At 67.8% G+C, this 54,993-nt stretch carries 55 protein-coding genes (2 of these 55 running past the window's edge); 25 read left to right on the top strand and 30 right to left on the bottom strand.

The genetic code is table 11. From position 1 onward, the window contains the following. The 3 genes in view from C1926_RS18525 to C1926_RS18515 are tightly spaced (at most 45 nt apart) and all read left to right on the top strand, a layout consistent with a single transcriptional unit that may run on beyond the window. Nucleotides 1-622, top strand: the 3' portion of a protein-coding gene (locus C1926_RS18525; protein ID WP_108760211.1) for an amidohydrolase family protein. The gene continues 824 nt to the left of window position 1, outside the view; only the last 622 of its 1,446 coding nucleotides appear in the window; the start codon falls outside the window, past its left edge; its stop codon occupies nt 620-622. Between the two features lie 45 nt (nt 623-667). After that, nucleotides 668-1,132 carry a GNAT family N-acetyltransferase gene (locus C1926_RS18520; protein WP_108760210.1) on the top strand — a complete coding sequence of 155 codons (465 nt, stop codon included), beginning with the start codon at nt 668-670 and terminating at the stop codon, nt 1,130-1,132. Next, the gene (locus C1926_RS18515) at nt 1,129-1,431 is read left to right on the top strand and encodes a hypothetical protein (RefSeq protein ID WP_108760209.1); all 303 of its coding nucleotides are present in this window, start codon (nt 1,129-1,131) and stop codon (nt 1,429-1,431) included. Before C1926_RS18520 ends, C1926_RS18515 begins: the two co-directional genes overlap by 4 nt. 41 nt (nt 1,432-1,472) lie before the next feature. Here the strand turns inward: C1926_RS18515 and C1926_RS18510 are convergent, their stop codons facing one another. The 3 genes from C1926_RS18510 to C1926_RS18500 form a co-directional block, all read right to left on the bottom strand. After that, nucleotides 1,473-1,772: a hypothetical protein gene (locus C1926_RS18510; protein ID WP_159095152.1), complete on the bottom strand. Its 300-nt coding sequence runs from the start codon at nt 1,770-1,772 to the stop codon at nt 1,473-1,475. Nucleotides 1,773-1,833: 61 nt separating this feature from the next. Beyond that, complete coding sequence (locus tag C1926_RS18505) at nt 1,834-5,418, bottom strand: M1 family aminopeptidase (RefSeq protein WP_108760207.1); 3,585 nt, start codon at nt 5,416-5,418, stop codon at nt 1,834-1,836. Between the two features lie 12 nt (nt 5,419-5,430). Next, entirely contained in the window at nt 5,431-6,333 is a 903-nt protein-coding gene (locus C1926_RS18500; RefSeq protein ID WP_108760206.1) for an ABC transporter ATP-binding protein, read from the bottom strand. Between the two features lie 195 nt (nt 6,334-6,528). Between C1926_RS18500 and C1926_RS18495 the strand changes: the two genes are divergently transcribed. After that, nucleotides 6,529-8,025 carry an ATPase domain-containing protein gene (locus tag C1926_RS18495; RefSeq protein WP_108760205.1) on the top strand — a complete coding sequence of 499 codons (1,497 nt, stop codon included), beginning with the start codon at nt 6,529-6,531 and terminating at the stop codon, nt 8,023-8,025. Beyond that, nucleotides 8,015-10,072: a PAS domain-containing sensor histidine kinase gene (locus tag C1926_RS18490; RefSeq protein WP_108760204.1), complete on the top strand. Its 2,058-nt coding sequence runs from the start codon at nt 8,015-8,017 to the stop codon at nt 10,070-10,072. Before C1926_RS18495 ends, C1926_RS18490 begins: the two co-directional genes overlap by 11 nt. Nucleotides 10,073-10,243: 171 nt before the next feature. Here the strand turns inward: C1926_RS18490 and C1926_RS18485 are convergent, their stop codons facing one another. Beyond that, nucleotides 10,244-11,275: a LacI family DNA-binding transcriptional regulator gene (locus tag C1926_RS18485; RefSeq protein ID WP_108760203.1), complete on the bottom strand. Its 1,032-nt coding sequence runs from the start codon at nt 11,273-11,275 to the stop codon at nt 10,244-10,246. Between the two features lie 375 nt (nt 11,276-11,650). Between C1926_RS18485 and ssb the strand changes: the two genes are divergently transcribed. After that, nucleotides 11,651-12,265, top strand: a complete 615-nt coding sequence (gene ssb / locus C1926_RS18480; RefSeq protein WP_108760202.1) for a single-stranded DNA-binding protein — start codon at nt 11,651-11,653, stop codon at nt 12,263-12,265. Between the two features lie 80 nt (nt 12,266-12,345). On the opposite strand, the gene C1926_RS18475 is transcribed toward ssb, so the two are convergent. Then, nucleotides 12,346-13,095, bottom strand: a complete 750-nt coding sequence (locus C1926_RS18475) for an SDR family oxidoreductase (RefSeq protein WP_108760201.1) — start codon at nt 13,093-13,095, stop codon at nt 12,346-12,348. A 61-nt stretch (nt 13,096-13,156) separates the two neighbouring features. On the opposite strand from C1926_RS18475, the gene C1926_RS18470 reads away from it, so the two are divergent. The 5 genes from C1926_RS18470 to C1926_RS18450 all read left to right on the top strand — a co-directional run bounded on the left by C1926_RS18470 (nt 13,157) and on the right by C1926_RS18450 (nt 18,171). Continuing rightward, nucleotides 13,157-14,089 (top strand): AraC family transcriptional regulator, encoded by a 933-nt coding sequence (locus C1926_RS18470; protein WP_216822030.1) that lies wholly within the window; start codon nt 13,157-13,159, stop codon nt 14,087-14,089. Nucleotides 14,090-14,237: 148 nt separating this feature from the next. Continuing rightward, nucleotides 14,238-15,134 carry a TIM barrel protein gene (locus C1926_RS18465; RefSeq protein WP_174214107.1) on the top strand — a complete coding sequence of 299 codons (897 nt, stop codon included), beginning with the start codon at nt 14,238-14,240 and terminating at the stop codon, nt 15,132-15,134. Nucleotides 15,135-15,161: 27 nt separating this feature from the next. Continuing rightward, on the top strand, nt 15,162-16,847 hold the full coding sequence (locus C1926_RS18460) for a GMC family oxidoreductase (protein ID WP_108746146.1): 1,686 nt from the start codon (nt 15,162-15,164) through the stop codon (nt 16,845-16,847). Then, the gene (locus C1926_RS18455; RefSeq protein WP_108746147.1) at nt 16,847-17,422 is read left to right on the top strand and encodes a gluconate 2-dehydrogenase subunit 3 family protein; all 576 of its coding nucleotides are present in this window, start codon (nt 16,847-16,849) and stop codon (nt 17,420-17,422) included. The genes C1926_RS18460 and C1926_RS18455 overlap by 1 nt, the downstream gene beginning before the upstream one ends. Continuing rightward, nucleotides 17,422-18,171 (top strand): DUF1080 domain-containing protein, encoded by a 750-nt coding sequence (locus C1926_RS18450; protein WP_174214106.1) that lies wholly within the window; start codon nt 17,422-17,424, stop codon nt 18,169-18,171. The genes C1926_RS18455 and C1926_RS18450 overlap by 1 nt, the downstream gene beginning before the upstream one ends. A gap of 9 nt (nt 18,172-18,180) precedes the next feature. Here the strand turns inward: C1926_RS18450 and C1926_RS18445 are convergent, their stop codons facing one another. The 5 genes from C1926_RS18445 to C1926_RS18425 are packed head-to-tail and all read right to left on the bottom strand — an operon-like array spanning nt 18,181 to nt 22,813. Next, nucleotides 18,181-18,477 (bottom strand): cytochrome c, encoded by a 297-nt coding sequence (locus tag C1926_RS18445; protein ID WP_174214105.1) that lies wholly within the window; start codon nt 18,475-18,477, stop codon nt 18,181-18,183. 18 nt (nt 18,478-18,495) lie between these two features. After that, nucleotides 18,496-19,359 (bottom strand): sugar phosphate isomerase/epimerase, encoded by an 864-nt coding sequence (locus C1926_RS18440; RefSeq protein WP_108760198.1) that lies wholly within the window; start codon nt 19,357-19,359, stop codon nt 18,496-18,498. 19 nt (nt 19,360-19,378) lie between these two features. Then, a complete protein-coding gene (locus C1926_RS18435; protein WP_108760197.1) occupies nt 19,379-20,503 on the bottom strand; it encodes a Gfo/Idh/MocA family oxidoreductase in 1,125 nt (374 codons plus the stop codon). 12 nt (nt 20,504-20,515) lie between these two features. Next, a complete protein-coding gene (locus C1926_RS18430) occupies nt 20,516-21,733 on the bottom strand; it encodes a nucleoside permease (RefSeq protein WP_108760196.1) in 1,218 nt (405 codons plus the stop codon). A gap of 27 nt (nt 21,734-21,760) precedes the next feature. Beyond that, a complete protein-coding gene (locus C1926_RS18425) occupies nt 21,761-22,813 on the bottom strand; it encodes a sugar phosphate isomerase/epimerase family protein (RefSeq protein WP_108760195.1) in 1,053 nt (350 codons plus the stop codon). Between the two features lie 95 nt (nt 22,814-22,908). Here C1926_RS18425 and C1926_RS18420 point away from each other — a divergent pair, with 95 nt between their 5' ends. Further along, entirely contained in the window at nt 22,909-23,916 is a 1,008-nt protein-coding gene (locus C1926_RS18420; protein WP_108760194.1) for a LacI family DNA-binding transcriptional regulator, read from the top strand. Nucleotides 23,917-23,943: 27 nt separating this feature from the next. Here C1926_RS18420 and C1926_RS18415 read toward each other — a convergent pair whose 3' ends face one another. Beyond that, the gene (locus tag C1926_RS18415) at nt 23,944-24,357 is read right to left on the bottom strand and encodes a hypothetical protein (RefSeq protein ID WP_159095151.1); all 414 of its coding nucleotides are present in this window, start codon (nt 24,355-24,357) and stop codon (nt 23,944-23,946) included. 139 nt (nt 24,358-24,496) lie between these two features. On the opposite strand from C1926_RS18415, the gene C1926_RS18410 reads away from it, so the two are divergent. Both C1926_RS18410 and C1926_RS18405 read left to right on the top strand, forming a co-directional pair. Continuing rightward, nucleotides 24,497-25,522 carry an AI-2E family transporter gene (locus C1926_RS18410; RefSeq protein WP_108760192.1) on the top strand — a complete coding sequence of 342 codons (1,026 nt, stop codon included), beginning with the start codon at nt 24,497-24,499 and terminating at the stop codon, nt 25,520-25,522. Between the two features lie 138 nt (nt 25,523-25,660). Beyond that, on the top strand, nt 25,661-26,092 hold the full coding sequence (locus C1926_RS18405; RefSeq protein ID WP_108760191.1) for a pyridoxamine 5'-phosphate oxidase family protein: 432 nt from the start codon (nt 25,661-25,663) through the stop codon (nt 26,090-26,092). A 34-nt stretch (nt 26,093-26,126) separates the two neighbouring features. Here C1926_RS18405 and C1926_RS18400 read toward each other — a convergent pair whose 3' ends face one another. Both C1926_RS18400 and C1926_RS18395 read right to left on the bottom strand, forming a co-directional pair. Further along, the gene (locus C1926_RS18400) at nt 26,127-27,518 is read right to left on the bottom strand and encodes a DUF2867 domain-containing protein (RefSeq protein WP_108760190.1); all 1,392 of its coding nucleotides are present in this window, start codon (nt 27,516-27,518) and stop codon (nt 26,127-26,129) included. A 14-nt stretch (nt 27,519-27,532) separates the two neighbouring features. Further along, entirely contained in the window at nt 27,533-27,844 is a 312-nt protein-coding gene (locus tag C1926_RS18395) for a metalloregulator ArsR/SmtB family transcription factor (RefSeq protein ID WP_079221004.1), read from the bottom strand. A 245-nt stretch (nt 27,845-28,089) separates the two neighbouring features. Between C1926_RS18395 and C1926_RS18390 the strand changes: the two genes are divergently transcribed. The 4 genes from C1926_RS18390 (at nt 28,090) to C1926_RS18375 (ending at nt 31,593) form a co-directional block, all read left to right on the top strand. Continuing rightward, a complete protein-coding gene (locus tag C1926_RS18390; protein ID WP_079225128.1) occupies nt 28,090-28,557 on the top strand; it encodes a DUF2975 domain-containing protein in 468 nt (155 codons plus the stop codon). Between the two features lie 13 nt (nt 28,558-28,570). Next, entirely contained in the window at nt 28,571-28,795 is a 225-nt protein-coding gene (locus C1926_RS18385; protein WP_079221005.1) for a helix-turn-helix transcriptional regulator, read from the top strand. Between the two features lie 42 nt (nt 28,796-28,837). Beyond that, entirely contained in the window at nt 28,838-30,376 is a 1,539-nt protein-coding gene (locus C1926_RS18380) for a TerC family protein (protein WP_079221006.1), read from the top strand. 89 nt (nt 30,377-30,465) lie between these two features. Beyond that, nucleotides 30,466-31,593 (top strand): metallophosphoesterase, encoded by a 1,128-nt coding sequence (locus C1926_RS18375; RefSeq protein WP_254057325.1) that lies wholly within the window; start codon nt 30,466-30,468, stop codon nt 31,591-31,593. A gap of 120 nt (nt 31,594-31,713) precedes the next feature. On the opposite strand, the gene C1926_RS18370 is transcribed toward C1926_RS18375, so the two are convergent. From C1926_RS18370 to C1926_RS18350, 5 genes are all read right to left on the bottom strand, one after another. Then, nucleotides 31,714-32,349: a ferric reductase-like transmembrane domain-containing protein gene (locus C1926_RS18370; protein ID WP_108760760.1), complete on the bottom strand. Its 636-nt coding sequence runs from the start codon at nt 32,347-32,349 to the stop codon at nt 31,714-31,716. A gap of 62 nt (nt 32,350-32,411) precedes the next feature. Next, nucleotides 32,412-33,134: a putative DNA-binding domain-containing protein gene (locus C1926_RS18365; protein ID WP_108760188.1), complete on the bottom strand. Its 723-nt coding sequence runs from the start codon at nt 33,132-33,134 to the stop codon at nt 32,412-32,414. Then, nucleotides 33,127-33,972, bottom strand: a complete 846-nt coding sequence (locus C1926_RS18360; RefSeq protein ID WP_108760187.1) for a DUF692 domain-containing protein — start codon at nt 33,970-33,972, stop codon at nt 33,127-33,129. The genes C1926_RS18365 and C1926_RS18360 overlap by 8 nt, the downstream gene beginning before the upstream one ends. Before the next feature lie 55 nt (nt 33,973-34,027). Beyond that, nucleotides 34,028-34,504 carry an EF-hand domain-containing protein gene (locus C1926_RS18355; RefSeq protein ID WP_108760186.1) on the bottom strand — a complete coding sequence of 159 codons (477 nt, stop codon included), beginning with the start codon at nt 34,502-34,504 and terminating at the stop codon, nt 34,028-34,030. A 90-nt stretch (nt 34,505-34,594) separates the two neighbouring features. After that, nucleotides 34,595-35,239, bottom strand: coding sequence for a DoxX family protein (locus C1926_RS18350; protein ID WP_079221012.1), 645 nt, complete (start codon nt 35,237-35,239; stop codon nt 34,595-34,597). A gap of 342 nt (nt 35,240-35,581) precedes the next feature. Here C1926_RS18350 and C1926_RS18345 point away from each other — a divergent pair, with 342 nt between their 5' ends. From C1926_RS18345 to C1926_RS18325, 5 genes are all read left to right on the top strand, one after another. Beyond that, nucleotides 35,582-36,376, top strand: coding sequence for an alpha/beta hydrolase (locus tag C1926_RS18345; RefSeq protein WP_108760185.1), 795 nt, complete (start codon nt 35,582-35,584; stop codon nt 36,374-36,376). Nucleotides 36,377-36,379: 3 nt separating this feature from the next. Then, complete coding sequence (locus C1926_RS18340; protein WP_108760184.1) at nt 36,380-36,925, top strand: redoxin family protein; 546 nt, start codon at nt 36,380-36,382, stop codon at nt 36,923-36,925. 60 nt (nt 36,926-36,985) lie between these two features. Then, nucleotides 36,986-37,726 (top strand): response regulator transcription factor, encoded by a 741-nt coding sequence (locus C1926_RS18335; RefSeq protein ID WP_079225131.1) that lies wholly within the window; start codon nt 36,986-36,988, stop codon nt 37,724-37,726. Then, entirely contained in the window at nt 37,723-39,036 is a 1,314-nt protein-coding gene (locus C1926_RS18330) for a HAMP domain-containing sensor histidine kinase (RefSeq protein ID WP_108760183.1), read from the top strand. Before C1926_RS18335 ends, C1926_RS18330 begins: the two co-directional genes overlap by 4 nt. 156 nt (nt 39,037-39,192) lie before the next feature. Further along, on the top strand, nt 39,193-40,452 hold the full coding sequence (locus tag C1926_RS18325) for an MFS transporter (RefSeq protein ID WP_108760182.1): 1,260 nt from the start codon (nt 39,193-39,195) through the stop codon (nt 40,450-40,452). A gap of 4 nt (nt 40,453-40,456) precedes the next feature. Here the strand turns inward: C1926_RS18325 and C1926_RS18320 are convergent, their stop codons facing one another. Beyond that, nucleotides 40,457-41,404 carry a nucleoside hydrolase gene (locus tag C1926_RS18320; RefSeq protein WP_108746162.1) on the bottom strand — a complete coding sequence of 316 codons (948 nt, stop codon included), beginning with the start codon at nt 41,402-41,404 and terminating at the stop codon, nt 40,457-40,459. A gap of 155 nt (nt 41,405-41,559) precedes the next feature. Here C1926_RS18320 and C1926_RS18315 point away from each other — a divergent pair, with 155 nt between their 5' ends. Together C1926_RS18315 and C1926_RS18310 are read left to right on the top strand one after the other, a co-directional pair. Beyond that, nucleotides 41,560-42,018, top strand: coding sequence for a hypothetical protein (locus tag C1926_RS18315; protein WP_108760181.1), 459 nt, complete (start codon nt 41,560-41,562; stop codon nt 42,016-42,018). Nucleotides 42,019-42,049: 31 nt separating this feature from the next. Continuing rightward, complete coding sequence (locus tag C1926_RS18310; protein WP_108760180.1) at nt 42,050-42,376, top strand: hypothetical protein; 327 nt, start codon at nt 42,050-42,052, stop codon at nt 42,374-42,376. A gap of 144 nt (nt 42,377-42,520) precedes the next feature. Here C1926_RS18310 and C1926_RS18305 read toward each other — a convergent pair whose 3' ends face one another. From C1926_RS18305 to mqo, 11 genes are all read right to left on the bottom strand, one after another. Continuing rightward, nucleotides 42,521-43,240, bottom strand: coding sequence for a GntR family transcriptional regulator (locus C1926_RS18305; RefSeq protein WP_079221020.1), 720 nt, complete (start codon nt 43,238-43,240; stop codon nt 42,521-42,523). Nucleotides 43,241-43,432: 192 nt separating this feature from the next. Further along, a complete protein-coding gene (locus tag C1926_RS18300; protein ID WP_079221021.1) occupies nt 43,433-44,800 on the bottom strand; it encodes an SLC13 family permease in 1,368 nt (455 codons plus the stop codon). 104 nt (nt 44,801-44,904) lie between these two features. Then, nucleotides 44,905-45,825 carry a malonate decarboxylase subunit epsilon gene (gene mdcH / locus C1926_RS18295; protein WP_108760179.1) on the bottom strand — a complete coding sequence of 307 codons (921 nt, stop codon included), beginning with the start codon at nt 45,823-45,825 and terminating at the stop codon, nt 44,905-44,907. After that, the gene (gene mdcB / locus C1926_RS18290; RefSeq protein WP_108760178.1) at nt 45,822-46,679 is read right to left on the bottom strand and encodes a triphosphoribosyl-dephospho-CoA synthase MdcB; all 858 of its coding nucleotides are present in this window, start codon (nt 46,677-46,679) and stop codon (nt 45,822-45,824) included. Before mdcB ends, mdcH begins: the two co-directional genes overlap by 4 nt. Next, complete coding sequence (mdcG, locus tag C1926_RS18285; protein ID WP_108760177.1) at nt 46,676-47,317, bottom strand: malonate decarboxylase holo-[acyl-carrier-protein] synthase; 642 nt, start codon at nt 47,315-47,317, stop codon at nt 46,676-46,678. Before mdcG ends, mdcB begins: the two co-directional genes overlap by 4 nt. Further along, nucleotides 47,310-48,020, bottom strand: a complete 711-nt coding sequence (mdcE, locus tag C1926_RS18280) for a biotin-independent malonate decarboxylase subunit gamma (RefSeq protein WP_108760176.1) — start codon at nt 48,018-48,020, stop codon at nt 47,310-47,312. Before mdcE ends, mdcG begins: the two co-directional genes overlap by 8 nt. Further along, complete coding sequence (locus C1926_RS18275; RefSeq protein WP_108760175.1) at nt 48,017-48,925, bottom strand: biotin-independent malonate decarboxylase subunit beta; 909 nt, start codon at nt 48,923-48,925, stop codon at nt 48,017-48,019. Before C1926_RS18275 ends, mdcE begins: the two co-directional genes overlap by 4 nt. Continuing rightward, the gene (gene mdcC / locus C1926_RS18270; RefSeq protein ID WP_108760174.1) at nt 48,922-49,242 is read right to left on the bottom strand and encodes a malonate decarboxylase acyl carrier protein; all 321 of its coding nucleotides are present in this window, start codon (nt 49,240-49,242) and stop codon (nt 48,922-48,924) included. The genes C1926_RS18275 and mdcC overlap by 4 nt, the downstream gene beginning before the upstream one ends. 10 nt (nt 49,243-49,252) lie before the next feature. Then, nucleotides 49,253-50,896, bottom strand: coding sequence for a malonate decarboxylase subunit alpha (gene mdcA, locus C1926_RS18265; RefSeq protein ID WP_108760173.1), 1,644 nt, complete (start codon nt 50,894-50,896; stop codon nt 49,253-49,255). Nucleotides 50,897-51,163: 267 nt separating this feature from the next. After that, the gene (locus tag C1926_RS18260; RefSeq protein WP_108760172.1) at nt 51,164-53,359 is read right to left on the bottom strand and encodes a TonB-dependent siderophore receptor; all 2,196 of its coding nucleotides are present in this window, start codon (nt 53,357-53,359) and stop codon (nt 51,164-51,166) included. Between the two features lie 331 nt (nt 53,360-53,690). After that, a protein-coding gene (gene mqo, locus C1926_RS18255) for a malate dehydrogenase (quinone) (protein ID WP_079221030.1) crosses the window boundary here: on the bottom strand, nt 53,691-54,993 show its 3' portion. The gene runs 386 nt beyond the window's last position; only the last 1,303 of its 1,689 coding nucleotides appear in the window; the start codon falls outside the window, past its right edge; its stop codon occupies nt 53,691-53,693.

Here is a 54,993-nt window from a genome sequence, read left to right as displayed (position 1 = left end):
GTTCTACCCTGCGATGGGCTACCGCCCGCATGCCGATGAACACTACTCGGACCGGATCGAAGCGTTCTACGATCTCTGCTTGAAAGAGGACGCACCAATTTTCGCCCATTGCACTCCTGTAGGCTTCGAGAGCAGCCATCTCAGTGGGCGTTTGGCCGATCCGGTGCACTGGCTTGAAGTGCTGAAGGAGCGCAGGACGCTGCGCCTGTGCCTGGGTCATGCCGGTGGTATGAGTGCGCCGAAGCGCAATCCGATTTCTGCGGGGTGGGCCGCTTCCAGCGAGGTCGAGTGGGCGAAGGGCAACTATGCGTGGCAGGTGGTTGATCTGTGCGTCCAATACCCCAACGTCTACTGTGAGGTGGGCCATCTGGAGGATCTGCTGAAGGGCGACGGCATGAAACGCTTCGAGCAGAACCTCAGGCGCGCCTGTGAAGCCGGTGGCGATTTTGGATTCATGGACAAGATCGCATATGGGTCAGACTGGCACATGCAGGCGATGGTCAATTCGGCGCGTCCCTACCTGGGTCTTTTCCTGAAACTGTTTGAGAATGAGCCATGGTGCGGGTACAGGGAGCGCTTCTTCTGGCGCAACGCCTACGCCTACCTGAGGCTGCCGCGATGAGGTAGACGCAGGGTGCTGTGATCCGCATTGATGCAGAGGGTATTGATGGAGTTCAACGTACTCACCGGCGATGCACCGGAACGGCAACAGCTGGCGCAGTGGTACCACGCGCAATGGGGCCAGGACGCCGGCCTGTCGCTGGAGCAGGAACTGCAACGGCTGAACACGCCGCAGGATGCCGAGGGTTTCCCGCACCTGATCGTCTCCTTCGATGGAGACCAGTTGGTGGGTGCGGTCCAGCTCAAGCGCCGCGAGATGCAAGCCTTCCCGCAGTACGAGCATTGGCTGGGCGGCGTGTTCGTGGCCGACAGTCATCGCCGGCGTGGGCTGGCTGGTGCGCTGGTGGAACAGGCCGCGGCGCAGGCGGCGCGGATGGGGGTTTCCGACCTGTACCTGCAGACCGAAGTGTTGGATGGGGGCCTATATGCGCGGCTGGGCTGGACGCCAATCTGCGAGGCTGACAGCCACGGGTATCACGTGCTGGTGATGGTGCGGAGGCTGCACCCATGAACGCTCCCACGCCCCGCCATTCCCGCTCCGCGCTGATCTTCCTGGTCGCGGCCATCGTTGCCGCACTGTTGGCCCTGCCGCTGCTGCGTGCCGTCGGCATCGCGCAGTGGCCGGTATTCGCCCTTGCGTGGCTGATCAACCTGGGGGCGGCCTGGCATCTCGGGCAGTGGGCGCGGCAGCAGGGCCGGGCGGCTTGGGCCTTCGGTGGGCCTGCGCTGCTGGGTACGGTCGCCTCGATCGTGGTCTATGTGCTGCTGGCGTTGCTCGGGCCGAAGCGCGGGACATCGCCGCGAGGGTGATGCGGGGAAGCCCTGCCAGGCATGGCCTGGCACTACTGGAATCAATCCGGGTAGTAGAGCAGGGCGGAGCCCTTGGTCAGAGCCTCTTCGTAGAACCCGGCGAAGCCACGGTAGGCATCGGTGTCCAGCACATCCACCTGCAAGCGGCCGCAGCGCAGGTCGGTGATCTCATCAAAGCCGAATCGTGCGCATTCGGCCTGGGCCAGGTCGAACGCATCGCGCTCTTCGTCCTGCCGCAGGAACAGCATGGCTCTATGCAACGCGCCTGCTTCCGGCGCATTCCATTCGAGTTCGGACGCGCCTGCATAGCGGCCCGTAAAGCCATAGACCATCACGATCACGTTGCATCTCCAGGCAGGATGGCGGTGGTACCGGGCATGCGGCCCGGCACCACCGCCAGCATCACATCGAAACCTTCTTGCGGTTGTCGTCGCTGACGCGGTCGATCAGCTTGTTGTACGGATCAAACCCCGCCTCGTCCGGCTTGCTGTCCACCGTCACCGTGATGGTGGGCTCGGCCGTGGTCACATGGTGGCGTTGCAGGTACAGCACCTTCTGGTCGCGTTCCTTGCCCGACGGCCCGTTGGCGAACACGCCGATCTCGATCCAGTCATCCATGCTGCCATCGCTCTCCTGGCCCTTGCCGTCGGCGTACTGCTTGGCCGCGTGCAGGACCAGTGTCACGTCGTAGCGACCGTCCTCGCGCTTGCGCGCGCTCGCGGACATCACCCGGTTGTCGTAGAAGCTGATTTTCTCGAACAGGTCGGTGACGAGCGCCTGGCGATCTGCCGGCGTTTCGGCGCGGATGTAGTCGAGCAGTTCGCGCGAGGTGGTGTACGGCGGCTGCTGATAGCCCTTGTCCTGCAGGAAGCGTTTCAACGCACGGTTCAGGGCCTGCTCGCCGATCTCCTCACGCAGCCGGTAGAACACCAGCGATCCCTTCTGGTAGTGGATGTACTGCTGGTTTTCCACGCGCTCCAGCGGCTGTTCCTCGATGGCCTCGCCGCCGCGCCCGGACAGGTAGCCATCCAGCTCGCGCTTGAGGAACTGGCGCATGTGCTGGCGGCCGTACTCCTGCTCCATCACCATCAATGCCGAGTACTGCGACAGCGACTCGGACAGCACCGTGGCGCCCTGCACGTTGGCACCGATCACCTGGTGCGCCCACCACTGGTGGGCAACCTCATGGGCGGTCACGTAGAACACGTAGTCCACCTTGTCCGGATCACGCAGGTCGGCGATGAAGCCGATGGCCTCGGAATAGGGAATGGTGTTGGCGAAGGACTGCGCGAAGCGGGCATAGCCGGGGAATTCGATGATGCGCACCTGGCGATGCTGGTAAGGCGTGAAGTTCGCTTCGTAGTAGGCCAGCGACTTCTGCACGGCTTCAATCATCCGGTCCACGTTGTAGCCGTGCGCCGGATCGAAGTAGACCTCGATCGGGATGTCCCTGTACTTCGCCCTGCGCACTTCCCAGCGTGCCGACAGGTAGGCATAGAAGTTCAGCATCGGCCGGTCCATGGCATAGCTGAAGCAGCGGCGGCCATTGACCGTGGTTTCGTACTGCAGGTAGCCCGGGGCCAGCGCCACCTGGTCCGGCGCGGTGCAGACCGTGGTGCGGAAGTCGAGCCAGTCGGCATCGTTGGACACATAGGTGCTGGCGCGCGCGGCCTCGTCTTCCAGCTTGGGCATGCGCCGTGGTTCACCCAGGCCGCGCTTGCGCCGCTCATTGCGGTCGCTGATCTCGGCACCTTCGTTGTAGCCGAAGGAAGGCAGCACGCGGCTGTTGAAGAACGTGCCGTTGTCCACGATGTTGCTCGGCGCCTGGCCGGCGGTGATGCCGTCGGGCTTCTGCATCACCCGGAAGTGCACGTCGCGGGTTTCACCCGGTTGCAGCGGCGACTGCAGGCGGTAGATGCGGTAGCCAAGATCGGCGTCGTGCATGGCCAGGGTCTGTCCACCCAGATCGACGGCGAGCAGTTGCTTGTCATCCCCCATCGAGACGTGCACGTCCTGGATCGGGACGGCATGGGTGTTGCGCACCTTCCAGTGGGCGTCGATCACCATGGACTGCGATTCGGGGAACAGGTCCACGCGGTTGTCCACTGCCACGATGCGCGGCTGCGGCAGCGTGCGGTACCTGGACAGCTCGCGCTCGTAGCGGGCCTGCAGGTCCAGCTGCTGGTCGGGGGAAAGGAACTCGTTGCGGATGTTGGTGCTCCAGTACAACCAGCCACCCACGACGACGAACGCCAGCGCAGCGACCGCGGCGAAGGCACCGGTCGGACCGCGCAGGCGGCGGCCGGCCAGGGCCAGGCGCTGGCGCAGGCCCTGGCTGACACCGCGTACCCAGAAGGCCGAGGCCAGGCACATCAACGCAAGCAGGAACAGCGCCCAATAGCCCTGGAATGCCAGCTGCCCGGCCAGGAAGTGGCCATAGCCGTTCATGTCCGAATAGGGGGCATTGGGCCAGCTGCCGAAGTTGTAGATGTTCTGCGTGTAGTCCAGCATGCCCAGCACGCCCTGGCCGATCATCACGATGATCAGCAGTGCATAGCCGACGAACTTGTTGTTGGTAAGCACCTGCAGCACCAGCGCCAGGCCACCCATCAGGATGTAGACCACCGAATCCAGTGCCAGGCTGCGCAGGTACAGCAGTGGCTCCAGGTGGGTGTAGCCCTTGGCCAGCTGCACGCCCATCGCCGCCAGCGCGCCAGCGGCCTGGAAACAGGCGATCACTGCCAGCAGCGCGGTGAACTTGGCCAGCAGCGGCACCCAGTTCGGCACGGGCATGGCGTCGGTCACTTCATTGATGCGTGCGCCGCGTTCCTTCCAGACCAGCTCGCCGGCGAAGAACAGCACGATGATCACCAGCAGCCAGCTGAAGGCGCCCTGCAGGGCCATGACCATCTGCGAGGTGACCGGCCAGATCGAAGTGCCGTACAGCGTCTGCCGGAACAACGCGCTGGGCAGGAAGTTGGCCAGGCCCAGCACCAGCAGCACGATGAACGGCACGCTGCGCAGGACGCCGCGCGTATCGAAGCGGACCTGGCGCAGGAACTGCTGCCACGCCGTGCCCGCGGTGAACACCGGTACCACCCGCGGCAGGGGCGCGCGGGTGGGGCGGACGGCACCCGCATCGGCGGCCGACGGCGCCTGCCTGCGGCCCCAGCGGCGGCGGCCGCTGCCACTGCGTTCGGTACGGAACAGGGCAAACGTGGCGGCGAACAGTGCTGCCGCCACGCCCAGCCACAGGGCGCGGTTGGCCAGCAGGTAGCCGGCCAGTTCGGGGATGCCGCCGTTGCGTTCGGCGGTGGACCAGTAGCGGATGGTACGGCCCAGCGCACGCATGCCCAGCGGCTCGCTCAGCACCGCGATCCAGGTGTTGTCGATGTCACGCAGCAGGGCGGCGCTGGCACCGTACAGCACCAGGTAGGCCACCAGGCCGATGTACACCCAGAGGATCGAGCGGGTCAGCGCCGCCAGCAGCGACAGCAGTGCGGTGGTGAACAGCAGGTTCGGAATGACGATGACCGCGAAGGCCCAGGCAAAGCCCTCCCAGCTGATCGGGCCCATGCGCTCGGGATCGACCCACGGCATGAACGGCGCCAGCCACACGCCGAACGCAATGATGATGTAGACCAGCAGCCCGGCCGCGAGGGCCGCGGCGATGCGACCGGCCAGGTAGTCGCGACGCTTCACCGGGCTGGCAAAAATCAGTTCGGCAGTGCCCAGTTCGAAGTCACGCAGCAACGCGTTGCTGACGAACAGCGCGTTCACCAGCATCCCCAGCAAAGTGAAGATGCCGAGCATCTGCGCGATCACCGTCGGCGCATTGCTGTGCACGTTGCCGCTGCCACCACCGATCTGCACCGCATCGCTGGAGGCGGCGGCGAAGGCGAGCAGGGCGAACAGCCCGGCCAGCAGCCACAGCAGGGGAGAACGCAGCTGCTCGCGCAGCTCGAAGCGGAAGAAATTGAGGATCATGGCGTGCTCCGCTCAGGCTGCCGCGCGGGCACGCGCCTGCAGGCGCAGGCGCTGGAAGTAGACGTCCTCGAGATCGGGGGCCACGGCACGGAAGCCATCGCCGGGATCGCTGGCACTGTGGATATGGATGACCGGGCGGCCACCGACCAGGCGCGTGGACAGCACCACGTAGCGCGCCTCATGGTCGGCCAGTTCGGACGGGTCCACCTGCTTGCGCCAGACCTGCTGCTGCAGGGCCTCGATGGCATCGGTGGGGCGGCCGGTCAGCAGCACCTGGCCCTTGTTCATGATGGCCATGCTCGGGCACAGGTCGGTCACGTCCTCCACGATGTGGGTGGAGAGGATCACCGCGACGTTCTCGCCGATGGCTGCCAGCAGGTTGAGGAAGCGGTTGCGTTCCTCCGGGTCGAGGCCGGCGGTGGGCTCATCGACGATGACCAGGCGCGGATCGCCAAGCAGGGCCTGGGCGATGCCGAAGCGCTGGCGCATGCCGCCGGAATAGGTGCCCAGTTTGCGCTTGCGCGCGTCCCACAGGTTCACCTGCTGCAGCAGGCCGTCCACCACTTCACGGCGCTGCGCGCGCTGGGTCAGGCCCTTGAGCACGGCAAAGTGCTCCAGCAGGTCGAGCGCGCTGACCTTGGGGTAGACCCCGAAATCCTGCGGCAGGTAACCCAGGCGGCGGCGCACGGCATCCTTGTCGCGCAGCACGTCGATCGGCGATTCGCCGGGAATGGTCAGCACTGCCGTGCCGCTGTCGGCTTCCTGCAGCGTGGCCAGGGTGCGCATCAGCGACGATTTGCCGGCGCCGTTGGGGCCGAGCAGGCCGAACATGCCGCGCGGGATGTCCAGGGTGACCCTGTTCAACGCGTGGACGCCGTTGGCGTAGGTCTTGGACAGCGAGTCGATCTGCAGCATCCGCGTACACCCCTTCCCTGTATGAATGGCCGTTTATCGCGCTGAACAGGGGCCCGGTCAAACGCCGTTGGTCATGGTGACCCTCATCCGGAGGCGCCAAAGCCGTGAAACCAACCTGAATGGGAGGCCTGGCATGCACTGGATCACACAATGCCTCTACAGCGGCCTCGCTAGGCTGCCATCATCTTCAAAGCCATGCAGGCGCACATGCGGATCGCAACCGGAATACAGGGGCTGGACACGATTCTGGGCGGCGGCCTGCCGCAGGCGCGGCTGTATCTGCTGGAAGGCCCGCCGGGCTCGGGCAAGACGACCCTGTCGCTGCGGTTCCTGCTGGAGGGCCTCAGCAAGGGCGAGCAATGCCTCTACATCACCCTGTCCGAGACGGCCGAGGAACTGCGCGAGGTCGCCAGCGCGCACGGCTGGTCGCTGGAGGGCCTGCACCTGTTCGAACTCGGCTCGGCCGAAAGCGCGATGGGCAACGGCCGCCTGCAGTCCGTGCTGCACTCCTGGGAAATGGAGCTGGACGAAACGGTCAACATGATCATGTCCAAGGTGGACAGCATCGGGCCGACCCGGGTGGTGTTCGATTCGCTGTCCGAGCTGCGCCTGCTGGCCCAGGATTCGCTGCGCTACCGCCGGCAGATCCTCGCGCTCAAGCAGTTCTTCGGCCCGAAGAGCGCCACGGTCATCCTGGTCGACGACCTGACCTCCACCGGCGAGGAGCGCGACGGCCAGCTGCACAGCCTGTGCCACGGCGTGATCTCGCTGGAGCGGCTGACCCTGGATTTCGGTCCCGCGCGCCGCCGCATGCAGGTACAGAAGCTGCGCGGTGTCGAGTTCATCGCCGGCTACCACGACATGGTCATCCGCCACGGTGGCCTGGAAATCTTCCCGCGCCTCATCGCCTCGGAGCACCATGGGCGCTTCCTGGGCACGCCGATCAGCAGTGGTGTTCCGGAGATCGATCAACTTCTGGGTGGCGGCCCCCTGCGCGGCACCTCCACGCTGTTGACCGGCCCGGCCGGCAGCGGCAAGACAAACGTGGCCCTGCAATATGTCTGGGCCGCGTGTGAACGGGGCGAGCGCGCCTGCATCTTCGAATTCGATGAGCGAGTCGGCACCCTGCTGGCCCGTGCCAAGGCGCTGGACATCGACCTGCACAAGCACCTGGACAGCGGACTGCTGGAGATCCTCCAGATGGATCCCGCCGAGGTCTCGCCCGGTGAGTTTTCCTGGAACCTGCGCAAGTCCGTCGAGCAGCGCAACTGCAGCGTGCTGGTCATCGACAGCCTCAACGGCTACGTGACCGCCATGCCGCAGGAAAAACAGCTGATGCTGCAGCTGCACGAGATGCTGTCCTATCTCAACCAGAAGGGCGTCGTCACGTTCCTGATCAACCCGCAGCACGGCCTGGTCGGCACCATGTCCACCGGCAGCCTCAACGTGTCCTACATCGCCGATGCGGTGGTGTTGTTCCGTTTCTTCGAGGCCAAGGGCCGCATCCGCAAGGCCATCTCGGTCATCAAGAACCGCGGTGGCGCGCATGAGGACACCATCCGTGAACTGAAGATCGATGGGCGCGGTATCACCGTCAGCGATGCGCTGGCCGACTTCCAGGGCATTCTTACCGGAACGCCGGAATTCGTCGGCGACAGCGCGGCGCTGCTCGGCCAGTCCGATGCCCGATAGCGGAGCAGGAGGGCCGGTTGTCCGCATCGTCGCGCCGTTCGGGCGTGACGCTGACAGCATCGCGGCGGTGCTCGGCGCTGCAGGCCTTGCCACCTGCATTGCCCCCAACCTGGAAGCGCTGGCAAGCCAACTCGACGACAGCACCGGTCTGGTTGTGGTCACCCAGGAAGCGATGGCGCGTGGGGGCGATGCGTTGCTGCCCGCGTTGCAGCAGCAACCCACCTGGTCGGATATTCCCTTCATTCTCCTGCGCTCCGCCCGGTCCTATCGCCGCTCCACACGTGAGCCATTGCTTCCTTCGTCGATCAACGTCGTGGAGATGGACAGGCCGCTGGGCAGCGTCTCCCTGCTCAGCGCGGTACAGGGGGCCTTGCGCGCACGCGACAAGCAGTTCCTGCTGCGCGACCAGCTGCAGGCGCTGGCTGATGGCCGGGCTGCACTGGCACGCAGCGAATCGGAGCTGCGCGTGATCGCCGACACGATGCCGGTGCTGATCGCTTTCGTCGATACGACGATGTGCTTCCGCTTTGCCAACACCGCCTATGAAGACTGGTTCGGCCTGGCCACCGGCGAAGTGATCGGCCGCCACGTGCGCGACGTCATCAGTGAACCCGTCTGGCAGCAGCGCCGTCCGGTGATGGAGGCGGCCCTGCAGGGACAGGGCGCGGTGTTCGAGATCGAATGGCCACACCGCCTGCGCGGTCGCCGCGACTGCGAAGTGCGTTACGCGCCTCGCCGCGATGCGCAGGGCCACGTCGATGGCTTCCATGTGTTCGTCACCGATATCACCACCGCCAAGCTGGCCCTGGCCAGCAGCCAGCAGCACGCCCAGGCTCTGGAAGCGAAGGTGGCCGAGCGTACCCGCGAGCTGGAAATGCAGATGGCCGCGCGCGAGGCCAGCGAGGCGGCACTGCGCCAGGCGCAGAAGATGGAGGCGATCGGCCAGTTGACCGGTGGCATCGCCCACGACTTCAACAACATGCTGACCGGCATCCTGTCGGCACTGGATATCGTGCGGATGCGCCTGGAAATGGGCCGGGTGGATGATCTGGATCGCTTCCTCGACACGGCGACCGCATCGGGCCAGCGGGCGGCAGCGCTGACCCAGCGGCTGCTGGCGTTCTCCCGCCGGCAATCGCTGGATGCACGACCGGTGGAGATCAACGCGCTGCTGGAATCGGTGCAGCATCTGCTGCGCAGCACCCTGGGCGAATCGGTGCGGATTGTCGCCGAACCCAGTGCCGGTGAACTGCACGCCACCCTGGACGCCAACCAGTTCGAGAGCGCGATCCTCAACCTGGCCATCAACGCCCGTGATGCGATGCCCCATGGCGGCCAGCTGACCCTGCGCACCGCCTCCGCCAGCGTGCGCGAGGGGCAGTACCCGGCCGTGCCGGCCGGGCGCTTCGTGCAGGTGGTGGTGGCCGACACCGGGGCGGGCATGGCGCCGGCGGTGGTCGAACGCGTATTCGAGCCTTTCTTCACCACCAAGCCCATCGGCAAGGGCACCGGCCTGGGCATGTCGATGGTCTACGGCTTCATGCAGCAGTCCGGTGGCCATATCGCCATCGAATCGCAGGTGGGCGAGGGCACGGTGGTGTCGCTGTTCATTCCGATGGACGAGGTGCCCGGGGCCAGCGCGCCGGCAGCGGCCACGCAGGCGATCCGCCGCGGTGCCGGCCAGTCGATCCTGGTGGTGGAGGACGATGCCCAGGTACGCATGCTGGTGACCGTGGTGCTGGAAGACCTTGGCTACCACACCCAGGTGGTGGGCGATGCCGATGCCGCGATTCCGATCCTGGCCTCGGCGCAGGCCATCGACCTGCTGGTGACCGACGTCGGCCTGCCCGGCATGAACGGCCGGCAGCTGGCCGAGATCGCCCGGCAGTCACGCCCGTCGCTGCCGGTGCTGTTCATGACCGGCTACGCGGAAAAGGCCCAGGAGCGCGCATCGTTCCTCGACGAAGGCATGGCGATGATCGCCAAGCCGTTCCTGCTGGATGAATTCAGCGCCGCAGTGCGCACCGCCATGCCGGGAGCGCGGTAGCGTCGAGCTTGCTCGACCGCGCCTTTCTGTAGAGCCGAGCCCATGCTCGGCTGCTTTTGGCTCTTTTGTAGAGTCGAGCCGCGCTCGACTGCTTTTCCATTGAAGCAACAGCAGCCGAGCATGGGCTCGGCTCTACAGAAAAGCGAACAGCAGCCGAGCACGGGCTCGGCCCTACATCCGCAGCGACGATTCGCGTACCACCAGCTTCACGGGAATGCTCAGGCTCTCCACCGGCTGCCGGCCGATCAGCGCCAGCAGCTTCTCCACCAGCAGCTGGCCGGCCTGTTTGGTGTCCTGCTGCACCGTGGTCAGCGCCGGCGACACCGAGGCCGCCAGCGGAATATCGTCGAAGCCGGTGACCGCCACGTCCTGCGGCACGCGCAGGCCGGCCTCGCGCAATGCGCGCATCGCACCGATGGCGATCAGGTCGCTGGCCGCGCAGATCGCATCAATGCGCTCGCCGCGCGCCAGCAGCGCCATGCACGCTTCCTGCCCGGAGGCCTCAGTGGTGATCGCATCGTGCTGCAGCGCCGGGTCGGCGGCCAGGCCGTGCGTGCGCAGCGCCTCGACATGGCCACGGTAGCGTTCCTCGAACTCCGGGTAATGGCTGGACGCATGGCCGAGGAAGGCGATGCGGCGGCAACCCTGCTTCAGCAGGTGGGTGGTGATGTCATGCCCGCCCTGGAAGTTGTCGCTGCCGATCGACACGCCCGGCTGGCCGGGCAGGGCCGCACCCCAGCGCACGAAATGCGTGCCCTGTTCGACCAGCCGCTGCAGGCGGTCGCGTGACTGGTGGTAGTCGCCGTAGCCCAGCAGGATGATGCCGTCGGCCTTGTTGCTGTCCTCGTAATCGGCCTGCCAGTCGGTGGAGAGCTGCTGGAAGGACACCAGCAGGTCCTGCCCGTGCAGCGCGCAGGCGCGGGTGATCGAGCCCAGCATCGAGTGGAAGAACGGATTGATCAGCGAATCGTCATTGGTCGGGTCTTCGAAGAACAGCAGCGCCAGCGTGCCGGCATTGCGCAGGCGCAGGCTGGAGGCGTTCTTGTCGACCTTGTAGTTCAGCTCGCGGGCGATGCGCAGGATGCGCTCGCGGGTCTCGGCATTGACCATGGGGCTGCCGCGCAGGGCACGCGACACCGTGGGCTGGGAGACCCCGGCCAGGTGGGCGATGTCCAGGGACGTGGCTTTGCCTTTGATGGTCATGGGCGGTGCAGGCGGGGGGATTCACGGATGATGCCACGGGTGGCTGCTGCTGGCCCTGCCGATGTCCCACCGGGGAGACGGTGCGGACAGCGCTTGGCTGTGACGCGACCGGACCCGCACAGTGCAGACCGGTCCAGGTCATCCCCGCTGTCGGCTGGATTGAAAGGCCTCCAGGGCCTGATGGGGCAAGGGCTCGGGGCGCATTCCGGCCGCCGCCGGGGGCTTCCCTGACCGGGCGCACGGCGGCGGCGATGATAAGATGGGACATTCTTGAATTCCCCCAAATGCATCGGGGGCGGCCCCGGGCCACTGCCTCCTGCCAGGAGGACGTGCTATCACTGGTGGTCTGCCCCTGTACAACGGACGAACACACCTATGGCGCGTGGCATCAACAAAGTCATCCTGGTCGGCAACCTCGGCAACGACCCGGACGTGAAGTACACCCAGGGCGGCATGGCGATCACCCGTATCAGCCTGGCCACCACCAGCGTCCGCAAGGACAAGGACGGCAACCAGCAGGAGCGCACCGAATGGCACCGCGTGGTGTTCTTCGGCAAGCTCGGCGAAATCGCCGGCGAATACCTGCGCAAGGGCAGCTCGGTCTACGTCGAAGGCAGCCTGCGCTACGACAAGTACACCGGCCAGGATGGCGTGGAGAAGTACTCCACCGACATCATCGCCGACGAAATGCAGATGCTGGGCGGCCGCGGTGAAGGCGGCGGCGGTGGCGGCGGCGGTGGCAACTTCGGCGGCGACCGTCCGCAGCGCCAGCAGGCCCCGCGCCAGGAGTACGGCGGCGGTGGCGGTGGCGGCCAGCGTGGCGGCCAGAGCGGTGGTTACGGCAACCAGGGCGGTGGCCAGGGCGGCTACGGCAACCAGGGCGGCGGCAACCAGGGTGGCGGTTATGGCAACCAGGGCGGCAACCAGCGCCCGCAGCCGCAGCAGGCCCCGCCGATGGACGACTTCGCTGACGACGATATTCCGTTCTGACGCACGCCTGGCATCAGCCAGCAGAAAACCCCGGCAAGGCCCTGCGCCTGCCGGGGTTTTTTATGAGCATTGTGCTGGGATCACCCCGCCGCGTTCATCCACTCCACCGCGTCATCGCCCCCGGGAATACGCATCGGCGCGTTCTCGTCGGTCACCGCGCGCCACACTGCTTCGGCCACGGCTTCCGGCGTGGTCACCGGGCCGCTGCTGTCGCGGAAGCTGGCCAGCACGCCCTGCACCAGCGGCGCATAGGCCGGGTGCTCCACGCCGCCCAGATGCGGGAATGCGTTCTCGCCGAACCGCGTGGTCGGCGAGCGGCCGGGCAGTACCAGGCGCACGCGCACGCCCAGCGGCGCGACTTCGATGGCCAGCGATTCGGTGAAGGCATTCACCGCCGCCTTGCTGGCGGTATAGACGCCCACCAGCGGCAGCGCTTTCACCGTCACCGTGGAGGTCACGTTGATGATCACGCCGTCGCCGCGCTCGCGCATCTGCGGCAGCACGGCCTGGGTCATCGCCAGCGTGCCCAGCGTGTTGGTGTCGAACAGGGCGCGGGCGGTTTCCATCGGGGTCAGTTCCACCGGCACCGGTGCGCCGAACCCCGCATTGTTGACCAGCACGTCGATCGGGCCGGCCTCGGCGATGGCCCGCGCGATGCTGGCCGGGTCGGTGATGTCCAGGGTGAGCACGCGCAGGTGCGCGGAGGCGGGCAGCAGATCGGTGCGCGGGGTGCGCATGGTGGCGATGACCTTCCAGCCACGGTCAAGGAACAGGCGGGCGGTTTCCAGCCCGAAGCCGGAGGAACAGCCGGTGATCAGTACGGTTTGCATCGTGTACGCCTTCAGCAGGAACGAGTGACCATGGTCGGCCCCGCCGGATGGACGCGCTACAATGAAACGTCCATATTTCCTCGTCGAGCGTCCAGTGCCGTCCGATCCGCTGTCCGACGTCGTGGCCCTGCTGCAGCCCACGGCACGCTTCTCCAAGCGCGTCGAGGCCGCTGGCGAGTGGTGCGTGCGCCGCGAAGGGGAAGGCGAGCCGTTCTACATGGCGGTGCTGCACGGGCAATGCCGGCTGTCGGTGGAGGGGGGGGCGCCCATCACCCTGCAGGCCGGCGATTTCGTGCTGGTGCCGGCCCTGCGCGAGCTGGTCAATACCAGCATGCAGGCGCCGGCGGACATCACGCCGAGCTTGCCGGTGCGTATCGCCGAAGGCCACTTCCGGGTAGGCAGCCTTGATGGACCCGTGGCGCTGTGCGCGCAGATCGGCCACTGCGGATTCGCTTCGCCCGATGCGGCCCTGCTGGTTTCGTTGCTGCCACGGCTGCTGCATGTACGCGGTGAGCCGCGCCTGGCCACGTTGGTGCAGATGGTGGGCGAGGAAGCGCGTGCTCAGCGACCGGCGCGCGATGTCGTGTTGGAACGCCTGCTGGAAGTGCTGCTGATCGAGGCCCTGCGCAGCGGCATGGACAGCGTGGGGGGCAGTGGGCTGGTCCGCGGGCTGGGCGATGAGCGGCTCGCTGCCGCATTGCGTGCCCTGCATGCCCGGCCACAGCACGCGTGGACGGTGGAGGCGCTGGCCGGGCAGGCGACGATGTCGCGCTCGGGTTTCGCCGCGCGTTTCATGCAGGTGGTGGGTGTGGCTCCCATGGAATACCTGCTGCACTGGCGCATGGCACTGGCCAAGCGCCTGCTCGACGATCGCTCGCTGAGCCTGGAACAGGTTGCCGAGCGGGTCGGCTATGCCAGCGCGGTCACCTTCGGTGCGGCGTTCGCGCGGTTGGTGGGCATGCCACCGGCGCGTTTCGCGCGCATGCGTGGTTGATCACCTGCGGCCTCACTGCCGTTGTGCCCCGCAGCATCAATTTTCGTGCACCGCGTCTTGCAAAAAAAATAATTCCTCCCTTATGGTGCAATCGATTGCATCGCGGTGAATCATCAATGTTTGCACCGGTTGGGAGGCCGGGAAGTGGATGTCGATCCATTCCATCGAACCGGCACCGGTGCCGGGGCTCACGCGGCGCGAGGCGCTGCGCATGGCGCTCACCGGCAGCCTGGGCCTGGCGGCCGCAGGCATCCTGCCCGCCGTCGCCTCTGCCGCGCCCCTGAAGGGCAGGCTGAAGCATTCCGTCGCCCGCTGGACCTTCCCGCAGTTGTCGGTCGCCCAGCTCTGCCAGACCGTGAAGGGCCTCGGCTTTGCCGCCATCGACCTGGTCGGCCCGGAGGACTGGCCGACGCTGAAGGCCCATGGCGTAGACAGCTCGATGTGCAACGGCGCGGAACTGAGCCTGACCAAGGGCTTCGCCGGCAGCGAGTTCCACGATGAGCTGGTAACCCGCTACACCCGGCACATCGACCTGGTGGCCGACGCCGGCTATCGAAACCTCATCTGCTTCTCCGGCAACCGCAACGGCATGGACCCGCAGCAGGGCATGGCCAATGCCGAAGCCGGGCTCAAGCGCATCCTCGGCCATGCCGAGAAGCGCGGCGTGGTGCTGGTGATGGAGCTGCTGAACTCGCGCGTCGACCATCCCGATTATCTGTGCGACCACTCCGCGTGGGGCGTGGAGCTGTGCAAGCGGCTCGGCTCGGACAACTTCGGCCTGCTCTACGACATCTACCACATGCAGATCATGGAGGGCGACATCATCGCCACCATCGGTCGGCACCACGCGTACTTCAAGCACTACCACACCGCAGGCGTGCCTGGCCGGCACGAGATCGGGGACCAGCAGGAACTGAACTATCCGGCCATCTGTCGCGCGATCCGCGACACCGGTTTTGATGGGTATCTGGCGCAGGAATTCATGCCTGCAGCGCCCGATCCCGTTGGCTCATTGCGCGAGGCGATCCGTCTCTGCGACGTCTGAAACGATATCCACCCAGGTGATAGACCCATGGCAGATAATCATTACGACGCCATCGTTGTTGGCTCGGGAATCAGTGGCGGTTGGGCGGCGAAGGAACTGACCGAAAAAGGTCTCAAGGTCCTGATGCTGGAACGCGGGCGCAACATCGAACACGTGAAGGACTACGTCAATGCGATGAAGGAACCGTGGGATTTCCCGCATCGCAACCGGCCGACCCAGGCGATGAAGGCGGCGTTCCCGGTGCTGATGCGCGACTACGCGCTGGCCGAGAATCTTGAAGGCATGTGGGCCGACGAACAGGACTCGCCCTATATCGAGACCAAACGGTTCGACTGGTTCCGCGGATACCACGTCGGTGGGCGTTCGCTGATGTGGGGCCGGCAGAGCTACCGCTTCTCCGATCTGGATTTCGAGGCCAACCTCAAGGACGGCATCGCCACCGACTGGCCGATCCGCTATGCCGACATCGCGCCGTGGTACGACCACGTGGAGAAATTCGCCGGCATCGCCGGCACGCGCGAAGGGCTGGACGTGCTGCCTGATGGCGAGTTCCTGCCGCCGATCCCGCTGAACATCGTCGAGAAGGACGTCGCCGCGCGGATCCAGAAAGCCTTTGGTGGCACGCGCCACATGATCCACTCGCGCACCGCCAACATCACCAAGCCGATGCCCGAGCAGGGCCGGGTGAACTGCCAGTACCGCAACAAGTGCATCCTCGGCTGCCCGTTCGGTGCGTATTTCTCGACCCAGGCGGCAACCCTGCCGGCGGCGATGAAGACCGGCAACCTGACGCTGCGGCCGTTCTCCATCGTCAAGGAAGTGCTCTACGACAAGGACCGCAAGCGCGCGCGCGGGGTGGAAGTCCTCGACGCCGAGACCGGCCAGACCTACGAGTACACGGCCAAGGTCATCTTCCTCAACGCGTCGTCGTTCAACTCGACCTGGCTGCTGATGAACTCGGCCACCGATGTCTGGGACGGCGGGCTGGGCTCGTCGTCCGGCGAGCTGGGGCACAACGTGATGGACCATCACTTCGGCGCGGGCGCGTCCGGCCGGGTGGAAGGCTACGACGACAAGTACTACTTCGGCCGTCGTCCCTGCGGTTTCTATATCCCGCGCTTCCGCAACGTGGCGGCGGACAAGCGCGGCTATCTGCGCGGGTTCGGCTACCAGGGCGGTGCCAGCCGCAACGGCTGGTCACGCGAGATCGCCGAACTGAACATCGGCGCCGATCTGAAGGACGCGCTGAGCCTGCCCGGTGACTGGCGCATCGGCATGACCGGCTTCGGCGAAATGCTACCCCACCACGACAACACCATCCGCCTGGACCACGAGCGCAAGGACAAGTGGGGACTGCCGGTGCTGGCCATGGACGTTGCCATGCGCGAGAACGAAAAGGCGATGCGCAAGGACATGGCGGCCGACGCGGCGGAAATGCTGGAAGCCGCCGGCGTCAAGGACGTGGAGATGCACGACAACGACTATGCGCCGGGCAAGGGCATCCACGAAATGGGCACCGCGCGGATGGGGCGTGACCGCCGGACCTCGGTGCTGAACCAGCACAACCAGGTCTGGGACGCGCCCAACGTCTATGTCACCGACGGTGCGTGCATGACCTCCAGTGCCTGCGTGAATCCGTCGCTGACCTACATGGCGCTGACTGCGCGGGCCGCCGACCATGCCGTGCGCGAACTGAAAGCGGGGAATCTCTGATGGACCGCCGTGAACTGCTGAAGATGATCTTCGCCGCCACCGGCGCGGCCATGATCGGCCTGCCGACGCTGGCCAGCGCCAAGCTGCCGGCACCGGCGGCGAGCGCCGGCTTTTCCGAGGCCGAGATCGCCACGCTTGATGAGATCGCCGAGACCATCCTGCCGCGCACCCGCACCCCCGGCGCGAAGGATGCGGCCACCGGCGCCTTCATGGCGCGGTTCGTGACCGACTGCTACACCGCCCGGCAGCAGGCGACGTTCCGTGCCGGCCTGGCCGACATCGACAAGCGCGCCGGCGGAAGCTTCGTGGCCCTTGCGCCCGAGGCGCGCACCACGCTGCTGCGCACGCTGGATGCCGAGGCCCGCAAGCGTGCGGTGGAGGTGAGCGAGACCGGCACCGGGGAAACCGCGAAGGCGATGCCGCATCCGTTCACCATGATCAAGCAGTTGGCCATCTTCGGCTTCTTCACCTCGAAACAGGGCGCGACCGAAGTGCTGAAGTACGTCGCCGTGCCCGGACGCTACGATGGCGACATGGCCTATGCGCCAGGTACGCCGGCCTGGGCCACCAGCTGATGGAGTACGACAGGATGATCAGACCTTTCTTGATGGCCGCGGGCGTGCTGGCGGCAGTGCCGGCGTTCGCGCAGGCCGGTGCGGAGCGTGATCCGGCAAAGACCGAGGTATGGGCGCCGGTGGCGGACGTCGCCACGCCGACCGGCGCGGCACCGTCCGATGCCATCGTGCTGTTCGATGGCAAGGACGTATCCGCGTGGGAGGCCGAGACGGGCGGGCGCGTGCCGTGGACGGTGGCCGACGGGGCGATGACCGTGGTGCCGGGCAGCAAGGGCATCCGCACCCGGCAGCGTTTCTGCGACATGCAGCTGCATGTCGAGTGGCGCACGCCCACCGATACCAAGGGCTTCGACGGCCAGAACCGCGGCAACAGCGGCATCTTCCTGCAGGAGCTCTACGAACTGCAGGTACTCGACAGCCACGGCAACCCGACCTACGCCAACGGCCAGGCCGGTTCGATCTACAAGCAGGCCATGCCGCTGGTGAATGCCTCGCGTGCGCCCGGCCAATGGCAGGCCTACGACATCATCTGGAAGGCACCGCGTTTCTCGGCCGGGGGCGGGCTCACCTCGCCGGCCCGCATCACCGTGCTGCACAACGGTGTGCTGGTGCAGGACGACACGGTACTGGCGGGCCGGACCGAGTACATCGGCGCACCGTCGTACTCGCCGCATGGCTGCGCGCCGCTGTATCTGCAGGAGCACGCATCCAAGGTCAGCTACCGCAACATCTGGGTGCGCGAGCTGTAAGGCCCGCGTCTACTTCGCCAGGAAACTGGCGAGGTCATCGATCTCCTGCTGGGACAGCTGGGAGAAGGGCGGCATCAACCCGCCGCCCTTGCTGATCTTTTCCTTGATCTGCGCAGGCTGCAGACGCTTGCTGATGTCGGTGAGCGCAGGGAACGCACCGGGCATGCCCGCACGGTCCGCGCCGTGGCAGGCCACGCAGTTCGTCGCGTACAGCTTGGCACCGGCAGCGGGATCTTCCTTGCACCACGCCGGCAGCGCATGCGTCGCCGCGCAGAGGGTCAGGGCCAGGGTCAGGACGGTTTTCAAGCAAGGCTCCTTTGCGGGCTAGCGCGATGCGCGGGCGGGCAGGCTGACGGTGAGGTGTTCGCGCAGGTAGTCGGCGCCGGTCTTGATCACCTTGGCCGGATCGCGCGGCTGGTCGTGCTCGACGATGTACCACTTCACGCCTGCGCCGGCTGCAGCCGGCAGGATCGCGTTCCAGTCGAGCACCCCCTGGCCGACGGCGGCGAATCCGCCTTCGTCCTCGGCCTCGCCCTTGGGCGCATTGTCCTTGGCGTGCACCGCGAACAGGCGGCCGCGGAACTTGCCGAGCATCACCACCGGGTCATGCCCGGAACGCGCCACCCAGGCCAGGTCCAGCTCGGTCTGCAGGCCGGGGCCGGCGGCTTCGAACAGCAGCTCCAGTGCGGTGCGGCCATCGAAATCGACCAGCTCGAAGTCATGGTTGTGGTAGGCCAGGCGCATGCCCTTGGCGCGCACCCGTTCGGAGATGCGGCCCAGTTCCTTGCCCAGCGCGGCCCAGCCAGCGGCATCGGTCGGCCGGTCCTTGCTGTCCAGGTAGGGCACCACCAGGGTGGTATTGCCGATGGCGCGATTGAAGGCCACCACCTTGTCGAGGTCGTTGCGCAGGTCGGCCAATGCCGTGTGCGAGGAAATCGCCTTGATCCCATATTTGTCGAGCAGCTGCTTGAGTTCGGCCGCACTGACGTTCTGCGTGCCGACCGTTTCCACCGCGTGCACACCCGCGTCGTGGACGATCTTCAGCTGCTGGTCGAGCGTGCCGGCGTTGCGCAGCGTGTACATCTGCACCGCGATGGGCTTTTCTGCACCGCCGGTTTCCGCAGCGAAGGCGGGCAGGGCGGCGAGCAGCAGTGCGAGGGTGGCGATCCTGCGTGTTGGAGCCTTCATCCGTACATCCTCCGGGGATTCATTCGATGGTGGTCCAGGCGCGCGACCTGGCCGATGCGATGACGCGGTCGACGATCCGCGCCGAACGCACGCCGTCCTCGAAGGTGGGCAGGCCCTGCGGCCGCTCGCCGTCGATGGCGTGATAGGTGTCGGCGACGAAGGCCTCGAAGCACTGCGCGTAACCCTGCGCATGCCCGGGGGGCAGGGCCGACAGCCGGCGCTGTTCGGCGCTGCCGGCGCCCGGCCCGCGCACGAAGGTTTCCTCGCGCTGGTCTGGCCGGCCGATCCACAGTCGCTCGGGGTCTTCCTGGTTGAAGGCGACGCTGGCCTTGGCACCGTCGATCTCGAACCAGAGCCGGTTGTGGCGCCCTGCCGAGACCTGGCTGACCGTCAACGACGCCAGCGTCCCTGCGCCGGTGCGGAACATCGCCGTGGCCACGTCCTCACTGGAAACCGCCTGCGTCGCGCCGCCTGCGGCGGGTGTGCTGAAACTCTGCGCACCTTCGGCGCTGCGCTTGGCGATCACCGTGGCGAAGGCGGCGCTGACCTCGGTGAAGCGCTCGCCGCTGACCCATTCCACCAGGTCGCACCAGTGCGAACCGATGTCGGCGAACACGCGCGAGGTGCCACCCAGCACCGGATCGACGCGCCAGTTGTTGCTGGCCGGGTCCAGCAACCAGTCCTGCAGGTAGCTGCCGTGGATGAGGTGCAGCGGGCCGATGTCGCCCGCGGCGATGCGCGCACGTGCTTCGCGCACCACCGGGTGGTAGCGGTAGACGAAGGGCACCGTGGCGACCAGGCCGCTGGACGCGGCCAGCGCGGCCAGGTCCTGCGCGTCGCCCAGCGTGGTGGCCAGTGGCTTTTCGCAGATCACGTGCTTGCCGGCGGCCAGTGCAGCCTGCGCCATGGGGCGGTGAAGGTGGTTGGGCGTGCACACATGCACGACCTGCACCTGCGGATCGGCGACCACGTCTTCGATATCGCGGTAGGCGCGCGGAACATTCCATGCCTGCGCCACCTCCTGCGCGCGCTGCGGCGTGGACGCGGCCACGCCGCGCACCTCGGCACCGGCCAGCAGGGCGGCGCGGCGATGTACCGCACCGATCATGCCGGTACCGACGATGGCGATTCCAAGCTTGGGCATCGATTGCGGTCCTCAGTGCGTGGTGGAAGCGGCCGCAACGGCGGGGCGGTCGCGGAACAGCAGCAGGAAGGCAATCAACACGACCAGTGCGACGCCGGCGGGGAACAGCCAGATCTGCTGCCAGTCCGGCCCTGCGGCCGTGGTGTAGTGCTCCACCACCGCGCCGGACAGGAAGGTGCCGATCAGCATGCCGACGCCGTAGGTGGCGAGCGTGATGAAGCCCTGTGCACTGCTGCGCGCGTCCGGGCCGGCGTGTGCATCGGTGTAGATCTGCCCGGTGACGAAGAAGAAGTCGTAGCAGATGCCGTGCAGCACGATGCCGATGACCAGCAGCGAGAAGCCGCCACCGGCATCGCCGAAGGCGAACATGGCATAGCGCACCACCCAGGCGGCCATGCCCACCGCCAGCATGGTCTTCACCCCCAGCCGCACGAACAGGAACGGCATGGCCAGCATCAGCAGCACTTCGGAGACCTGCCCCAGCGACTGCAGGCCGGCGGCACCGCGCACGCCCAGGTCATTGAGATAGGGGTTGGTGAAGTTGTAGTAGAACGACAGCGGAATGCAGATGGCGATGGAGGCCAGGAAGAACACCAGGTACGCGCGCGACTTCAGCAGGCGCAGCGAATCCAGGCCGAGGATCTGGCCGAGCCCGGCGTCGCGCTGCGTGGCCAGCGGCGGCGTGTGCGGCAGGGTGAAGGCGTACAGGCCCAGCAGCAGGGAGGCCATCGCGGCCATCCGGAAGGTCAGTTCCAGCCGGTGTGCCTGTTCCCAGCCCAGCCAGCCGATCAGCACGCCGGCGATGATCCAGCCGATGCTGCCGGCCACGCGCACCAGCGGGAACTGTTTCTCGGGCGACTGCATGTGGCGCATCGCCACGCTGTTGGCCAGTGCCAGGGTCGGCATGAACAGCAGCATGTAGCCCATCACACAGGCGGAGAACACGCTGAAGCTGCTGGCCGTGGAAGCCAGCCACATCAGTACCGCGCCGGCCAGGTGCAGCACGGCCAGGATGCGCTGCGCCGCGAAGTAGCGATCGGCGATCAGGCCGACCAGGAAGGGGGCGACGATCGCACCGATGGACTGGCTGAGGAAGGCCGTGGCCACCTGGCTTGCGCTGGCCTGCAGCGGGCCCTGCACCAGGTAGGTGCCAAGGGTCACGAACCACGCGCCCCAGATGAAGAACTGCAGAAACATCATCGCGCCCAAGCGCGACATGGCGTGCGTCATGGCTTGCCCTCCCGGGGCGTTGTCAGCTCAGATTCCCAGCATGCGGTGCAGTGATGCGGCATCCGTTCCGCTGTCGGCAAAGTCGTCGAAGGCGCGCTCGGTCACGCGGATGATGTGGTCGCGGATGAAGGCGGCGCCCTCCCGTGCGCCGTCCTCGGGGTGCTTCAGGCAGCACTCCCATTCCAGTACCGCCCAGCCGGGGAAGTCGTACTGCGCGAACTTCGAGAAGATCGCCTTGAAGTCGACCTGGCCATCGCCGAGCGAGCGGAAGCGGCCCGGGCGGTCGATCCAGTCCTGGTAGCCGCCATACACGCCGCTGCGGGCACTGGCGTGGTACTCGGCATCCTTGACGTGGAAGATGCCGATGCGCGGATGGTAGCGGTCGATGAAGCCCAGGTAGTCCATCTGCTGCAGCAGCAGGTGGCTGGGGTCGTACAGGATCTTCGCGCGGGGGTGCTGGTCGACCACGTCGAGGAAACGCTCGAAGGTCGCGCCATCGTGCAGGTCCTCGCCGGGGTGGATCTCGAAGCACAGGTCCACGCCGCACGCGTCGAACGCATCCAGGATCGGGCGCCAGCGGCGGCCCAGTTCGGCGAATGCTTCCTCCACCAGGCTGGGTGGACGCTGCGGCCAGGGATAGAAGTAGGGCCACGCCAGCGCGCCGGAGAAGGTGGCATGCGCGGTCAGGCCCAGGCGCTGGCTGGCCTTTGCCGCCAGCATCAGCTGATCCACGGCCCATGCCTGGCGGGCGGCAGGATCGCCGCGCTTGTCTGCCGGGGCGAAACCGTCAAACAGGCTGTCATAGGCCGGGTGGACGGCGACCAGCTGTCCCTGCAGATGGGTCGACAGTTCGGTGATCTGCACGCCGTGCCCGGCCAGCATCCCGGCAATGTCGTCACAGTAGGCCTGGCTGCGTGCCGCCTCCGCCAGATCGAACAGGTGGGGCGCGGTAGTGGGCACTTGTACGCCAGAATAGCCCAGGCCCGCGGCCCATCCGGCCAGCGTGTCGAGCCGATCAAAAGGAGCTTTGTCGCCGATGAACTGCGCCAGGAAAAGCGCCGGACCCTTGAGCGTCTTCAAGGTGATTCGCCCTAGATGCAATCGATTGCATTACCCTAGCATGGGCCTCCCGCAGACCCGTTGTGCAGTGCACAGCGGCAACCAGAGCTGACACCATGGCAACCATCTACGACATCGCAAAGCACGTGGGCGTCTCCGCCGGCACGGTGTCGCGGGCCTTGTCGCGGCCGGAAAAAGTACTGCCCGCCACGCGTGCGCGCATCGAACAAGCGGCCGCCGCGTTGGGCTACGTGCCCAACACGGTAGCGCGGACGCTGAAGACCCAGCGCAGCGGCAAGATCCTGGTCACCGTGCCGGACATCGCCAATCCCTTCTTCGCGCAGATCCTGCAGGGTGCCGAAGATGCGGCGCAGGCCGCGGGCTACGCCGTGCTGCTGGGCGATACCCAGCACCAGCCCGATCGCGAGGAGCGCTATGCGCAGATGCTCCGGCGCAACGAGGCCGATGGCCTGATCGTGCTCGGCCATCGCCTGCCGCCGACCGCGCGCGAGATCGTGCAGGCGCTGGGCGCCACCGCGCCGGTGGTCAATGGCTGCGAATTCGATCCCGCGCTGGGCATTCCCAGCGTGCACATCGACAACGCCGCCGCTGCCCGCGCGGTGATGGAACACCTGTATGCACTGGGGCACGAACGCATCGCTGTGGTTGGCGGGCCGCCCGACAATCCGCTGCACCAGCAGCGGCTGGAAGGCGTGCGCAGTGCCGGCAAGGCACGCGGCCGGCTGCGCAGCCTGAGCGTGGTACCCGGTGATTTCTCGCTGGAATCCGGCCATGCGGCCGCCACGGAGCTGCTCGCGCTTGCGCAGGCACCGACCGCGGTGTTCTGCTTCAGCGACCAGATGGCGCTGGGCGCGCTGGCGGCCTGCCGCGACCTGGGCATCCGCGTGCCGGACCAGCTGTCCATCGTCGGCTTCGATGATCTCGCCTCGTCCAGCTTCCTGACGCCGCCGCTGACCACCGTCCGCCAGCCGATGCGGGAGATCGGTGCGCGTGCGGTCAACCTGCTGCTGGCGATCATCGAGCGCGTCGATGTGCCGCTGCAGCAGACGCTGGACTTCAGCCTGATGCTGCGTGGCTCGACGGCCGCGCCCGCAGCGGGGTGAGCGGCGGACGCCACCGCGCGCGTGGCGTCATTGCAGATGCGCCTTGGCGCAGGCCAGCACGTGGTTGTAGTCGCTGGACATGCACTGGTAGAAATCGCGCTTGGCGTCAGCTGCACCTTCGCAGTCGGCATCGGTGATCTGCGGCAGCAGGCCGCGCATCGGCGTGGCCATGGCCTCGAACTTCGCGGCATCCAGATAGCCGCCGGCCACGTTCTTCGCGCCCACTTCCAGCATGGTTTCCAGCCCGTAGCGCGCGTTCTCCACGGCCTTGGGGCAGGACAGCTCGACATCGGTGCGCTGCACCTTCAGCAGCGAGGCGGCGATGGCTTCGGCATCGGCCTTGACCTGCGGCGGCAGCGGCGTGGTGTCGTCGCTGCTCATGGCCAGTGCAGGCAGCGGCAACAGCATCAGCGCCAGGGCGGCGGACAATAGGCGGGGCATCGGGCATCCATGCGGCGGGTGGGGCGCCAGTGTGCGCTGGCGTGGGCGCGGCCGCCAGAGGGCTGAACGGAACGCCGGCACTGCCCCGGAACCGCCATGGCAATCCACTACCATGGGCCACCCCAGTGGATGCCCTGCCATGACCGACGTGACCCTCGCCCTGCCCAAGCCGCCTGCCGCGCGCATCGCCGCCTGGCTGCTGATGCTGCTGGGCATGTGGCTGGCCCTGAAGCTGGGCCTGGTGGTCACGTTGCTGTCGGGCCTGCTGGTGTTCCAGCTGACCCACGTACTGGCCAACAGCGTGGAAGGCAAGCTGCCGCCAGGCCGCGCACGCGCGGTGGCGGTGATTGTGCTGTCGGCGGTCATCATCGGCGCGCTGGTGCTGGCCGGTATCGGCGTGGCCTCGTTCTTCCGCAACGAGACCGGTGGCCCCGACGTGCTGCTGGCGCGCCTGATGGACATCCTCAACACCTCGCGGCACCAGGTGCCCGCACTGCTGCAGGCGTACATTCCCGAAGACCTGACGCGGCTGCGCGAGGCGGTGAACGAATGGGCGGCCGAGCACCAGCGGCAGCTGGGCGTGGCCGGTACCTCGGTGGTGCAGGTGGGCGTGCGCATCCTCATCGGCATGGTGCTCGGCGCGATGATCGCCCTCTACGACGAGCTGCCGCTGCCGAAGATGGGCCCGCTGGCGCAGGAGCTGGTCGGCCGCACGACGCGCCTGGCCGTGGCCTTCCGCCAGGTAGTGTTCGCCCAGGTGAAGATCTCGCTGCTCAACACGGTGTTCACCGCGGTATTCCTGCTGGGCGTGCTGCCGCTGTTCGGCGTGCACCTGCCGCTGTCGAAGACGCTGGTGCTGATCACCTTCCTGGCGGGCCTGCTGCCGGTGGTGGGCAACATCATCTCCAACACCATCATCACCATCGTCGCGCTGTCAGTGTCGTTCTACGTGGCAGTGGCAGCGCTGCTGTACCTGATCGTGATCCACAAGCTCGAGTACTTCCTCAATGCGCGCATCGTCGGCGGCGAGATCCAGGCGCGGGCGTGGGAGCTGCTGCTGGCCATGCTGGTGATGGAAGCGGCGTTCGGCCTGGCCGGGCTGGTGGCGGCCCCGGTGTTCTACGCGTACCTGAAGCGTGAGCTGGTCGACCAAGGCTGGATCTGATTCCGGCAAGGCGTCCCTGATCCGGTAGCGCCGGGCCATGCCCGGCGAATGCGCGTGAAGGCTGCGCCAGCGCCACTGCACGCGCCGGTCACCGCGCGCGGGGGAGGCTGGGCTTCCCTTTTCGCCCGGACCCTGCGCATGACCACGCTCACCCTGCCCGAACTGGCGAAAAAGATGGCCGGCATCGATTTCGCGATGCTGCAGACCCATGCGGGGGGCGAGATCGACGGCCGTCCGATGAGCAACAACGGCGACGTCGACTATGACGGTGACAGTTGGTTCTTCGCCCTGCAAAGCACCGACATGGTGCAGCAGATCGAAGCCGATCCGCGGGTCGCGCTGGGCTTCACCGGCAGCAAGTCGCTGCTGGGCAAGCCGCCGTTGTTTGTCCATGTCAAAGGCCGGGCCACGATCATCCGCGAACGCGGCGTGTTGGCCCAGCACTGGGTCAAGGACCTGGAACGCTGGTTCGAGCAGGGCGTGGATACGCCGGGACTGCTGCTGATCCATGTGCACGCGCAGCGCATCCATTACTGGGATGGCGAGGACCAGGGCGAGCTGATCGTCTGATCATCCGCGGTAGCGCTGGGCCATGCCCGGCGGCTCAACCCGCTGCCGCCACGCCCTCATCCACCCAGTCGGCCAGCTCCGGCGCCAGCGCATGTTCCACCGCACGCCGCAGCAGCGCCGGGGCGATGTAGTGGCGGTGCACGGCATCGATCAGCGCCATGTACAGGCGGCCGAACCGGTTGTGGGTCTGTACGCGCGAACCCAGGCTGATCCGTACACGGCCGTCGTCGTCGAACTGCACGCGCACGCTGCTGCGGAAGCGCAGGTGGCGGTCATCGGCGCCCAGCAGTACTTCGGCACTGCGGTCGGCGCCATCCACGCGTGCGTCCAGCACCGGAAAGCGGCCGGCGAACAGGCGGCTGCGATCCGCCGACAACAGCGACGATACCGGGCAGCCCAGTGGCGAGGTGCGCAGGCGCAACGGTGCCACCAGGCGGTTGCGCAGGGCCATCAAGCGGCCCACGCCGCCCGGCGGATTGCGCAGGAAGCCTTCCAGCACATCCGCCAGCAGGGCAGACGCCGAGCGCTGCGTGCAGTGCCCGCTGCGCAGGGTCAGCACGGTCAGGTCGTGGTAGTAGCTGCGCGGCAGCGCACTGGCCAGCAGGCCCTGTGCGTCGGGCTGACCGCTGTGTACCGGGTAGCGCGGTGTGCTGCGTTCGACAAACCCGCGCAGCGGCCGCAGCTTGATCCGCCGCAGCGGGCCGAGCATCGAGCGGGTCTGCGCACACAGGCGCGCGCACAGGCTGGGCGGCGCGGCCTGCAGTGACAGCTGCAGCAGCGGCGCAGTGGCCAGCGTGGCCGCGCTCGGCCAGTGCTGCTGCGCCAGCACCTCGGTCAGGCTGGGGATGTCGGCACTGTTGGCCTGCACGCGCGCGCGGGTGGCCTCGCTCATCGCCCCGGCCAGTTCATTGCTGTGGCACGACAACGCGAACAGGGCAGGGTGGGCGGGATGGTTCGATGCGAACTGGTGCCAGGTGCCGCCGCCGAAGCGCACGGTGAACAGGCAGTCCGGCGGAATGCGGATACGGCGCAGGCTGCGCAGGAACGCGGACGGATCCCCCGCAAGCTGCGTATCGGCGGCGGTGGCGAAACGCAGTTCGGCGCCGGCACTGCCGGCAATGGCGGTGAACATGCGCGGCCCGGCATGGCGATGGAACGGGTGGCCGCCGCCTTCCACCACGAAGCTGTACAACGAGGAGGCATCGCCGTGCTGCAGGTGCATGCCGCCCAGGCGCGCGGAGGGTTCATCCAGCGCATCGATGAAGGCCGGATGGTGGCGCTGGCGCTCGCCTGCATCGTTCACCAGCGCATCGCCCGCACCGATGCCGAGCTGTGCGATGAGGGTGACTTCGATGGGGCCGGCGCCGTCCTGCGCGGGCAGCTGGACACCTGGAAACGAACGGCTGTTGCGGGTCGAACCAGGCATCGTCGTGCTCCTTGTCAGCGGGCAGGGGACTTGCGGCGGGCGCGGGCTTCGCGCTTGAGCGGGCCACCCACCGGACATACTTCGGCGGCCCAGGAAAACAGCGTGTTGGCCAGGCGCTCGGGCACCTGGCGGAAATACACGAACTGGCCGCGCTTCTCGCGTTCGATCAGGCCGGCCTCTTCCAGAATGCGCAGGTGGCTGGACAGCGCTGGCTTGCTGAAGTCGAAGCGCTCGGCCAGCTCGCCCGCGCTCAGTTCACCGGCGCTGAGGTAGGCCAGGATCTGCCGGCGGGCGCCGGAGGCGAGGGCTTCGAAGATGCGGTCCATGAGTCGTTAATTAACTAATTCGTTAATTGATGATCCTGCGCGGCCGGGCGCGTGTCAAGCCGCCACTGCCCGGTGGGGCGATTCATCCATTCGCTCTGGATGTGGTATATCGTTTATCGATAAATCCATCCCGGGCGGCGAGGCCGCCCCATACCGGAGGCTGCTTGACCGCTCGTCCCGCCCGCGCCGAACCTGCGCGCGGCTTGTTCACCTTGGCCCAGACCGCCGTGCAGGCCGTGCGGGCGATGTGCTGGCTGGGCATCCTGGCCGCGCTGCTGGCCATTCCCCTGGTTGCCTACGACCGGCGCTGGCTGCTGGCCAGCGTGCATGACGCGCACGCCGCCGCCGTGCACGGCAGCGACCTGTTCCTGCACTTCTGCATCGGCCTGGGCACCATCGTCGCCCTGCTGGTGCTGTGCCTGGTGTTCCTGCGGCACCTGGCGCGCCTGCTGCGCTCGGCCGCCGGCGCGCGCCCCTTCACCCATGCCAATGCGCAGCGCCTGCAGCGCATGGCGTGGCTGATGCTGGCGATGGAAGTGCTGTCGATCATCATCGGCGTGTACGCCTCCTGGATGGGGCCGGACTTTGCGTGGATGGAGGTGGGCGGTGGCATGTCCATCACCGGCCTGATCGCGGTGCTCATGCTGTTCGTGCTGGCGCGCGTGTTCGCCGTCGGTGCGGCCATGCGTGATGACCTGGACGGTCTGATCTGATGGGCATGGACTGATGGCGATCGTCATCACGCTCGACCGCATGCTGCAGGCGCGGGGCATGACCCTGTCCGAGCTGGCCGGGCGCATCGACATCACCCTGGCCAACCTGTCCATCCTCAAGACCGGCAAGGCACGCGCCATCCGCTTTTCCACCCTGGATGCGATCTGCCGCGAGCTGCAGTGCACGCCGGGCGACCTGCTCGGGCACGACCCGCTGCAGGCGCAGGACGACGACTGAATACTCCCTCTTTCCCTTACCTCATGAAGAAACGGACCCGAAATGGAATGGTTGGCTGACCCCTCGATCTGGATGGGCCTTGCGACCCTGATCGTGCTTGAGATCGTGCTTGGCATCGACAACCTGGTGTTCATCGCGATCCTGGCCGACAAGCTGCCGCCGCACCAGCGTGACCGCGCTCGGGTGATCGGCCTGAGCCTGGCCCTGCTGATGCGCCTGGTGCTGCTGGCCGCGCTGGCCTGGATCATGAAACTGACCGAGCCGCTGCTGACGCTGTTCGATCACAGCTTCTCCGGGCGTGACCTGATCCTGCTGGGCGGCGGCCTGTTCCTGCTGTTCAAGGGCACCATGGAACTGCACGAACGGCTGGAAGGCCGCCAGCACCATGAGGACGGCAAGAAGGTCTATGCCAGCTTCGCGATGGTGGTGGCGCAGATCGTGGTGCTCGACGCGGTGTTCTCGCTGGACTCGGTGATCACCGCCGTGGGCATGGTCGACAACCTGGGCGTGATGTACGCCGCGGTGACCATCGCCATGGTGCTGATGCTGCTGGCGAGCAAGCCGCTGACCCGCTTCGTCAACAAGCATCCCACCGTGGTGGTGCTGTGCCTGGGCTTCCTGCTGATGATCGGTTTCAGCCTGGTGGCCGAGGGCCTGGGCTACAAGATCCCGAAGGGCTACCTGTACGCGGCCATCGCGTTCTCGATCCTGGTGGAAGCGTTCAACCAGTGGGTGCGCTTCAACCGCGAGCGCAACGAACGCCGCCAGCCGTTCCGCCAGCGCACGGCCGATGCAGTGCTGCGCATGCTGGGTGCACGCCCGGCCAATGGCCACGATGATGCGGGCGAAGAGGACCACGGCGATGCGGAGGAGCGCCTGCAGCCGGCCGAGCACGAGATGATCCGCAGCGTGCTGGGCCTGGCCGACCGGCCGGTGTCGAGTGTGATGACGGTGCGCGCCGACGTGCAGTGGATCGATCTGGCGCGTGGCCAGGACGACGTGGTGGCACGCTTGGTAGCCTCGCCGCATACGCGCCTGCTGGTGGGCGAGGGCGACCTGGACAGCCTGCGTGGCGTGGTGCAGAGCCGCGACCTGCTGGCCGACCTGCTGCAGGGCCAGCCGCTGCAGCTGGAAGCCAACCTGCGCCAGCCGCAGTACGTGCTGTCCAGCGCCAGCGCGCTGCAGGCCCTGGAACTGATCCGCCTGCACCCAGTGCCGCTGGCGGTGGCCGTGGACGAGTACGGCAGCGTGGAAGGCCTGGTGACGGCCAACGACCTGCTGGCGGCCATTGCCGGTGATCTGGCCGACACCCAGGACGACCGCTATGGCGTGGTGGCGCAGGGGGAGGACCACTGGGAAGCCGATGGCGCGCTGACCCTCGATGACCTGCAACGTCTGGCGGGTGTATCGCTGCCGCGCAGCAGCGATTACATGACCATTTCCGGGCTGGTGCTGGACCAGCTGGGGCGCCTGCCCGATGAGGGCGATGCAGTGGACGTGGCCGATGTGCGCATCACCGTGCTGGCGATGGAGAAGCGCCGCATCGCCCGCCTGCGCGTGCAGCGGCTGGTCGGCACCTGACGTAGAGTCGAGCTTGCTCGACTGCTTCCACTACCCTTTGCAACCTTTGCCCGTCACCATGGCGGGCCCCCACGTTCCGGAATGTCGCAGTGCTGAGTACGATTGGTTTGTTGATGGGCCTCTACGTGGCCTGGCGCCTGTTCTGGCCGCTGCGCCTGCCGGTGTGGGCCAAGGCGGTGGTGTCGCTGCTGCTGGTGGGGCTGGCCGTGCAGCTGCGCATCGTCGCCACGTTCTGGGGCACGATGGCCTCGCCGGAAATCCCGAAGATGGCCATCGCCGTGCTGGCCACCGGCTCCACCGCCGTGCTGCTGCTGGCCTTGGCGACGCTGCTGTTCGATGCCGGCCTGCTGGCGGCGCGCGTGCTGCGCCTGCCGCGCGCGGTGTCGGCGCTGCGGGCGCCGCTGTTGCGCCCGTCGGCGGCCGCCGTTGCCCTGCTGCTCAGTGGTTACGGTGTCAGCCAGGGCATGGCCGTGCCCCAGCCGCGCCAGGTCGAAGTGGCGATCAAGGACCTGCCGGCCGCGTTCGATGGCTACCGCATGCTGCAGCTCACCGACATCCACGCCAGCCGCCTGCTCACCGGCGACTGGGTGCGCCAGGTGGTGGCCGAGAGCAATGCGCTGAAGCCGGACCTGATCGTCATCACCGGTGACCTGATCGATGGCACGGTGGACGCGCGCCGCGATGACTTCCGCCCGCTGGGTGACCTGCAGGCGCCGGACGGGGTGATCGCCATCACCGGCAACCACGAGTACTACGCCCAGTACAGCGACTGGATGCAGGCCTTCCGCGCGCTGCGCATGCAGGTGCTGGAAAACAGCCACACCCAGGTGCCGCGTGGCGATGCGGCGCTGACCATTGCCGGTGTCACCGATCCGGTGGCCGCCCGCTACGGCCTGCCGCTGCCCGACCTGCAGGCGGCCCTGGCCGGTGCCGATCCGGCCGCGCCGGTGATCCTGCTCGACCATCGCCCGCGCAATGCCGTTGATGCGGCCGCACGCGGGGTGAAGCTGCAGTTGTCCGGCCATACCCACGGCGGGCAGATCATCGGCATGGACCAGCTGGTGAAGCGGGCCAACGGTGGCTTTGTCTCCGGCCGCTACGAGGTGGATGGCATGACCCTGTACGTCAGCAACGGCGCTGGCCTGTGGGCCGGTTTCCCCGCGCGCATCGGCGTGCCTTCGGAAATCACCCTGTTCACCCTGCGCCGCGCGCCCTGAACTCTGATGGGGTCGGATTCCTTTGCCACCGGCAAAGGGATCCGACCCCGCAACCGCCCGCTTTGGGGGTCAGAGCCCATTCCCTGCGGGAACGGGATCCGACCCCGAGCCCCTGGCTCATCACGCCGCCCGCAGCGGCCGCGAATGCAGGTGGCGCTTCAGCGACTGCGCGCGCTTGGCGATGGCGCGTACCACGAAGGCCGTGAACAGCAGCGCCGAAGGCACCGCGTACCAGAAGTTGCCGGGCACGCGCTTGAAGTACGAGTAGGTGAACACCGCGGCGATGATCCACATGCCGGTGACGTGCAGGCGCCGCCATGCGGTGGGCCCCATGCGCCGTGCAATGGCGCGGTGCGACGTGATCGCCAGCGCCAGGATGGCCACGTAGCCCACCGTGCCGGGCAGGTTGGCCAGTGCCGAGCGTGCCGGCCAGAACGCCGGGTTGAGGATGCCGAACGCGGTGATGGCGATGGCATGCAGCAGGTGCGAGAACGCGAACGACAAGCCGATGGTCCTGCGTTCGCGCAGCAGGAAGCGGGTGGTCGGCCCGGGCAGCAGGCTGGCGAACGATGAAGCGGTGAAGGCTGCCAGGAACAGCAGGAACGAGGTGCGCGCAGTCACCCGGATCGCCGCGCGGCTGCCTTCGGCTACGTCGGCCTGCAGGGCGAATGCAGCCAGCGCGAAGGCGATCAGCACCACGGCAATGGCCACGAACAGGCGCCAGCCGGACAGGAGGGGAGTATTGGAAACAGCCATGATCAAACCTCGGAAGGGAAGTGGGTAGTGCCGGCCGCTGGCCGGCAACTCTGGAAACCGGCCTACACAACCAGCACGCCGGCGGCACACAGCTCGGCCAGCAGCGGCGCGCAGGCCACGGGCAGCTCCTCCGCGAGCACGCCATGCGCATCGGTCAACGCCTGCAGGGCGTCATCGACGCGCACACCGTCATGGCCGAAGACCGACAGCAGGGCATACGCGAGCGGTGCCAGCATCTCGACCTGCAGGCGGTAGTCGGCCTGCCGGCGCAGCAGCAGGAGCGTGGGCGTCGTGGCCGGTGCATCGTCCAGCACCACGTCTTCGTGCACCGGCCACTGGTAGCCCAGCACACGCACCAGCGGCGACACCGCCAGCACGTCACTGCCCACCGCCACGTGGTGCAACGCCTGCCCGGCATCACGCGCTTCGATGTGCAGCGCCTGCTGCGTGCTTTCGTAGTGCGCCAGCTCGGCTGCCCACGCTGGCAGCGCCAGGCTGTCCTGCAGCGCCAGCCATGCGGCGAACTCGCTGGCGATCTGCGGGAACAGCGGGGTATGGCAGGCATGGCGCGCGTAGTAGTGCTCGACCACAGCGCGCCAGCGCGCCGCACCCAGCTGCTGCTGCAGCTGCGGCAGGCAGCCGGCCAGCAGGCTGTCCAGGCTGTCGATGCAGAGGCGGCGATACACCGCCAGCCGGCGCGCATCGACGCCCTCGGGTGCGGGCCGGGACGGATCACGCACATGGTCGGCCCAGCGCTGCTGCAGGGTGGCCAGCGACTCAGCCATGGGCCACCTCGGGCAGTCGCACGTCGGCCTGGGCCTTGCGGATCTGCGCGACCTCGGCCAGCAGCTCGGCCAGCGGCGGAAAATTGAAATCACGCTCCAGCAGGGTGGGGCGCACGCCGACGCGCGCGTACGCTTCACGCAGCAGCGTCCAGACCACGCCCTTCACCGGCGCGCCGTGGGTGTCGATCTTGAAGCCATCGTCCTCGTCGAAATGGCCGGCGACGTGCAGGGACGCAACGCGATGGGCCGGGACGCGGGCGAGGAAATCGAAGGCGTCGTAGTGGTTGTTGCAGGCGTTGACGAAGACATTGTTGACGTCCAGCAGCAGGTCGCAGTCCGCTTCGGCAAGCACGGCGTTGATGAAGTCGATCTCGCTCATGTCCGCGCCAGGCACGGCGTAGTAGGAGATGTTCTCCACCGCGATGCGCCGGCCCAGCATGTCCTGCACCTGGGCGATGCGTCCGGCGACGTGGTGCACGGCTTCACTGGTGAACGGCAGCGGCAGCAGGTCGTAGACGTGGCCACCGGCAGCGCAGTAGCTCAGGTGCTCGCTGTACAGCTGCACGTGGTGCAGGTCGAGGAAGACGCGGGTCTGTGCCAGCAGAGTGCGGTCCAGCGGGTCCGGGCCGCCCAGCGACAGCGACAGGCCGTGGCAGGTCAGGCGATGGCGCTCGCTCAGCTGGCGCAGCGCGGCACCGTGGGCACCGCCGACGCCGATCCAGTTGTCGGGCGAGACTTCGAGGAAGTCGATGGCATCGGCCGGCATCGCCAGCAGTTCGTCGATCAGGCCGCGGCGCAGGCCAAGACCAGCGCTGGCGGAAGGCAGGGGCAGGGACATGCGCGGTACTCCAGGCAATGGCGCCGCCACGGGGGCGGCGCCGGAGGGTGGGCCATCAGTCGTTGACGCGGGAGAACAAGCCCTTCGGCATCGGCTTGCCGTTGGCGGTGTAGACACTGCGCAGGTAGTCGTGCGCTTCCTGTTCGCTGATGTAGCCGTCGTGGTCGGTGTCGATGCGGTCGAACTCGGCGGCACGCTTGGCAGCCACGGCGTTGAACTCGGCACGCGAGACCCGGCCGTCGTGGTCACGGTCAGTGCGGGCAAACGAGGCGTCGCCGCACTTGCCTTCGCCGCACTGGCCTTCGGCCACCTTGGCCTTGCTGGCAGGCTTGCTGCTGGCGGCCTTGTTGGCACCGCACTTGCCTTCACCGCACTTGCCTTCAGCGGCGGCGCTCATGGCCACGGCACTGATCGCCAACGGCTGGATCGCGGCGGCCTGGCCGGCCAGCAGCAGGCCCCCGGCCAGGGCGATGCCGATGGCACCGATGCGCGGCAGGCGGGAGGTGGTGGTGTTCTTGGTCGAGACGGACATGGGATGACTCCTTGGGATTGCACGCAAGGCGTGCGGGGTGGACGCCGCTGCAAGGCGACGGAAAAGAGGCGTGGACAGGGATGGAGCGGATCAGGCGCTGCGGCGACGGCGCAGCACGTAGGCCAGCAGCAGGGCAGCGCCGAGCAGGGCGCCACCGAAGCCGATGCCGGGCAGCAGCGCGGCAATGGGCAGCAGCAGCGCGACCAGGCTGACGCCCCAGCCGAGGCCGTCATCGCCGGCGATGGCGCGTTGCGGGCCGGCCAGCAGGCGGTCCAGGCTGAGTGCGCCGCCACCGTTGAGGATCAGCGGCAGCAGCATGGCCAGGAACAGCAGCGGCAGCTTGAAGTTGCCGTAGCCCTGGTCGGTGATCGCATAGCCCTGCCAGAGTTCGCCCAGGCCGTTCCACTGGTCGGGCCAGTGCACGGCGGCGATGGCAACCACCGTCAGCACCCAGAAGATGTAGGCCACCGAGCGCGTGGCCAGGCCCAGCAGCAGCATCACCGCGCCCACCAGTTCCAGCCACGTGGCCAACTGCCAGTTGAGCGAAGCGGGCAGGGTCGAGAAAGGAAAAGGGAAGCGGCCTTCCAGATCGGCGAACCAGTTCTGTCCGCCCAGCTTCTCGCGGCCGGATTCAAAGAACTCCCAGGCCAGCAGGGTGCGCAGGGCCAGCGGCGAGAGCCAGCGGCCGACGGCATCCAGGCGTGGGGTGTAGAGGGAGGAGGCGGTGCTGATCATGGAGGTGTCCTGCGGGCCAGTGGTCGATGGAGGCCATTTCAGGCGGCGCAGGTATCGGCAACGTGTGCCATTGCCCGGGGTTTTGTCAGCGACTGTCGCCGCGGCAGGGGTTTCGTACAGTCGGATACAAAGACGCCCCGGCGGGGCGCACCAGCGCGTTGCGCGCCCGCGTGCGGGGAACGATATCCACCCGATGGCGCCCGGCCATGCCCGGCGGCCGAATGTATCCCACTGTAGGAACCCGCCGTCGTCCTACAGTCCGGTACAACTCGGCGCCGCAGCGAAACAGCCGCGATACACCCACCGGCGGAAATGGCCACTCCCAACACCGGAGTGCCACCCATGATCCGTACCACCCTGCTTGCCGCCGCCCTGGCCCTGGCCGGCGCCGCCACCCCCGCCTTCGCTGCGCAGGCCGATGCCGGTGCGCCGCCCACGGTCATCCTGGTGCACGGCGCCTTTGCCGATGGCTCCAGCTGGAACAAGGTCATCACCACCCTGCACGACTGGAAGCTGCCGGCGGTGGCCGTGCAGAACCCGCTCACCTCGCTGGCGGACGATGTGGCCGCCACCCGCCGCGCCATTGCGGCTGCACCGGGCAAGGTGGTGCTGGTCGGCCACAGCTGGGGCGGTACGGTCATCACCGAAGCGGGCAACGATCCCAAGGTGCAGGCGCTGGTCTACGTGGCCGCGTTCGCACCGGATGCTGGCCAGTCCTCGGCGCAGCAGGGCGAAGGTTTCCCGGTGGGCCCCGGGTTGACCCGACTGCAGGAGAAGGACGGTTACCTGACCCTGCCGGCCGATGCCATCGCGCAGGATTTCGCACCCGACGTGATGAAGAAGACCGCGGCCCTGCTGTACAGCACGCAGGTGCCGTTGAAAGCCAGCGCGCTGGGTGAGGCCGTGACCACGGCGGCGTGGCGCAGCAAGCCGAGCTGGTACGTGGTCAGCCGCGATGACCGCATGCTGTCGCCGCAGCTGCAGGTTGCCACTGCGCATCGCATCGGCGCGCAGCTGCAGTCCATCGGCAGCAGCCATGTGTCGCTGCTTTCGCACCCGGCGCAGGTGGCCGACAGCATCCTGGAAGCGGCCGGGGTGAAGCCGGCCGAGCTGCCGCTGGCCGAACAGGGAGGCTGAGCGATGGCCACGCTTCGCGCCTATACCGTGCCGCTGCTGCTGGCCCTGCTCGGCGGTGCTGCGCTGCTGCTGGCCTGGCCCAGCCCCGAAGCCGGTGCACAGCCCGCCGAGGCCGCACCCGCTGCGGGCTTCAACGGCGGCGGGCCGTGGCACAACAGCCCGCCGCTGGCCCTGGAGCAGCTGCGCGGGCAGGTGGTGCTGGTCGAGTTCTGGACCTATGGCTGCAGCAACTGCCTCAATGTCGCGCCGTACGTGCACCAGTGGCATGCCCGTTATGCACCGAAGGGCCTGCGCGTGATCGGCGTACACACCCCCGAATTCGCCTATGAGGGACTGCAGGGCAACGTGCGCCATGCGATCCGCCGCCTCGATATCACCTGGCCGGTGGTGCAGGACAACCAGTACCGCATCTGGAATGCCTGGGGTAACCGGTTCTGGCCGGCGCTGTACCTGGTCGACCGGCAGGGCAGGGTGGTCTACCGCCATTACGGCGAAGGCGACTATGTACGTACCGAAAGCGAGATCCAGCGCCTGCTGGCCAGCCCGTGAGCCGCGCTACCATGGCCGCGCCGCGCGGCCTTGTCCTCCGCCGCCATCATCGAGAACGCAATGAACCACGTACCGCACATCCTTGTCGTCGATGATGACAGCGACATCCGCCAGATGCTGGCCGACTACCTGCAGCGCAACGGCCTGCGCGTCAGCCAGGCCGATGGCGGTCGCGCGATGCGCGCGCTGATGGACACCCACGCCGTGGACCTGGTGGTACTGGATGTGATGATGCCCGGCGAGGATGGCCTGAGCCTGTGCCGCAACCTGCGGGCCGGCAAGCACCGCGCCGTGCCGGTGGTGCTGCTGACCGCCCGCGATGATGAGACCGATCGCATCATCGGCCTGGAAATGGGCGCCGATGATTACGTGACCAAGCCGTTCTCCTCGCGCGAACTGCTGGCACGCATCAACGCGGTGATCCGCCGCACGCAGATGCTGCCGCCGAACCTGCAGGTGAGCGAGGCCGGCCGCCAGTTGGCCTTCGGCGACTGGCGCCTGGATACCACCGCGCGCCACCTGCTGGATGCGCAGGACACCGCCTATCCGCTCAGCGGCGCCGAGTTCCGCCTGCTGCGCGTGTTCCTCGACCACGCCAACCGCGTGCTCAGCCGCGATCAGCTGCTCAGCCTCACCCAGGGCCGCGATGCGGAACTGTTCGATCGCTCGATCGACCTGCTGGTCAGCCGCGTGCGCCAGCGCCTGGGCGATGATGCGCGCGAGCCGACCTACATCAAGACCGTGCGCAGCGAAGGTTATGTGTTCAGCGTGCCGGTGCAGCTGCTGGGGCCGGAGGAATGAACGCTGCCGCGCGCCGACTGCCGTGGCCGCGCACGCTGTCCGCGCGCCTGCTGCTGTTGCTGCTGGGCGGGCTGACCCTGGCCCACGCACTGTCGTTCGGCCTGCTGTTCTTCGAGCGCTACCAGGCCACGCGCAGCATGATGCTGCGCAACCTGGACGAGGACGTGGCGGTGAGCGTGGCGCTGCTGGAACACCTGCCAGCGGACCAGCGCCAGGCCTGGGTGCCGCGGCTGGAACGCCGCACCTATCGCTACCTGCTGCGTCCGGCTGCGTCTGGGCCGGCACTGGAAACCGAGCGCGCGCGCCAGGTCACCGCCATCATCGATGACAGCCTGGAGCATCGCTATCCGCTGCTGGCACGTCAGGTCGCGCGCCTGCCCGAACGTTTCGAGGTGGAGCTGCGCCTGCACGATGGCACGCCGCTGACCATCGAAGTGATCCCGTCCGGCCTGCCGCTGGCGCGCTGGCTGCCGGCCGTGCTGCTGGTGCAGCTGGCGTTGCTGCTGCTGTGCGCGTGGCTGGCGGTGCGGCTGGCGCTGCGCCCGCTGCAGCAGTTGTCGCACGCGGTCGAGCACCTGCAGCCGGGCAAGGATGCAGCGGTGCTGCCCGAGGATGGCCCTGCCGAAGTAGGTGCGGCTGCGGCCGCACTCAACGCGCTGCAGGCACGCATCCGCGGCCATGTCAGCGAGCGCCTGCAGATCCTGGCCGCCATTTCGCACGACCTGCAGACACCGATCACGCGGATGAAGCTGCGCGTGGAAACCCTGCCCGAAGATGCCACCCAGCAGCGCCTGCTGGATGACCTGGACCACCTCGGCCAGCTGGTGCGCGAAGGCGTCGCCTATGCGCGCAGCAGCCATGTGGCCAGTGGTGCACCGGTGGCGATGGACCTTGCCGCATTCCTGGCCAGCGTGGTCGGAGATTACGAGGACATGGGCAAGCCGGTGTCCGGCGGTGCGCCGGCGGGACTGACCGTGCAGACCTGGCCGCAGCCGTTGCGCCGGGTGGTCGGCAACCTGGTGGACAACGCGCTGCGCTATGCCGGCAGCGCCGAGATCGATGCCGGTCGTGATGCTGCCGGCAAGCCGTGGATCAGCGTGTCCGATCGGGGCCCGGGCATTCCCGAGGACCAGCTGCAGGCGGTGCTGGCGCCCTTCCACCGGCTGGAGAGCTCGCGCAACCGCGATACCGGCGGTACCGGCCTGGGCCTGGCCATCGCCGTGCAGCTGGCACAGTCGCTGGGTGGTTCGCTGCAGCTGCGCAACCGGGACGGCGGTGGCCTGCAGGCCGTGCTGCAGTTGCCGGGCTGATGGCTGGGGTCAGAGCCCATTCCCTGCGGGAACGGGATCCGACCCCGGAGCGGGGTCAGATCCCTTTGCCACCGGCAAAGGGCTCTGACCCCGCGCCCTGCCTGCAGGTGCACCGCGCCGTCACCCTGCGCGTGACACCCTCCGCCCATGACTGAAATGACCGCGGCGCGGCAGCGCTCGATGTGGGTGGCAGGCCTGTCCACCGTGGTGGAGTGGTACGACTTCACCCTCTACCTGTACTTCGCGACCGTGCTGTCGCGGGTGTTCTTCGGTGGCGGCGAGCAGGCCATGCTGGTCACCCTGGCCGGGTTCGCGGTGTCCTACCTGATGCGTCCGCTGGGCGCGCTGTGCTTCGGCCACCTCGGTGATCGCCTCGGCCGGCGCTGGATGCTGCTGGCCTCGATGGCGCTGATGGCGGCGGCGATGCTGGCCACGGCGCTGTTGCCGACTGCGGCGACGGCGGGCACCACGGCCGGCATATTGCTGCTGGTCCTGCGCTGCGTGATGGCCTTTTCGGTGGGCGGTGAATACACCGGGGTGGTGGCCTATCTGCTGGAAAGCGCACCGGCGCGGCGACGCGGCCTGGTCACGTCGCTGGCCTCGGCCGCCAGCGAAGTGGGCGCGCTGCTGGCAGTGGCGATCTCCGCGGTGACGGTGGCGACGCTCACGCCCGCGCAGCTGGATGGCTGGGGCTGGCGCATTCCGTTCTTCGTCGGTGCCGCGCTGGCGCTGGTGATCCTCATCGCACGGTCGGGCATGCATGAATCCCCCGAATTCGAGCGCCAGCGCCGCGAGGGCAGCATTCCGGCCACGCCGCTGCGCCACGTGCTGCGCAACCATCCCGGCGCGGTGGCGCGCACCTTCGCGATTTCCGCGCTGGGCTCGATTACCTACTACGTGGGCATCACCTACGTGCCGGCGTTCCTGCACGCACAGGGGCACGACGAAGGCGATGCGCTGTGGCTGTCCACGGTGGCCGCGGTGGCGGTCATTGCGATCACGCCGTTGTGCGGCATGTTGTCTGATCGCTTCGGGCGGCGTCCGCTGTTGCTGGGCCTGACGGTACTGGCGGCACTGCTGCCGTTGTCGATGTTCGGCTGGATGGCCGAGGCGGCGCCGCTGGGCACCGCGCTGGCGGCGGTGGTACTGGCCTGCGTGGCTGGTGGTGTAAGCGCGGTGGCCGCACCCGCCACGGCCGAGCAGTTCCCGGGCGAAGGCCGGGTGAGCGGGCTGGCACTGGGGGTGACCATGGCCACGGCGGTGTTCGGCGGGGCGACACCGTGGCTGGCGCAGTGGTGGGTGGAACGCAGCGGCTGGGCAGCGGCACCGGGTGCGATGATCGCGCTGGTGGCGGTGCTGGTGCTGCCGGTGCTGTGGACCCTGCCCGAGACGACCCCGGGCAGGGCCAGGCGCTAGGCGATCAGACCGCCAGGGTCTGCTCGATGTCGGCCAGCACGGCCGGGGCATCCACGCCGATGGCGATCGACTGCAGCACGTGGCCATCCCACACGCTGGGGCCGAAGGCCAGGCCTTCCGGCTTGGGAATGGTCATGCCGCGGGCCACGCCATCGGTGGCCACGCGCACGCTGGCGCGCTCGAACTGGAACAGCTCCGGGCGGGTCAGGGCGATGCAGGCGCAGCAGTCGTGCACCACCATGCCCTTGTGCCCGGCCTGCAGGTAGAAGTCCACGTAGTCCTGCGAGAGCGCGCGCACCAGCTCGGCGTCGGCACCGCCGATGGCAGCCAGCTTGTCCAGGCCATCACGGTCCATCTCCACGCGGGTGGTGACGTCCAGGCCGATGGCGGTGACCGGCCACTGTGCGGTGAACACGATGTCGGCCGCTTCGGCGTCGCCCCAGATGTTGGCCTCGGCGGCCGGGGTGATGTTGCCGTTGACGTGGAAGGCGCCGCCCATGAGGACCACGCCGCGCACCAGGCCGGCAATGTCAGGGGCGTGCTGCAGGGCCAGGGCCAGGTTGGTCATGCGGCCGACCGCCACCAGGGTCACTTCGCCCGGGTGGGCGCGGACCAGGTCGATGATCAGCTGGTGGGCCGGGCGCGCATCGGCGGCCACGTCCAGCGCGGTCGGCACGGGGTGGTTGCCCAGGCCGTTGTGGCCATGGATGTGCACCGGCCAGGCTTCCGGCGTGGCTTCGGGCTGCAGCGGGCCGGCGGCGCCGCGCGCGACCGGGGCGGCGAAGCCCCAGGCCTGCTTCAGGTACAGCGCGTTGTGGGTGGTCGATTCCACCGAGGCGTTGCCGAAGGTGGTGGTGACGCCGACCAGGTCGATCTGCGCGTGCTTGTGCAGGTACAGCAGGGCCAGGGCGTCGTCGACGCCCGGGTCGGTATCGAAAATGACTTTCAGCATGTTGTTGTTCTTCTTCTTCCGTGTGGTGCAAGGGGGCCGGCGGGCCCCTGGGGGGCCGGGCCGGCGCGCCCTACATTGTCCCATCTTCATGACAGGCAGGGCGAACCGGGGCGGCGGTGCTATCGTCAGGGGGTATCCACGGAAGGAGAACCGCCATGAAGACCCCCGCGATCCTGCTGGCCGGCCTGCTGTGCCTGGGTACCGTCGCGCCTGCATTGGCCACCTCGGTGGCGCCGAAACCGCTGGCGGAAATGGTGGCGGAAGCCGACCAGATCGTCCGCGCCACGGTGGTCGACGTGGAGATGGTCGATGGCAAGGGACGGCCGCTGACCGATCCCGGATCGCGCACAGGGCCAGGCTTGGACAACGAGATCCGCCTGGTCCTGCAGGTGCAGGACGTGCTGCGGCCGCGGGAGGGTAGGGTGCCGGCGACGATCCGGGTGCCGCTGTGGACGATGTGGCATTACACCTTGGGCCATATCCGCGAGGCCACGCTGGACAGCGAAAGCCTGTTCCTGCTCAAGGGCGAGCGTCATGCACCGGTCCATCCGGTGGGTTTCCAGCGGCCGCTGGATGAGCGCGCGCAGATCCAGTCATTGATGGTGGCGCCATGACCGCGCCGGTTCGCTGCTGCGGAGGCACGCCATGCTGGTGGTGACCCTGGTCCTGATCGCCCTCGTGCTGGGCCTGAACCTGGTCGCCACGTTCGTGGTGGTGAGGCGCGATGACGTGTCGATGGGCGGGCGGGCGGTGCAGCTGCTGCTGGTCTGGCTGCTGCCGCTGGTCGGCGCGATCCTGTGCATGGCGATCGCCACCGCCGATGGCTCGGTCAGCCGCAGTGATGGCAGCTTCGCGGGCAGCTACGATTCCTCGGGCAGTTACTCCAGTGACAGCCACAACAGCCACAGCCACGGCGGCTCGGACTGCAGCAGCGACAGTGGTGGCGGCGACGGTGGCAGCTGCAGCGATTGAGCTTTTGTAGAGTCGAGCCATGCTCGACTGCTCCTGGCATTTGTAGAGTCGAGCCATGCTCGACTGCCCCTAAGAAGCAGTCGAGCAAGCTCGACTCTACGGAACAGCGGTCGGCCGGCGTTATTCGTGCCGTGCCGTACCCGCTCAGCCGCCGCCTTCGGTCGGCAACGGTGCGGGCACGTTCAACAACCCCCCATCGGCCACGTAGGCGGCCAGCGCCTGGCCCTGGCTCAGCAGGTGGCGTTCCATCGTGCGTTCGGCTGCCTGCGCGTCACGGCGGCGGAAGCAGTCCATCAGCTCGCGATGCTCGGCCAGCGACTGCGCGGTGCGGCCCGGTGCCAGCAGCTGGCGGCCACGGTGCATCTTCAGGATGCGGTGCAGGTCGTGGGTGATGCGGATCAGCCACGGGTTGCCGGCGTAGTGCTGCACGGTTTCGTGGATCAGGTAGTTGTTGCGGTAGTACTCGGCGATGTTGCCGTTGGCGGCGGCCGCTTCCATGGCCGCGTGCAGATCCTCCAGCTGCTGCACGCCGGCATCGTCGATGTGCCTGACCGCTTCATGCGCGCAGCGGCCTTCCAGCATCGCCATCACCGGGAACAGCTGGTTGAGGTCTTCCAGCGTGAGCCGGGTGACCCGCGCGCCGCGGCCAGCATCGATCTGCACCAGCCCTTCGGCGGCCAGCAGCTTCAGCGCCTCGCGCAACGGCGTGCGGCTGATGCCCAGTTCCTCGCACAGTGCCGGCTCGTCGATCCATTCGCCCGGCGGCAGCCGGTAGTCGTAGATGCGCTCGCGCACATGCTCGGCCACCTCTTCATACAGAGGTGCGCGCTTCTTCGGTGAACGCGGTGCGGGAGCAATGGCCATGGTGGAAAGTGTACTGCCTCCCTGCGTGGAACCTGTAACGGGGTGGGGAAATACGGCTTGGTAGAGTCGACCGTTGGTCGACTGCCCTTCGCATGGATCCCGAAGATCCCGCGCTGCGCGCGATAGTCGACCAACGGTCGACTCTACCCCCCGATTCGAAGGGCGCCGGAATCCTCCGGCGCCCCTTCAAATTCACATCCAGCCCGGCACCACGAACACCAGCCAGGCCAGCAGCGGGCCGAACGCGACTACCAGGCCGCTGTAGACCAGGAAGCGGCGGAACAGCGTCTCCCGCTCTTCCTTCGCTGCCGAGGCCACCACCAGTGCGCCGTTGGTCGAGAACGGGCTGACGTCGACGATGGTGGACGACACCGCCAGCGCGCAGATCACGCCGGCGGCACCCAGGTGGCCCTGCATCAGGAACGGCACCGCCAGCGGAATGGTCGCGCCCAGCACGGCGGCGGACGAGGCGAACGCGGAGACGATGCCGCCGACGTAGCAGACCAGCAGCGCACCCAGCAGGGGAATGCCGATGCTGGACACGCCATGGCCGATGAAATCCACCGCGCCGGCATGTTCGAGCACGCCGATGTAGGTCACCACGCCGCAGATCAGCAGCACGGTCGACCAGCTGATGCCATCGACCGCACCCTTCTGGCTCTGCGGCGAGAGCAGGGCCAGCGCCACCGCAACGGTGATCGAGACCAGGCCGACGTTGAGGTTGTAGATCAGTGCGGCCACGCCCAGGCCGAGCAGGCCGATCAGGGTGAACAGACGCTCGCGGGTGAAGCCCACCGCATCCAGTGCGGCCGGATCATTCGACAGCGTGCCACCACCGGCGGCCACCAGCGCGCCGTGGCCCTCGATGGCGAACTGCCGCGACGACGCCTGCGGGCCACCGGCCATGGCGAGGTCAGCACCGCCCACGGTGCCGGCGGCAGTGATCGAACCACGACGCATCAGGGCGATGCCGCCGAAGGCCAGGAAGCAGATGATCGCCATCATGAAGTTGAAGCCGAGGCTGGTCAGGAACACCGCCATCTCGGTCACTTCCAGGCCGGCCTTCTGCACCACGCCATTGGTGATGCTGCCGTACACGCTGATCGGCGAGAAGCCACCGGCCTGCGCACCATGGATCACCAGCAGGCCCATCATCAGCGGGTTGATGTTGTACTGCTTGGCGAAGCGCAGCGCGACCGGACCGATGATGGCCACGGCGGCCGGACCCAGCGCGCCGAAGGCGGTCAGCACGGCGGTGATGACGAACATCACCCACGGGATGGCCACGATGTGGCCGCGCACGGCTTTCACCGCCCAGTGCACCAGCAGGTCGATGGTGCCGTTCTTCTGCGCGATGGCGAAAAGATAGGTGATGCCGACCAGGGTCAGGAACAGGTCGCCCGGGAAGCCGGCAAGCACTTCCTTGCCCCCCATGCCGACCCAGACGCCGCCGACGATGAAGGCCAGGGCGAAGGCCACCGCACCCATGTTGATGGGCATCGCGGTAGCGACGATGAACATGATCACCAAGCCGATGATCGTTGCGATTTGTGGACTCATGCGCCCTCCCAGACACGTGACTCGCGTACAGCTCGGATGGAGACCCGCCATCCCGGGGTAAGGCGTCGTACAACGTGATGCGTGATACGTCCTGCTCGAACCCGTTACTGCAGCCGCTCCAGCGCGCTGCGGACCCATGCCGCGGCGCCATCCAGGCTCTGGAACTCTTCCACCGCGCGCACCTCGCAGCACGGGTAGGACGGCGCGACCATGCGCGCCAATGCGTTGCCCGGGCCCAGCTGCAGGAACACCCGCGCGCCGCGCTCGAAGGCCTGGCGCATCACCTGCGCCCACTCGATGGTCTGTGCCAGCTGCGCCGACAGCGTGTGCACCGCTGCCGCGCGATCACGCACCGGGCGCGCATCGATGCCGGCCAGCAGCGGCAGGCGCGGCGCCTGCAGCGGCGAAGCGTCCAGCGCGGCCGCAAACGGTGCGACGGCGGCCTGCAGCAGCGGGGTATGTGCAGGTACGTACACCGGCAACGGGCGAACCTCCGCACCCTGTGTGCGTGCTGCATCGGCCAGCGCCTGCAGTGACGCCTGCGTGCCGCCGACGATGAAATGATCCTGCCCGTTGGCAATGGCCACATGGGCACCGTGTGTATCGCACAGTGGCTGCAGGGTGTGGCGCTGCAGCCCCAGCACCGCCTGCATGCCCGCATCGGCGGGGCTGGCGGCATCCATCAGCCGTGCGCGCTGTGCGGCCAGGGCCAGGCAGGTTGCGATGTCGACGCTGCCGGCAACCGCATGCGCGGCCAGTTCACCGATGCTGTAGCCCGCCACGACCACCGGCGCCGGCAGGCCGTCGCGCAGCACCTGCCAGTGCGCCAGCGTGGCCGCGCACAGCAGCGGTTGCGCCAGCGCATTGTCGAAGCGCGCGTCATCGGCAGCGGCGTCGAAGACATCACGATCAAGTACCGCGCCCGCGGCGTGCAGGACATCGCGGGCCGCAGGCAGATCGCGCACGCGGTCGAACATCGCCGCATGCTGCGCACCTTGGCCGGGGCAGAGCAGGGCCAGGCTCATGCGCCCTCCTGCTGCAGCAGGAACCAGGCGCAGGCCAGCAGGTCGGCGCTGCCACCGGGGCTCAGGCGACGGGCCACGAAGCCCTCGCCGAGGGCATGCAGGCGTGCCTGCCAGCCGGGTGCGAATGCGCCGCCGCCTGCGAGGAAGCTGCGCGCCTGCTGCTGGGCCCAGGCCAGCCCGTCAGCGCCGCCACGGTGCAGCAGGTTCAGGTCATCCACCTGCGCAACCAGCTGCATCAGGGTCTGGCACAGGGCCGCGTCGCGCGCCAGGCCGCTGTGCAGGGCGTGGCGCAGGGTGGGCACGGCCAGGTCGCGCAGCACGGGGTAACCGGCGGCGGCCTGTTCGCGCACGCCCGGCACGCCATGGCGCAGGCGCGCGCGCTGGCCGGGACTGGACGCATCCAGCGGCGCAGCGGCGAAGTCATCGGCCCAGTGCTGCACGGCCAGGCAGACCTGCGCGGCGGGCGCGGCGTGGCCCTGCCGGCGGCGGCAGCGTGCGGCGGCGGCCACCAGCAGGCCGAGGCTGAAGATGGCACCGCGATGGGTGTTGATGCCGCCGGTGACGCGCAGCATCGCGTGCTCGGCGGCGATGCCGTGCGCGCGCAGGGCAGCGAACGGCGCATCGTCGGCACCGGCGCTGGCAATTGCGGTGAAGTAGTGGCGCAGCGCGAACAGGCTGCGCAGGAACGTACCGGCGTCCATGTCGTCATGGCTGCCGCTGTCGAACGGAGTAACCAGGCCCGGCTTCGGCGCGCAGGCCAGTTCGGCATGCAGGCTGGCGATGGCCAGCCGGCCCAGGCGCGCGCTGTCGACGCGGCGCGCGATGTGCGGGCTGGCATGCGCGAGGGCGTTCATGCGGCCACTCCAGTGGCGACGAACAGGCGTTCGCGGGCTTCCAGCGCGGCGCCTTCCAGGCGCTTCACCAGCACTTGGCGGCTGCCACCGGCGTATTCGCGCCAGTTCACCGCGCCGCCATCGCCCAGGCACAGTTCGCCATCCACGCGACGGCCGTACTCGCGTTCCCAGCCCTGCAGGCGCGCGACCACCGCGTCAGCCTGCGCAGCGGCATCCACCTGCCACAGCAGGTCGATATCCGAAGCCGCATGCACATAGGGCAGGCCACTGAGATGCTGCCAGGCGAAGGCACCAAACACGCGTGCAGGCGCAATGTGCGCCAATGCGTGCAGCGCCAGCTGCCAGTCATGGGCAACTCCGGTGGCGAGGATCGCTTCCAGTGTCGGCGGCGGCTGCTGGCGCACGACATCGTGCAGCGGTACGCGCAGGGCGATGCGCTGCTTGCCTTCGCTCGGCGGCAGCGGCACGCCCAGGCGGAGGCGCGGGTCGGGATCATCCACGGCGCGCCGCGCCACCATCGCTGGCAGCCCCTGCGCAAACCACGCCGCCAGGCGCGGTTCGTGCGCGGCCACGTCGGCCCGCCAGTCGGCATTGGCCGACAGCCAGGCCAGCGTGTGGCGGGCGGGCCGATCAGGCATCGCCGCGGGCCACCGCAGTGCAGACATCCGCTGCCAGCGCACGGCCGCCGCGCTCTGCGCCGCGTGCGGCACGCAGGTCGCCGTCGCTGGGCGTGCGCAGTGCCTGCAGCAGGTGCTGGGCCAGGTCGCCGTCCCACAGCGAATCGACCGCACCCATCGACACGTAGTTGGCCACGCCCGGCGCGAACACCGGCGAGCTCTGGCTGAGTGCCTGCAGCTTCTCCAGCGGTTGCTTGGTCACCCGCGCCATCGCACGCAGGTCCATCACCCGTACCTGCGCGTCGGGCAGGGCGTGGATGTGGTCGGCCATCAGGCCGAAGGACAGGAAACCACCGCTCACCGATTCACCGTAGACCAGGGTGACCAGGCGCGCGCCACGGCGGCGGGCCAGGTCGAGGGTCTGCGCGAGATGGGCGAAGTAGCCGTTGATGCCCAGCAGTTCATCGCGGCGGGCCAGCCGCTGGCCAGCGGTGTCGGCCAGCATCACGATCGGTCGCTGCGGATGCGCAGCGGTGCTGGCCAGCACGGTGTCGGCCAGAGCCAACGCATGGTCGACGCCGACCTCGATGCGGTCGGTGGTGCCGATCACCGTTACCTCGCCATCCTCGGTGGTGGCCGTGCCGGTCAGCACCGAATCCTGCACGTCGATGCGGTGCCCGCGCGGGAACAGGGCGTCGAGCAGGGTCTGCAGCGGGGCGCTCATGGCAGGCTCCGGTCGGCGGTGGCGGCAAGGAAGGCGTCGGTGTCCAGCAGCGGCAGGCGCTCGGGTTCGGCGATGCCCTGGCGTGCCCAGATCTCCAGTCCATCGCGGCAATCGCCCCAGGCCTGCACGCGTGCCTTCAGTGCGGCATGGCGGTCCTGCAGGGCGTTCAGTGCGGTGTCGGTATCGCCGCTGGCGGTGTCGGCCTGCAGTGCATCCGCGGCGGCACGTGCAAACGCTTCGATGGCGTCGGGCACCAGCACCTGCGCCTGGTCGATCAGGTAGCGGTGCTTGCCGCCGGTCACGCGCCATACCAGGGCGCGGTCGCGCGAGTCGAATTCTTCCACGCCGCGCACGGTCTCGATCACTTCCGGCCCGGACAGCGACAGCCGGCCTTCCTCGGACATGATGACGGTGGTGCAGCAGCGGGCGACGATGCCCATGCCGCCAAACGCACCATTGCCGCTGCCGATCAGGGCGACCACCGGCACGCCAGCGGCGCGTGCGCCCAGCGTTGCACGCATGATTTCGGAGATGGCGATCAGCCCCGCGTTGGCTTCGTGCAGGCGCACGCCGCCGGTGTCGAGCAGCAGCAGCACGCCGTCGGGGCGTGTTTCCGCCGCGCGCCGCAGCAGGCCGGTCAGCTTGGCGCCGTGCACTTCGCCGACACCACCGCCCATGAACTCGCCCTGCTGCGCGGCCAGCAGCACGCGCCTGCCCTGCAGCGTGGCCTCGCCGACGACGATGCCGTCGTCAAAGGCGGCCGGTTGGTCGAGCTGGGCCAGGTGCGGGCTCATCACCCGTCGCGCCGGGCCGAGGAACTCGCGGAACGAACCGGCATCGACCAGCCCGGCAATGCGTTCGCGTGCATCGGCTTCGTAGTAGCTGTGGCGTTGTACGTGGCTCATCGCGTGCCTCCGGCCAGCAGGGTTTCCACGGCCTGGTCCAGGCGCAGGCTGACCACGGCCGGCGTTGCGCCTGCATCGTTGATCGATATGCGCACGTCGCGCAGCGGATGGCGTTGCGCGAAGTCGGCGATGACCGCCTGCCAGATGGTGCCGAAGCCCTGCGCGGCGGTGATGATCCGCACCGTCATCGCACCGTCCTGCGCGGCGGGCTCCAGCAGGATTTCCAGGTTGCCCGAGGCGAGCACGCCCACCAGCACCGCATCGCGCGGGAACTGCACGGGGGTGCGGCCGTCGAATCGATAGTCGAGGGTTTCCATGCTCTGTCCCTTACCAGTTGCGGAAGCGCTTGGGCGGGTCGTACAGACCGCCGGACCAGCGCACCAGGTCCTTCACCGAACGCGCAGCCAGCAGGTCGCGGCTGGCATCGCGCGGTGAGATGCCGAGATCTTCGGGGCGGCGGATCACGCCGCGGTCGCGCAGGTTTTCCACCATCGCGCGGTCGCGCCCGAGGCCCACGGCGGTGTAACCGGACACGCCGCGGATCGCCTGTTCGCGCTCCTCCGGCGTGCGGCACAGCAGCAGGTTGGCGATGCCTTCCTCGGTCAGCACGTGGCTGACGTCGTCGCCGTAGATCATCACCGGCGGCAGCGGCATGTCCGCGCGCTCGGCCAGTTCCCAGGCGTCCAGTCGTTCAACGAAGGCCGGTGCCATGTGTTCGCGGAAGGTTTCCACCATCTGCACGACCAGCTTGCGCCCGCGCGGCATTTCACCCGTTCGCGCGGCCTGCTGCCCTGCCTTGATCCAGGCATCGCTGGCGTGGCGGCGGCCTCGTGCATCGGAGCCCATGTTGGGCGCGCCACCGAAGCCGGCGATGCGGTCACGGGTGGCGGTGGAGCTGTTGCCCTGCAGGTCGATCTGCAGGGTCGAGCCGATGAACATGTCGCAGGCATACAGGCCGGCGGTCTGCGAGAACGCGCGGTTGGAGCGCATCGAACCGTCCGCGCCGGTGAAGAACACATCGCCACGGGCGGCGATGTACTTCTCCATGCCCAGTTCCGAACCGAACGAATGCACGGATTTGACGAAGCCCGATTCGATCGCCGGGATCAGTGCCGGGTGCGGGTTCAACGCCCAGTGCTGGCAGATTTTTCCCTTCAGCCCCAGCGACTCTGCATAGGTGGGCAGCAGCAGTTCGATGGCCGCGGTGTCGAAGCCGATGCCATGGTTGAGGCGGTTGACGCCGTACTCGGCGTAGATGCCCTTGATGGCCATCATCGCCATCAGCACCTGGATCTCGGAGATCTGCGCCGGATCACGGGTAAACAGCGGCTCGATGTGGTTCGGGCGCGGCGCCTGCACCACGAAGTTGACCCAGTCAGCGGGGATATCGACGCGGGGGAGGGTGTCGACGATTTCGTTGACCTGGGCGATGACGATGCCGCCGCCAAAGGCAGTGGCTTCGACGATCACCGGAGTGTCTTCGGTGTTCGGGCCGGTGTAGAGGTTGCCGTGGCGATCGGCAGCCTGTGCGGCGACCAGCGCCACGCGCGGGGTGAGATCGATGAAGTAGCGGCCGAACAGTTCCAGGTAGGTGTGGATGGCGCCGATCTGGATGCGCCCTTCGGCCACCAGGTTGGCCAGCCGCACCGACTGCGGACCGGAGAAGGAGAAATCCAGCTTGGAGGCGATGCCGCGCTCGAACACGTCCAGGTGCGAGGGCAGCGACAGCACCGACTGCACCATGTGCAGGTCGTGCACCCGTGCCGGGTCCAGGTTGGCCAGGGCCTGGGCAAGGAAATCGGCCTGCTTCTGGTTGTTGCCCTCCAGGCAGACCTTGTCGCCCGGCTCCAGCAGGGCGTGCAGCAACGCACCCACGTCTGCGGCGGCGACTTCGCGGCCCCTGGCCCATGGCGCGGCGCGTTCCAGGCGGGCCTGGCGGCTGCGTTCCAACGTGTCCCAGCTCGGGTTCATCGACCGGCTTCCGATTGGTGTTGTGATAATTACGACATAATTATGGAGGGGTGTGCAACCCGCAGCGCAGCAAAAAGAAGGGCCCGCGCGCAGGCGGGCCCATTCAGGGTTGAGAGGTATGCCGACCAACGGTCGGCACCCACCAATTACAGGGCTGCCTGGAACTTCCAGCGCGGGCTGGCCCATTCCGGTAGGCCACGACCGTTGGTCGTGGCGGAGGGCAGGGAGTGCCGACCAACGGTCGGCACCCACCGTTCTGCAGGCGCCTCAGAACTTCCAGCGCAGGCTGGCCGCCACGAACCGCGGTTCGCCGTAGTTGTTGTAGTCCAGGTTGGCCCAGTAGGTCTTGTCCAGCGCGTTGCGCACGCTCAGCGTCGCCGTCCAGTTGTCGCTGATGCGGTAGTTGGCGTTGAACTGCACCAGCGCGTACGCCGGCTGGTTCACCGTCACCGTGCCGCCCAGCGGATACGGGATGTTGTAGCCCTGCACCTTGCTCTGCCACTGCACGCCGGCACCCACGCTCAGGCGGTCCAGCGCGCCGGGCAGGCGCACCTGGGTGTTCAGCTGCAGCAGGTCTTCAGCCGGGTTGGCATACAGCAGGTCGGTGGTGGCGCGGGTCACCTTGACGTGGGTGTAGCCGGCGTTGACCGTCCAGCCCGGCAGGATCTCACCGTTGACGTCCACTTCCCAGCCACGCGCCTTGGTGCCGTTGACGCCGATGTAGGCCGAGGTGCCATCGCTGAGCGAATTGTCCGGCACGCTCATGTCACGCACCGCGTAGTTGTCCTGCTTGGCTTCGAACACCGCGGCATTGGCGGTCAGGCGGCCATCCAGCCACTGCGTCTTGATGCCCGCTTCGACGTTCGAACCCTGCACCGGGGCCAGCAGGTTCTCGTTCTTGTCCTTGAAATTCTGCGGGTTGAAGATCTCGGTGTAGCTGGCATACGCCGATACGTTCGGGGTGATGTCGTACACCAGGCCCACGTACGGGGTCACTTCATCGCTCACCTTGAAGGCGCCGCTGGTGCCGGTGTAGGCGCCGGTGGTGCTGTAGGAGCGGCTGAGGGTCTGCCAGCGGCTCAGGCGCGCGCCGGCAATCAGCGACAGCGGATCGGCCAGGCGCAGGCGGGTGGCCAGGTAGATGCCGCTCTGGGTGGTCTTGGCCACGCGGCGCCCACCGGTACGGGTGTAGGTCACCTCGGAAATGTCGCCATTCCAGTCGTACACGTTGGGGATGTAGTAGCAGCGATCGCCGCCGCAGCGTGCCCAGTCGGTGGGGAAGTTGAGCGTGGTGGTGTTGGTGGTGGCTTCCAGGTCCGACCACTGGGTGCCCAGGGTCACGTCGTGCTCGCGGCCGAACAGGTTGAAGGTGCCGGTCAGGTAGGCATCGACGTTGCGGCGGGTGTCTTCGGCATCGCCGGCGGCGGCGCGCAGGAAGATGCCCGAGCCGTCCACCGGGTTCGGGTTGCCGGTGCCGTACAGGCGCACGTTCTGCACGTTGCCGCGGGTGTAGGAGGTGTTGATCTTCAGCAGCCAGTCGTCACCGAAGCGCTGCTCCAGGTTGGCGAACACGGTGCTGGTTTCGCGCTGCCAGTAGCTCCACTTCGGCGACAGGTTGGTCGAGCGCGGCAGGTGGGCGAAATTGCCCTGGCTGTCGAAGAACGGCACGGTGCCCCAGGTCGAACCCACCGGGTTGTTGTCCTGGGTCTGGTAGCCGACGGTGACGGTGGTGCTGTCGGTCAGGTCGCCTTCCAGCACGGCCATGCCGGCCATCTTGTCTTCCTTGTAGCGGTCGTAATAGAAATCACGATCGGTATAGGCGGCGACCACGCGGCTGCGGAAGCGGCCGTCTGCGGTCAGCGGCGCGGTCACGTCGGCCTCCATGCGGCGGTAATCCCAGCTGCCGGCGCTGACCGAGAACGAGGCATCGAATTCCTTGCCCGGCCGCTTGCGCAGCAGGTTCACCGTGGCCGACGGCACGCCGGCGCCGCTGAGCAGGCCATTGGCACCGCGGATCACTTCCACGCGGTCGTAGAAGGCGGTGTCGTATTCCTGGTTGGTCGAGCCGCTGTAGGTCGGGATGCCGTCGACCTGGAAATCGGTGATGGCAAAACCACGCGCGTAGTACAGCGGGCGCTGGGTGTCATAGAAGGACACGCTGACGCCGGTCACATTGCGCATCACGTCGTTGATGCTGAACAGCGATTCGTTCTGCAGGCGCTCCAGGCCGATCACCGTGGACGACTGCGGGGTTTCCTGCAGCGTGATCGGCAGGCGGGTGGTGCTCGACGGCGGCGCAGACTGTTCGGCGCGCACGCTCACCCGGTCCAGGGTCTTGGCGTCGGAGGCATCGGCACCCGCGTCGGCAGCCGAAGCGGCGGGCGCGGCCACGGCAAGGCAGGACAGCAGGGCGGCCGGCAGCAGCGCACGGCGGGGCAGGGAAGAGCGGGCAGGCAGGGTCATGGAGAGCTCGAGGACGTGGGCGGGGGGAGGCAGCCGTCAACCAGCACCCGGGCGGCGGCATCGGGTGGGCTCAGATCCATCTGGGGGCATGCGGGCGTCGTGCGGGACGCAAATGTAAATCGTTCTTAACAGCATTACAATTCGTGACACGGCGAAATGGTCTTTGCGCATCCAGAACGGGGTCAGAGCCCTGCGCCTGCGGCGCAGGGATCCGACCCCGGGGTCAGATCCCTTTGCCGAAGCAAAGGGCTCTGACCCCAACCGCCGGAACCCCCAAACGCGAACGGCCACCCCAAGGTGGCCGTCCGTGTCCTGCGCTGAACGTGCGGGCTTACAGCGCCTGCAGTTCCTCGTTGGCGTTGCGCTTTTCCGGCGCGGCCGGGGCAGTGGCCGGGGCCAGCGCCGGCGTCGCGGCGTTCTCCAGCGGCACCTCCAGGTAGGGCAGGTGCAGGCTCTGGCTGGTCAGCGTGCGGATCTCGTTGGTCAGCGCTGCGCTGTCGTTGAGCTTGCGGCCGTACGACGGCACGATCTCGCGCAGGCGGGTCTCCCAGCCGGCCTTCATCTGCTCCGGGAAGGCCTTGGCCATCAGGTCCAGCATGATCGGCGGCGAGGTCGAGGCACCCGGGGAAGCACCCAGCAGGGCGGCCAGGGTGTGGTCCTTGTCGGTCACGATCTCGGTGCCGAACTGCAGCACCGGGCCCTTCAGCGGGTCGCGCTTGATGATCTGCACGCGCTGGCCGGCGGTCACCAGCTTCCAGTCAGTGGGCTTGGCGTTGGGGAAGTACTTCACCAGTTCGGCCTGGCGGTCGGCATCGTCCAGGCGTGCCTGGCCCATCAGGTACTGCACCAGGTCCAGGTTGTCCTTGCCCACCGACAGCATCGGGCCGACGTTGTTGTGGTTGACCGACGAATACAGGTCCCACCACGAGCCGTGCTTGAGGAACTTGGTGCTGTACAGGGCGAACGGCCCGAACAGGATCACCGGCTTGCCGTCCAGCTTGCGCGCATCCAGGTGCGGCACCGACATCGGCGGCGAGCCGGTTTCGGCCATGCCATAGGCCTTCACGTGGTGGCGCGAGGTCACGTCCGCGCCCTGGAACGCCAGGAACTGGCCGCCCACCGGGAAGCCGGCGTAATCCTTCGATTCGGGAATGCCGGACATCTGCAGCAGCTTCAGCGCGGCGCCACCGGCACCGATGAACACGAAGCGCGCATGGGTGGTGGTCTCGGTGCCGGCCTTGAGGTCCTTCACCGTCACGTTCCAGCTCTTGTCGGCGTTCTGCCGCAGGGCGCGCACTTCATGGTTGAGGTGCAGGCCGAAGTTCGGGCTGCGCTGCAGGCCGGCGGTCAGCTGGCGGGTGATCACGCCGAAGTTGACGTCGGTACCCAGCGGCATCCAGGTCGCAGCGACCTTCTGCTTCGGGTCGCGGCCTTCCATCAGCAGCGGTGCCCACTGCTTGATCTGTGCCGGATCCTCCGAGTACTGCATGCCGTAGAACAGCGGGTTCTTCACCAGCGCCTGCTGGCGCTTGTGCAGGTAGGCGATGTTGTCATCGCCCCAGACGAAGCTCATGTGCGGGGTCGGATTGATGAAGTCGCTGGGCTGGCTCAGCCGGCCTTCCTTCACCTGGTGC

The organism is Stenotrophomonas sp. ZAC14A_NAIMI4_1, assembly GCF_003086915.1.
In the GTDB taxonomy this organism is placed as follows: domain Bacteria; phylum Pseudomonadota; class Gammaproteobacteria; order Xanthomonadales; family Xanthomonadaceae; genus Stenotrophomonas.
This window is presented reverse-complemented; position numbering and strand designations above follow the sequence as displayed.

What these genes read in the sequence shown, in the direction of transcription:
- C1926_RS18520 (WP_108760210.1), top strand. Translation starts at nt 668, where the DNA reads ATGGAGTTCAACGTACTCACCGGCGATGCACCGGAACGGCAACAGCTG.
- C1926_RS18515 (WP_108760209.1), top strand. Translation starts at nt 1,129, where the DNA reads ATGAACGCTCCCACGCCCCGCCATTCCCGCTCCGCGCTGATCTTCCTG.
- C1926_RS18505 (WP_108760207.1), bottom strand. Translation starts at nt 5,418, where the DNA reads ATGATCCTCAATTTCTTCCGCTTCGAGCTGCGCGAGCAGCTGCGTTCT.
- C1926_RS18500 (WP_108760206.1), bottom strand. Translation starts at nt 6,333, where the DNA reads ATGCTGCAGATCGACTCGCTGTCCAAGACCTACGCCAACGGCGTCCAC.
- C1926_RS18495 (WP_108760205.1), top strand. Translation starts at nt 6,529, where the DNA reads ATGCAGGCGCACATGCGGATCGCAACCGGAATACAGGGGCTGGACACG.
- C1926_RS18490 (WP_108760204.1), top strand. Translation starts at nt 8,015, where the DNA reads ATGCCCGATAGCGGAGCAGGAGGGCCGGTTGTCCGCATCGTCGCGCCG.
- C1926_RS18485 (WP_108760203.1), bottom strand. Translation starts at nt 11,275, where the DNA reads ATGACCATCAAAGGCAAAGCCACGTCCCTGGACATCGCCCACCTGGCC.
- ssb (WP_108760202.1), top strand. Translation starts at nt 11,651, where the DNA reads ATGGCGCGTGGCATCAACAAAGTCATCCTGGTCGGCAACCTCGGCAAC.
- C1926_RS18475 (WP_108760201.1), bottom strand. Translation starts at nt 13,095, where the DNA reads ATGCAAACCGTACTGATCACCGGCTGTTCCTCCGGCTTCGGGCTGGAA.
- C1926_RS18470 (WP_216822030.1), top strand. Translation starts at nt 13,157, where the DNA reads ATGAAACGTCCATATTTCCTCGTCGAGCGTCCAGTGCCGTCCGATCCG.
- C1926_RS18465 (WP_174214107.1), top strand. Translation starts at nt 14,238, where the DNA reads ATGTCGATCCATTCCATCGAACCGGCACCGGTGCCGGGGCTCACGCGG.
- C1926_RS18460 (WP_108746146.1), top strand. Translation starts at nt 15,162, where the DNA reads ATGGCAGATAATCATTACGACGCCATCGTTGTTGGCTCGGGAATCAGT.
- C1926_RS18455 (WP_108746147.1), top strand. Translation starts at nt 16,847, where the DNA reads ATGGACCGCCGTGAACTGCTGAAGATGATCTTCGCCGCCACCGGCGCG.
- C1926_RS18450 (WP_174214106.1), top strand. Translation starts at nt 17,422, where the DNA reads ATGGAGTACGACAGGATGATCAGACCTTTCTTGATGGCCGCGGGCGTG.
- C1926_RS18440 (WP_108760198.1), bottom strand. Translation starts at nt 19,359, where the DNA reads ATGAAGGCTCCAACACGCAGGATCGCCACCCTCGCACTGCTGCTCGCC.
- C1926_RS18435 (WP_108760197.1), bottom strand. Translation starts at nt 20,503, where the DNA reads ATGCCCAAGCTTGGAATCGCCATCGTCGGTACCGGCATGATCGGTGCG.
- C1926_RS18430 (WP_108760196.1), bottom strand. Translation starts at nt 21,733, where the DNA reads ATGACGCACGCCATGTCGCGCTTGGGCGCGATGATGTTTCTGCAGTTC.
- C1926_RS18420 (WP_108760194.1), top strand. Translation starts at nt 22,909, where the DNA reads ATGGCAACCATCTACGACATCGCAAAGCACGTGGGCGTCTCCGCCGGC.
- C1926_RS18415 (WP_159095151.1), bottom strand. Translation starts at nt 24,357, where the DNA reads ATGCCCCGCCTATTGTCCGCCGCCCTGGCGCTGATGCTGTTGCCGCTG.
- C1926_RS18410 (WP_108760192.1), top strand. Translation starts at nt 24,497, where the DNA reads ATGACCGACGTGACCCTCGCCCTGCCCAAGCCGCCTGCCGCGCGCATC.
- C1926_RS18405 (WP_108760191.1), top strand. Translation starts at nt 25,661, where the DNA reads ATGACCACGCTCACCCTGCCCGAACTGGCGAAAAAGATGGCCGGCATC.
- C1926_RS18400 (WP_108760190.1), bottom strand. Translation starts at nt 27,518, where the DNA reads ATGCCTGGTTCGACCCGCAACAGCCGTTCGTTTCCAGGTGTCCAGCTG.
- C1926_RS18395 (WP_079221004.1), bottom strand. Translation starts at nt 27,844, where the DNA reads ATGGACCGCATCTTCGAAGCCCTCGCCTCCGGCGCCCGCCGGCAGATC.
- C1926_RS18390 (WP_079225128.1), top strand. Translation starts at nt 28,090, where the DNA reads ATGTGCTGGCTGGGCATCCTGGCCGCGCTGCTGGCCATTCCCCTGGTT.
- C1926_RS18385 (WP_079221005.1), top strand. Translation starts at nt 28,571, where the DNA reads ATGGCGATCGTCATCACGCTCGACCGCATGCTGCAGGCGCGGGGCATG.
- C1926_RS18380 (WP_079221006.1), top strand. Translation starts at nt 28,838, where the DNA reads ATGGAATGGTTGGCTGACCCCTCGATCTGGATGGGCCTTGCGACCCTG.
- C1926_RS18370 (WP_108760760.1), bottom strand. Translation starts at nt 32,349, where the DNA reads ATGGCTGTTTCCAATACTCCCCTCCTGTCCGGCTGGCGCCTGTTCGTG.
- C1926_RS18365 (WP_108760188.1), bottom strand. Translation starts at nt 33,134, where the DNA reads ATGGCTGAGTCGCTGGCCACCCTGCAGCAGCGCTGGGCCGACCATGTG.
- C1926_RS18360 (WP_108760187.1), bottom strand. Translation starts at nt 33,972, where the DNA reads ATGTCCCTGCCCCTGCCTTCCGCCAGCGCTGGTCTTGGCCTGCGCCGC.
- C1926_RS18355 (WP_108760186.1), bottom strand. Translation starts at nt 34,504, where the DNA reads ATGTCCGTCTCGACCAAGAACACCACCACCTCCCGCCTGCCGCGCATC.
- C1926_RS18350 (WP_079221012.1), bottom strand. Translation starts at nt 35,239, where the DNA reads ATGATCAGCACCGCCTCCTCCCTCTACACCCCACGCCTGGATGCCGTC.
- C1926_RS18345 (WP_108760185.1), top strand. Translation starts at nt 35,582, where the DNA reads ATGATCCGTACCACCCTGCTTGCCGCCGCCCTGGCCCTGGCCGGCGCC.
- C1926_RS18340 (WP_108760184.1), top strand. Translation starts at nt 36,380, where the DNA reads ATGGCCACGCTTCGCGCCTATACCGTGCCGCTGCTGCTGGCCCTGCTC.
- C1926_RS18335 (WP_079225131.1), top strand. Translation starts at nt 36,986, where the DNA reads ATGAACCACGTACCGCACATCCTTGTCGTCGATGATGACAGCGACATC.
- C1926_RS18330 (WP_108760183.1), top strand. Translation starts at nt 37,723, where the DNA reads ATGAACGCTGCCGCGCGCCGACTGCCGTGGCCGCGCACGCTGTCCGCG.
- C1926_RS18325 (WP_108760182.1), top strand. Translation starts at nt 39,193, where the DNA reads ATGACCGCGGCGCGGCAGCGCTCGATGTGGGTGGCAGGCCTGTCCACC.
- C1926_RS18320 (WP_108746162.1), bottom strand. Translation starts at nt 41,404, where the DNA reads ATGCTGAAAGTCATTTTCGATACCGACCCGGGCGTCGACGACGCCCTG.
- C1926_RS18315 (WP_108760181.1), top strand. Translation starts at nt 41,560, where the DNA reads ATGAAGACCCCCGCGATCCTGCTGGCCGGCCTGCTGTGCCTGGGTACC.
- C1926_RS18310 (WP_108760180.1), top strand. Translation starts at nt 42,050, where the DNA reads ATGCTGGTGGTGACCCTGGTCCTGATCGCCCTCGTGCTGGGCCTGAAC.
- C1926_RS18305 (WP_079221020.1), bottom strand. Translation starts at nt 43,240, where the DNA reads ATGGCCATTGCTCCCGCACCGCGTTCACCGAAGAAGCGCGCACCTCTG.
- C1926_RS18300 (WP_079221021.1), bottom strand. Translation starts at nt 44,800, where the DNA reads ATGAGTCCACAAATCGCAACGATCATCGGCTTGGTGATCATGTTCATC.
- mdcH (WP_108760179.1), bottom strand. Translation starts at nt 45,825, where the DNA reads ATGAGCCTGGCCCTGCTCTGCCCCGGCCAAGGTGCGCAGCATGCGGCG.
- mdcB (WP_108760178.1), bottom strand. Translation starts at nt 46,679, where the DNA reads ATGAACGCCCTCGCGCATGCCAGCCCGCACATCGCGCGCCGCGTCGAC.
- mdcG (WP_108760177.1), bottom strand. Translation starts at nt 47,317, where the DNA reads ATGCCTGATCGGCCCGCCCGCCACACGCTGGCCTGGCTGTCGGCCAAT.
- mdcE (WP_108760176.1), bottom strand. Translation starts at nt 48,020, where the DNA reads ATGAGCGCCCCGCTGCAGACCCTGCTCGACGCCCTGTTCCCGCGCGGG.
- C1926_RS18275 (WP_108760175.1), bottom strand. Translation starts at nt 48,925, where the DNA reads ATGAGCCACGTACAACGCCACAGCTACTACGAAGCCGATGCACGCGAA.
- mdcC (WP_108760174.1), bottom strand. Translation starts at nt 49,242, where the DNA reads ATGGAAACCCTCGACTATCGATTCGACGGCCGCACCCCCGTGCAGTTC.
- mdcA (WP_108760173.1), bottom strand. Translation starts at nt 50,896, where the DNA reads ATGAACCCGAGCTGGGACACGTTGGAACGCAGCCGCCAGGCCCGCCTG.
- C1926_RS18260 (WP_108760172.1), bottom strand. Translation starts at nt 53,359, where the DNA reads ATGACCCTGCCTGCCCGCTCTTCCCTGCCCCGCCGTGCGCTGCTGCCG.